Source organism: Janthinobacterium sp. (genome assembly GCF_009923995.1).
Lineage (GTDB): Bacteria > Pseudomonadota > Gammaproteobacteria > Burkholderiales > Burkholderiaceae_D > Janthinobacterium.
This window is the reverse complement of the sequence record NZ_RFSK01000031.1, coordinates 1-56406: the sequence shown is the minus strand read 5'-3', so window position 1 is coordinate 56406 and position 56406 is coordinate 1. Positions and strand designations below refer to the sequence as shown.

Here is a 56406-nt window from a genome sequence, read left to right as displayed (position 1 = left end):
GAAGACGCCACGCGCAGCCTGAAGGAAGTCATCTACAAGCAGGGCCAGCTCAAGCACAGTCTGTCCGACGTCAAGCTGACGGTCAAGAACATGATGATGACCTTCATCGACCGCCTGGGCCAGGTGGCGGCCAGCACGGGCGACTTCCACGAAAAGATCGGCGGCTATTCGGAAAAGATCAGCCAGGCGGAAAACATCAGCGAACTGAACAGCGTGCTCGACGAAGTCCTGCGCGAAACGCGCATGGTGCAGAACGAAGCGTTGCGCGCACGCGACAAAATGGTGCTGGCGCGCCAGGAAGTGCAGGATGCGGAACAGCGCATTCACACCCTGGAAGCCAAGCTGCAGCATATGAGCGAACTGGTACGGGAAGACCAGCTGACGGGCAGCCTGAACCGCCGTGGCCTGGACGACGTGTTCGAGCGCGAAACGGCCCGCTCGGACCGCCGCGGCACGCCCCTGTGCATCGCCATGCTGGACCTGGACGACTTCAAGCGCCTGAACGACACCTATGGCCACCTGGCCGGCGATGCGGCGCTGAAACACCTGGTGAAGATCGTCAAGGAAACCCTGCGTTCGATGGATGTCATCGCCCGCTTCGGCGGCGAGGAATTCCTCATCCTGCTGCCGGAAACGACGGTCGATGCGGCCGCCTCGACGATGACCCGACTGCAGCGCGAGCTGACGCGCCACTTCTTCCTGCACGACAACGAGAAAGTGCTGATCACCTTCTCGGCCGGCGTGGCCCTGCGCCACCCCAACGAAGACCAGGCCGAACTGGTGAAACGCGCCGACCGCGCCATGTACCAGGCGAAACAGACGGGCAAGAACCGCGTGGTGGTGGCGGACTGACCTCCCCCCGGCACCGCCCGCATGCCGTCCCGCCGCCAGGCCGGACGGCATTTTTCATGCAGCCTTGCCCGGCAAGGGGCGCGCGCGCCGCAGAAAGCATGCCAAAAGAACAATTTCCCTCCGCATGCCATGCGTCCCACGCCTGGTGTGGTCCCGCGAAAATAAAATTATTTTTTCCCTCAAGTTTCCGAAAAACATGTCGTCTAGCGCGCGGCGCGACACAAACTGAAGGGCTGAAAAATAAAATTTAAAGCGTTTTTCGCCATAAATTTTCCCGCAGAGCAACCGTTACCCTAAACAACAGCGGCTTGATTGTCCCGGAACAGCGGGGCAGGCCAAAGTGACTAGCACATAGCGCAATGTAGTACCTGTCTGGAGAATTAACATGGCTGCAGTAATTAACACCAACATCGCTTCCCTGAACTCGCAACGCAACCTGTCGACCTCGCAATCGGCGCTGAGCACCTCGCTGCAACGCCTGTCCTCCGGTCTGCGTATTAACAGCGCCAAGGATGACGCTGCTGGTCTGGCGATTTCCGACCGCATGACGTCGCAAATCCGCGGCATGACCCAAGCAACCCGCAATGCAAACGACGGCGTCTCGCTGGCCCAAACGGCCGAGGGTGCACTGTCGAGCTCGGGCGACATCCTGCAACGTATCCGCGAACTGGCCGTGCAATCGTCGAACGCCACCAACTCGTCGAGCGACCGTCAGGCGCTGCAAACCGAGGTAGGCCAGCTGAGCTCGGAACTCAACCGTATCGCCCAAACCACCTCGTTCAACGGCCAAGCGCTGCTGGACGGCACCATGGGCACGGCCAACTTCCAGGTCGGCGCCGATGCCAACCAGCTGATTTCGGCCAGCGGCTCGAACTTCCTGACCAACACCTACGGTAACAACCGTACCGCCAACGATTCCGTGCAGGCAGCTGCCGCCACCACCATCGCGGGCGGCAAGGACATCGTCGTCAACGGTTCGCTCGGTTCGGGCACCTACACGACCGTCGCCGGCGACAGCGCCAAGGCAATCGCCGCCGGTATCAACGGCCAGACGGCAAAGACCGGCGTGACGGCGGAAGCCCGTACCGACGTGGCACTGACCCTGGGCGTGGAATCGTACTCGCTGTCCCTGAAATCGGATAACGCGAACGCCGTGGCCATTTCCTTCTCGGTGGGCGGCACGGCAACGACGGCCAGCGACTTTGCCGCAGGCATCAGCGCCATCAATGCACAAACGGCCAATACCGGCGTGACGGCACAGTACGATTCCGTCAACAAGGGCATCAAGCTGACCAACGCCACCGGCAACGACATCACGGTCAACAATACGGCCGCGACCGCCAACACGATCCTGGGCGTCGGCACGTACAAAACCGATACGGCAACGACGAAAGACGTGCCAACGGCTGCAGGCGGCTTCTCGATCGCTGGCGTCGCCGGTACGGCAGTTGCCAACGGCCGCGTCATTTTCGACTCGCCGAAGAGCTTTGAAGTCAAGGATGCAGGTTCGGGCCTGGCCCTGACCGGCACCTCGAAGCTGAACGCCGTATCGTCGCTGGACGTGACCACGTTCGACGGCGCGCAACTGGCGCTGAAAATCGCCGACTCGGCCCTGGCCACGGTGAACAGCCAACGCGCGCAGTACGGCGCCTTGCAATCGCGCTTCTCGTCGGCGATCTCGAACCTGCAATCGACCACGGAAAACCTGTCCTCGTCGCGCAGCCGCATCGTCGATACCGACTTTGCTGCAGAAACGGCCAGCCTGACCCGTGGCCAGATCCTGCAACAAGCTGGTACCGCCATGCTGGCGCAAGCAAACTCGCTGCCTAACGGTGTCCTGAGCCTGCTGCGCGGCTAATCCCCGATTAGCCTCGCTACATCGCTGGACTCAGGTTCCCCTGCCGAATTTTTTCGGCAGGGGAATTTTCACTAGGAGAGCACCATGACTATCGATGCGATAGCGGCCGCCTCCGCGGCCAGAGTTGAGAAGAGTTACTCGACGGATACACCGACTGCACGTCCCGTGCCGGCGCGCGCAGCAACGGCTGCCGAGCAGGCGGGCCAGGCAGAAAAAACCCGGGAGCCCAGCCGTGATCAATTGGACAAGGCCGTTTCCGAACTGAATCAGTCGCCGCAAATCAAGACCCAGGGCCTGGAATTTTCCATCGACGAAGATAGCCAGCGCACGGTGGTCAAGGTGATTGATCAGGAAACAAAAGAAGTCCTGCGGCAGATACCGACCAAGGAAGCCCTGGAAATTGCCAAGTCGTTCGAATCGGCCAGGGGTAACCTCATCAGCCAGAGCGCCTGAAACATGCCCTCGCTGCATGCAGGGCCGCCGCAGCACCGCAAGCACCACCACGGGATCCGCCGGTAAGCACCGCCGGGTCCCTGTTTTTTTTCCACGCCCCGCAGCGGGCAGCGGCCACGCCTGGCCCTACCCTGCGCCCCTTTGCCCGGCCATCCCGGCGCCGCGCTGAAAACAGGGGCCTAAATCCCCCTCTCAAGTCCTGATTGATTCTGCCGATAACAGCTTATATTAATGTTTTCCTAGGAGCATTCAGTGGCTATCTCACCAACTTTATCATCCCCGGGCATCGGCGCCGGCGCCAGCGGCCTGGATGTGAACGCCATTATCGACAAGCTGATGAATGCGGAATCGATGCCGCTGGCTACCTATGACAAGAAAACAGCATCGTACCAGGCCAAGCTGAGCGCCATGGGCACCCTGAGCGGCGCGGTCAGCGCCTTCCAGGGCTCGTTGACGGGCCTGAGCAATACGTCGAGCTTCCGCGCCGTCAGCGCCACGCCGGGCGACCTCACCGTCCTCACGGCATCGGCCGGCGCCAAAGCCGTGCCCGGCAACTACAACATCAACGTCACCCAGCTGGCCCAGTCGCAGACCTTGACCTCGGGCGGCATGGCGAACAAGCTGTCGACGATCGGCAGCGGCGCCAAGACAACCATTTCCTTCCAGCTCGGCTCCTTGAGCGGCGGCAACTTCGGCGTGGTGGGCAGCAGCCTGTCCAGCGGAACCATGCTCAACGGCATCAGCAACGGCTCGCTGGTGATCAACGGCACCGCCATTCCGACGGACAGCGGCACCAAGAGCGCGCGCGCCCTGGCCGATGCCATCAACGCCAAGAGCAGCACCACCGGTGTAACGGCCACGGCACAGCCAACCGCCAGCAGCGCTGGCCTGTTCAGCGGCTTCGGCAACGTCTCCACGGGCGCCGCCGGCACGTATGCGCTGTCGGTCGGCGGCATCGAGATCGTCACCCAGGGCAATGGCGTCGCCGGCGGCGCCGGTATTACGGCCGCCTCGCTCGATACCACGCTGGAAGGCCCGAACGCCGTCTCGAACGCGCTGGCGGCCGCCAACATCACCGTCAGCGGCAAGGCCGCCGACGGCACCCTGAAGTTTACCCGGGCGGACGGCTCCAACCTCAACATCGAGGAAGTCGTCACGGGCGACGTACAGGGCGGCATCGGCCATGCGGCGGGCGTGACGACGGATGGCTCGAATGCGACCTTCGGCAGTTCGGTGACGCTCAGCTCGGGCAATGCCAGCCCCATCGCCGTGACCGGCAGCAATCCCGCCGCCGCCGGCCTCACGGCAGGCTCGGGCGGCGCCTACATGGGCACCTCGTTCGCCCAGGACGGAACGCAAGCGACGGGATCGGTGGTGATCGACGCCACCAACAACAGTTTGCAGGGCATCCGCGACGCCATCAACAACGCCGGTCTGGGGGTCACGGCCAGCATCGTCTCCGACGGCAGCGACAACCCGTATCACCTGGTATTGAGCTCGACCAAGACGGGCGCCAACTCGGCCATGAAAATCACCCTGTCCGCCGCCGCCGGCCAGCCCGTGGACCAGGCCCTGAGCGACTTGCTGTCCTATGACCCGGCCGGCGTGCAGAACCTGAAACAGAACAGCGCCGCGCAGAATACGGCCCTGAGCGTCAACGGCATCCCGATCACCAGCAGCTCCAACAATATCGATACGGCCATCGAAGGCGTGACGCTGAACGTCATCAAGGTGGGCAGCACCTCGATGTCCGTTGCCAAGGATACCTCGACCGTCAAGACCAGCATCAATGCCTTCGTCAAGGCCTATAACGACCTGAACGCCTCGATTTCCAAACTGACGGCCTACGATCCGGAAACCAAGAATGCGGGCGTGCTGGTGGGCGACTCGACGGCGCAATCCATCCAGAGCCAGCTGCGCCGCCAGCTCAGCAGCTCCATTTCCGGTCTGAGCACCAGCCTCACCACCTTGAGCCAGGTCGGCATCTCGTTCCAGAAGGATGGCAGCCTGGCCCTCGATAGCGGCAAGCTCGACAAGGCCATCAGCAGCAACTTCACCGACATCGGCGGCCTGTTCGCGGCGCTCGGCAAGACGACGGACAGCACGGTGTCGTTCACCAGCTCGACGGCCGCCACCAAGCCCGGCACCTATGCGCTGGTGGTCAGCACCATGGCCAGCCAGGGCAGCCTGAAGGGCAGCGCGCCCCTGGGCGCCACGACGACCATCGCCAGCGACACCACCTGGAGCGTGACCCTGAACGACAGCGACCCGTCGTCGCCGAAGAACACGGCAACGGTCACCGTGCCGGCCGGCACCTACTCGCAGAAGGAGCTGGCGACCTTGCTGCAATCGTCCATCAACGGCGTGAAAGCCTTTTCCGATACCGGCTCGACCGTGGCAGCCTCCGTCGAAGCGGACGGCAGCCTGAAAATCGCCTCGGCCCGCTATGGTTCCGTGTCGAACTTTTCTCTGGTCAGCCTGACGGGCACGCCCGTTTCCGACCTGTTCGGCACGGCGACATCGGAAAAAGGCAAGGATGTCGCCGGCACGCTGGGCGGCCAGCCCGTCGTCGGCTCGGGCCAGACGCTGACCGGCGCGCCCGGCTCGGCGACGGAAGGCCTGAAGGTCGAGATTACGGGCGGCACGGTCGGCGAACGGGGCACGGTCAGTTTTTCCCAGGGCTATGCTTATCAGCTGAACAACCTGGCGACCTCCTTCCTGGGCACCGACGGCATCCTCACCAACCGCAGCAAGGGGATCAACGACAGCATCAAGGACGTGGCGACGCAGCGCGACAAGTTCAGCTCGAAACTCACCGACATCGAAGCGCGCTACCGTGCGCAGTTCACGCGGCTCGACGTCACCCTGAGCAGCCTGCAAAGCACGCAAACCTATTTGACCCAGCAGCTGGCCGCCATCGCCGCCAACCGCTAAGCCCAATCATCAGGAGAATCACATGTTTGGAACCCAACAACGCGGCGTCAACGCCTATGCCAAGGTCGGCCTGGAAACGGGCATCGTCTCGGCGTCGCCGCACAAGCTGATCGTGATGCTGTACGACGGCGCCCTGGTGGCCGTGCTCAGCGCGCAGATGCACATGAAATCGGGCAACGTGCCGGAAAAAGGCAAGGCCATCTCGCGCGCCATCCAGATCATCGACAATGGCTTGCGCGCCAGCCTGGACAAGGAAGTGGGCGGCGAAATCGCCGAAAACCTGGACGCCCTGTACGAATACATGGGCGCGCGCCTGCTGGCGGCCAACCTGAACAACGATATCACCGTGCTGGAAGAGGTGCAGCGCCTGCTGACCGACTTGCGCGAAACCTGGAACGCCATTGGTTCCACGCCCGCCGCCACCCCTGGCGCCGACCTGAAACGTATGCCCAGCCTTGCGAGCGCCTGATCCATGATGACGAATCAAGAAGTCCTGACCACCTACGAAGCCATGCAAGCCCTGACGGGCCAGATGGTCACCGCCGCCACGAATGCCGACTGGGACCAGCTGGAAGTGCTGGAGCAGCGCATCAGCGCGCATGTGGCCGCCCTGAAGGCGAACGAGGAAAAAGTCGTGCTGGAAAGCGCCGGCCGCCTGCGCAAGGTGGCGCTGATCAAGCAGATCCTGGAAGACGACCGCAAGATCCGCGACCTGACCACGCCATGGATGGCGCAATTGTCCAAGCTGATCAATAGCACCGGCACCGAACGGCGCCTGGCCAACGCCTACGGCGTCTAGACGCAAACGGGGGCGCCATGTTGCCGAAGATGGATGCGATCGGCATGACGCCCATGACCCCGGTCAAGGGCACGCGTCCGGCCGACACCGTCGCCGACCCGCGCCAGGCCGAATTCCAGCGCTCGCTGCAGGGCCTGATCGGCAAGTCCATGCAGGGCCAGGTGCTGGCCCGCATGGGCGACGGCAGCTATCTCGTGCGCGTGGCCGGCACGCCGGCCCGCATGCAGCTGCCCGCCGGCGCCCAGCTGGGCGCGGAAATCCCGCTGACCTTGATCGGCATCAATCCCCGTCCCTCCTTTCAAATCGGCAATGCCCGCGACCAGGCGGCCCATCCCCTGCTGACCTACGCGGACGCCGAAGCGGAACCGGAGGCGGCCGCCGCGCGCGGCGCCCAGGCCGGTGCGGCCCAGGCGGGCATGCGGACGGGCAGCACGGCCGCCGCCCTGCTCGGCCGGGCACCGCTGACCCCGGCCAACCTGCTGCCCGACCTGGCCGGCGACACGCCCGCGCCCGAGCTGAGCACGACGGCGCGCGCCATCAGCAGCGTGCTGGTGCAGGCCGAAAGCGTGCCCGGCGCGCCCCTGTCGCTGGTCGGCAAGGCCGCGCTGATGGCCACGCCCGGCGCCGACCCGGCCGGCGTGGCGCAAAAGCTGCGCGATGCCGTCGCCAGCAGCGGCCTGTTCTATGAATCCCACGTGGCCGAATGGGCCGAAGGCAAGCGCCCGCTGGCCTCGCTGCTGCTGGAACCGCAGATGCAGCGGGCCGCCCAGGGCGACGCGGCCCGCACGGGCACGGACCTGGCCTCGGCACAACTGATCAATTTGCAGCTGCACACGCACGAACAGGCGCGCGTGCAGTGGCAGGGCGAAGCGTGGCCCGGGCAGCAGATGCAGTGGGATATCAGCCGGGATGCGCCGGAAGGCCAGCAGCAGGACGGCGCGGAAGCGGACGAGGCCACGGCGTGGCGCAGCAGCGTGCGCTTCCAGTTTCCCCTGCTGGGCGACCTCGCCGCGCAAGTGGTGCTGCAGGGCGGGCGCGTGGCCATCCAGCTGCAGGCCGGCAGCGAGGACAGCGCCGCCACCCTGCGCCAGCATGCGGCGCGGCTGGAAACGGCGCTGGATGCGGCCGGCTGGCCCCTGACCTCCCTGAGCATCGCCGGCAAGGCCGACGCAGCAGCGGCAGCGCCTGCGGCGGCGGGAGACGAAGATGCTTGACGACAGCAAGCGCAAGGTGCCGCAGACGGCCGTCGCCCTGGCCTACCAGAGCGGCACGCCGGCGCCCAAGGTGGTGGCCAAGGGCAGCGGCCTGATCGCCGAGCAGATCATCAGCACGGCGCGCGAACACGGCGTCTTCGTGCATGAATCGAAGGAACTGGTGGCGCTGCTGATGGATGTGGACCTGGACCGCCAGATTCCGCCGGGCCTGTATCGGGCGATTGCGGAACTGCTGGCCTGGTTATATCATATTGAATCTGCGAATGGCGGGCCGATCCCGCCGCCGCCCGACACCAGCTCACTTCCCACCGATACATAGACAGGCATCAATGCAAGCACATATTATGGATTCCGGCCTCGAAAACTGGCATGACTTTGAAGTGGAATCACGGCGGGAAATCATCGCCTTGCTGCGCAGCATCAGCGAAAAGAACCAGCTGATCCGCATGCTGATCCACGGCGAATCCGATGTGTGCGTCACCTCCATCCTGGAAGTCGATGCCGAACGCAACACCGTCATCCTCGACCGTTCCGTGAATGCCGACCAGAACCGGCGCATGGTGGCCGCCACGGGCATCTCGTTTGAAACCTCGCTCGACAAGATCCGCATCCTGTTCGCCAGCGCCCTGGTGGAAGAGTGCAACTATGGCGGCACGCCGGCCCTGAAGATTGCCGTGCCGGAAACCCTGATCCGCCTGCAGCGGCGCGAGTTTTACCGCATGACGACGCCCGTCAGCAATCCCGTGCGCGTCTCTATCCCCCTGCCGCCCTCGCTGGGCGGCGCCGACACCCTGTTCCCGCTGGCCGACATCAGCTGCGGCGGCATCGCCATCCTGGACAACAGGCTGATGCTGGGCGAGACCATCGGCAGGGACTATCCCGGCTGCCGCATCGACTTGCCCGACGTCGGCATCGTCACGGCGACTTTGCAGATCCGCAACTCGCTGGACATGACATTGCTCAACAATAAGCTGAACCGCCGCCTCGGCTGCCAGTTCGTCGACTTGCCGCGCAGCATGCTGGCGCACGTGCAGCGCTATATCACGCGTCTCGAACGCGAGCGCAACGCCCGCATGGCTGGATTGGGGTAAGGAAGAATTGAAGGCCACCAAACGTCCCGCCAAAGCGTAGCGAGCGGCGATGATTTGCGGCCGAGACGCGCAGCTGTACTGAAGTACAGCGAGCATCGCAGGCCGCAAAGGGCGCCGCGCAGTAGCTTTGGTGCGACGTTTACACCTGCATATTCATGATCTCATGATATGCAGAAACCAATTTATTCCGCACCTGCACCGTCGCCTGGAATTCGATGCTGGACTTCTGCATCGACACCATCACGTCCGACAGGCTGACCTTGTCGTCGCCCATGGTAAAGCGCTTGCCCAGGTTCGACGATGCCGTTTGCGAGGCGCTGACGGAGTCCAGCGCGCCCTTGAAGGCATCGGCGAAGTTCACCTTGGCCGCCGGGGCCTCGGTCTGGATCGCGGGGATCTTCGCCTCCGGCCGCGTGGCCGCCGACTTCAGTTGCGCGATCATCGCCTCGATCCTGCTGCTATCGATACCGCCTGTTTTCACCTTGCCTCCCGATACTTGTGCGTTTCATCACTGTTCCATGCGTGTTGCTTCCAGAGAACAAAACCCTGGCCAGCAAGGCAACGGCGGGTACAATAACTTCCGTCACACGCTGCCAGGGTTCCACAATACCAGCGCCAACGCCAGCCGCTCGGCCGAGCAGGCGGCAAAAGCACCTTCTGTTTGGACGATTGAAGCGCGTGACAGTGGCGGATAATTCTGCATATCGCCCCCTCCTCCCGAGGATGCGGCCCCCACGCATCACCCAATATCGTCAAACCACGCGCCCTGGAAGGCAATCATGGCTGTAGCCGAAGAAATCGATGTAAACCGCATACCACCGGAACCGGCGCCTGCCCGTTCGCCCGTGGAATCCGTGCAAGCCTTCGCCAAGACGCCGATGGGCAAGAATTTCCTGCGCGGCCTGGGCGTGGCGGCGCTGATCGCCATCGGCGTGGCCCTGTACATGTGGAACCAGCCGCCCGAGTACAAGGTGCTGTTTTCCAACTTCACGGACCGCGACGGCGGCGCCATCACGGCCTCGCTGGACCAGCTGGGCATCAAGCACAAGTTTTCCGAAGGCGGCGGCGCCATCCTCGTGCCATCCGAGCAAGTCCACGATGCGCGCCTGAAACTGGCCGCGCAAGGCTTGCCGAAAGGCGGCAACGTGGGCTTCGAGCTGATGGAAAACCAGAAGCTGGGCGTGTCGCAGTTCCTGGAACAGGTCAATTTCCAGCGCGCGCTGGAAGGCGAGCTGGCCAAATCCATCGAGTCGGTGTCCGCCGTCGATACGGCGCGCGTCCACCTGGCCCTGCCGAAACCGTCCGTCTTCGTGCGCGAACAGCAAAAACCGACGGCGTCCGTGCTGCTGAACCTGCATCCGGGCCGCGGCCTGGACCAGCTGCAAGTGAGCGCCATCGTGCACCTGGTGGCGTCCAGCGTGCCGGAGTTGCTGCCAATCAATGTCACCGTGGTGGACCAGGCGGGCAACCTGCTGTCGAACCAGGAAAAGGACAAGGACCGCGCCAACGGCGTGAAAAGCCTGGACCCGAACCAGTTGAAATACGTGCAACAGTTGCAGCAAAGCGTGATCAAGCAGGTCGAATCGATCCTGCTGCCCATCGTCGGCGAAGGCAATGTGCGCGCCGAGGCGACGGCGGACGTGGATTTTTCGCAAAGCGAGCAGGCAGCCGAAACCTACAAGCCGAACTCGCCGCCGGAAGCGTCCACCATCCGCAGCCAGCAGACGAGCGAATCGACGGGCGCCGGCAATGCCAACCCGTCCGGCGTGCCGGGCGCGCTGTCGAACCAGCCGCCGGGCGTGGCCACGGCCCCCCTGACGGCGGACGCGCCAGGCGCGGCCCCTGGCGCGCCGGCGGCGCCGACGCAGAAGGAATCGACGACGAATTATGAAGTCGACAAGACCGTGCGCTATGAACAGAAATCCATGGGCGGCCTGCGCCGCCTGTCCGTGGCCGTCGTCGTCAACTATCGCCGCAGCATCGGCAAGGATGGCAAGGTCACCGTCACGCCGATTTCCCCCGCAGAAATGGTCCAGATCAATAACCTGGTCAAGGAAGCGATGGGCTACAACAAGGACCGCGGCGACAGCTTCAGCGTGGCCAATTCGCCGTTCGACGGCATCGACCGCGCGCCGGAAGGCAAGCTGGAGTGGTGGCGCGACCCCGCCAACTTGCCGCTGGCCAAGGAACTGGCAAAATTCCTCATCACGGCCCTGATCCTGCTGTATATCTTCATCAAGATCGTGCGCCCGATGCTGCGCCCGGTGATGCGCAAGATCGACGATTTCGGCGCCCCGCCGCCGGCCGTCGAGCCGGAACTGGTGAAATCCGAGGATGAAAACGAGGTCCTGCTCAGCGAAGCGGAACTGGAAGAACTGGAAGAAGACACGGCGCGGGGTTACCGCGAGAACCTGGCGATGGCCAAGAAACTGGCGCAGGAAGACCCGCGCGTGGTGGCCAACGTGATCAAAGCATGGATAGGCAATAATGACTGAGACTACGGGATTGCAAAAAGCATCCATCCTGATGCTGGCGCTGGGCGAGAGCGAAGCGGCCGAAGTGATGAAATTCCTCGGCCCCCGCGAAGTGCTGAAGCTGGGCGCCGCCATGGCTACCATGAAGGGCATCGCGCACGAGCAGGTGGTCGAGGTGCTCGACGACTTCCGCTCGCAGACGGAGCTCAATTCCACCGTCGGCCTCGATTCGGACGAATACATCCGGCAAGTCCTCACCAAGGCGCTGGGCGACGACAAGGCGTCCGTGCTGCTGTCGCGCATCCTGGGCGGCAAGGACGCGTCCGGCATCGAATCGCTGAAATGGATGGATTCGCAATCCGTGTCCGAGCTGATCCGCAACGAGCACCCGCAGATCATCGCCACCATCCTCGTCCACCTGGAGCGCGACCAGGCCTGCGAAATCCTCGGCCATTTCACGGACCGCCTGCGCAACGACGTGGTGCTGCGCATCGCCACCCTGGACGGCGTGCAGCCGGCCGCCTTGCGCGAACTCAACGATGTGCTGACGAAACTGCTGTCCGGTAACGAAAACATCAAGAAATCGTCGCTGGGCGGCGTGCGCGCCGCGGCCGAGATCCTGAACTTCATGAGCGGCGAGCAGGAAGGCTCCGTCATGGACAACATCAAGAACTACGACAATGACATGGCGCAAAAGATCATGGACGAAATGTTCGTGTTCGACAACGTAATCGATATCGACGACCGCGGCATCCAGCTGCTGCTGCGCGAAGTGCAGTCGGAAATGCTGATCATCGCCCTGAAAGGCGCTTCGCAGGAGCTGCGCGACAAGATCTTCAAGAACATGTCGCAGCGCGCCGGCGAGATGATGCGCGAAGACCTGGAATCGAAAGGCCCTGTGCGCCTGTCGGAAGTGGAATCGCAGCAGAAGCAGATCCTGCAGATCGTGCGCCGCCTGGCGGACGAAGGACAAATTGTCTTAGGCGGAAAAGGCGAGGATTCGTTTGTCTAATTTAATTCCCAAAGAGCAACAAACCGCCTACCAGCGCTGGGAAATGACCTCGTTTGGCGACGAGCGCCCCAGCGTGGTGGCGGCGCGCAAGCTGCTGGAACCCGATCCCGAGCCGGAACTCGACCCGTTTGACGAACTGCACGAGGAAGAGCTGGCGCCGCCCCTGGAATACCCGACGCAGGAAGAGCTGGACGCCATCCGCGAGGAAGCGCGCGCCACCGCCTTCGAGGCGGGCCGCGCGGAAGGCTATGCGCAAGGCCACGCGGCCGGGCATGCGGATGGCCACGCCCAGGCGTACGCGGAAGGCAAGGCGGCATCCGGCGTGGAACTGGCGCACCTGCAGACCATCGCCGTCGACTTCGGCACGGCCGTGCAGCAGGCCGACGAACTGATCTCCCATGAAGTGATGGAACTGGCCCTGCAGCTGGCCAAGGGCATGCTCAAGACGGCCCTGCCCGTGCGTCCCGAGCTGATGCTGCCCATGGTGCGCGAAGCCATCGAATACTTGCCTGTGCTGCAACAACCAGCCTTGCTGATGCTCAACCCGGACGATGCGCAAGTGGTGCGCGACGGCATCGGCGACGAGCTCGACAAGGGTGGCTGGCGCGTCATCGAAGACCCCAGCGTGGAGCGCGGCGGCTGCAAGATCGACACGGCCAGCAACCAGATCGACGCGCAGACGTCCACCCGCTGGCAGCGCCTGACGCATGCGCTGGGCAAGGACCTGGACTGGCTGGCGCCGTGAGCGAACCCGTCAAAGGTCCGGCGGCCCATGCGGCGCGCTGGCGCGCCTACCTGAACGACTGCACGGCCGTGGTCGGCTTCGTGGAGCCGATGCAGGTGTCGGGCCGCGTCACGCGCGTGGCGGGCCTGGTGATGGAAGCCGTGGGCCTGCGCCTGGCCGTGGGCGCCGCTTGCACCGTGCCCCTGCCCAATGGCGGCCGGGTCGAGGCGGAAGTCGTCGGTTTCGAGGGCGATCGCCTGTTCCTCATGCCGCAAAGCGACGTCGAGGGCATCGTGCCCGGCACGCGCGTGTTTTCCGTCGAACCGGCCATCCCCCGCCCGGGCAGCGTGGCGCACCCGCGCCGCCGCCCCAGCGACCGCGCGCGCCACCTGCCCGTGGGGCCGCAATTGCTGGGCCGCGTGCTCGACGGCGCGGGCCGCCCGCTCGACCAGCTGGGCCCGCTGCACACGGTCGACAGCGCCCCCATCAACGTGCGTCCCGCCAATCCGCTGGGCCGCGCGCCCATCGTCGACACGCTGGACGTGGGCGTGCGCTCGATCAATGCCATGCTGACCGTGGGCCGGGGCCAGCGCATGGGCCTGTTCGCCGGTTCCGGCGTCGGCAAAAGCGTGCTGCTGGGCATGATGGCCCGCTACACGGAAGCAGACGTCATCGTCGTCGGCCTGATCGGCGAACGGGGACGCGAAGTGAAGGAATTCATCGAGCAGATCCTCGGCGCCGAAGGCCTGGCCCGCTCCGTCGTCGTCGCCGCGCCGGCCGACACGCCGCCCCTGATGCGCCTGCAAGGGGCCGCGTATGCGACGGCCATCGCCGAACACTTCCGCGACCAGGGGCAGAACGTGCTCCTGATCATGGATTCGCTGACCCGCTACGCCATGGCGCAGCGCGAAATCGCCCTGGCCATCGGCGAGCCGCCCGCCACCAAGGGCTATCCGCCGTCCGTCTTCGCCAAGCTGCCCGTGCTGGTGGAGCGGGCCGGCAATGGCGAGGAAGGCGGCGGCTCGATCACGGCCTTCTACACCGTGCTGACGGAGGGCGACGACCAGCAGGACCCGATCGCCGACTCGGCACGCGCGATTCTCGACGGCCATATCGTGCTGAACCGCCGCCTGGCCGAGGCGGGCCACTATCCCGCCATCGACATCGAACAGTCGATTTCGCGCGCCGCCCACTCCATCACCTCGCACGAGCACCAGCAACAGGCCCGCAAGCTGAAACAATTGTATTCGCGCTATGAACGCAGCCGCGACCTGATCAGCGTGGGCGCCTACAGCGCCGGCACCGACCCCGTGCTGGACCAGGCCATCGCCCTGCATGAAAAGATCGAAGCCTTCCTGCAGCAGCAGATCACGGAGCGGGTCAGCATGGACGAGAGCTTGGGGCAACTTACCGCTCTATTCGACTGATTGGGGCTTGCACCCGGGGAATATAATCAGCCATGGCCTCTCCTTCCCAACTTGCCACCCTGATCGACCTTGCCCAGCGTGAAACGGACGACTGCGCCAAGCGCCTGGGCGCGGCCCTGAAAGCGCTCGACGATTGCCGCCAGAAGCTCGACATGCTGACCGGCTACCGCGACGATTACGCGCAGCGCTTCCAAACGACCATGAGCAGCGGCATCACGCCCATGGCCTACCGCAACTTCCAGGCCTTCATGCTCAAGCTCGACAGCGCCATCCTGGGCCAGCAGCAAGTGGTCGAGCATGCGCAGGCGCGCAGCGAGAATGAAAAGCTGCGCTGGCAGGATGCCGAACGCAAGCGCATGTCCTACACCACCCTGAACAACCGGGCGCAGGAACAGGCCCTGAAGCTGGAAAACAAGCGCGATCAGAAGGCAATGGATGAGCACGCGGCTCGACAAGCCTATTACAAACGCTAAGCAACACTGAGGCAGCACCATGCAAACCCAGCCCACCCCGATTTCCCAGATAGTCTCGCCGAACGCCACGCCGGGTCCCGCCAACCGCAGCCAGCCGCCCGCCGGCAGCGGCGATGGCGACTTCCAGCGCACCCTGAACCGCCAGCTGGAACAGCGGCAGGCGAGCCGCACGCAGGCGCAGACGCAGGCGGCCCGGCCGCCAGCGAGCACGCCGGCGCCGGCGGCCACGCCCGCGTCCGCCGCCAGGACGGCGGGCAGCGAAGCCAAACCGGCCGAGCAAGCCACGCCGGACAGGCAAGCGGCGTCCGCCAGCGAAACGGCCACGCCGACTGCCAAGGACGGCGTCCCGGCCGAGGAAAGCGAAGCGGCCGCCACGACGGCGCAGAAACCGGCCGATCCGGCCGCCGAGATGCTGGCCCTCGTGGGCAGCATCCAGCTGGCCATGCAGTCGCCGGCCACCGCCAGGCCGGCCGGGGAACTGGCGGCGCGCAGCGGCGTCAAGGCCGACGGCAAGAGCCTGGCGGCAACCCAGTTGCTGGCCGCAGGCCAGGGCAACGGCAAGGCAGGCGTCGCGCCTGCGGACAGCGGCGACTTTGCCGCCAGCCTGGGCCAGGCCCAGGGCAAGACGGCTGCCACCCAGCTGGCGGGCGGCAAGGCCGAAGCGGGCAAGCTGGCCATCGACGCCCAGCTGGCCGCCACCGCCAAGGCTGGCGCGGCCGTGGCCGAACCGCTCATCAAGGACACGCCTGCCGACCTGAGCCGCCTGGCGGCCCAGTTGCAGCCGGCCGCGCTGCAGCAGGCGGCAGCGGCTGCGGCCGTGCCCACGGACAAGCTGACCGGCCGGGTCGGCACGCCAGCCTGGGACCAGCAGCTGGGGCAGAAAGTCGTGTGGATGGCGGCCGGCGGCGACCAGAGCGCCACCCTGACCCTGAATCCGCCCGACCTCGGTCCCGTGCAGGTGGTCCTGACAGTCACCAACGACCAGGCCGATGCGGCCTTCATGTCGGCCCAGCCGGAAGTACGCCAGGCGCTGGAAGCGGCCATGCCGCGCCTGCGTGAAATGATGAGCGACGCGGGCATCGCCTTCGGCAGCGCCACGGTCTCGGCCGGCACGCCGGAACAGCAAGGCCAGGGCAGCCGTGAAGCGTCCGGCGGCCGGCATGGCGGCGGCCAGCACGGCGGCGTTTCCGGCGGCGAGATCGCCATCGCCCCGGCGACGGGCACGCGGGGCCGGGCCACCCTGGGCGCCGTGGACACGTTTGCCTAGAGGCAATTCGTCGCCCGCAGGCCACAGGGGCGCCTTGCGCTGGAACTTTTCATGCAGAAACATCGAGTTGAGGGCGCTTCGTCCCTCTTTTCGCTGCATCCTTCTGCGCAGAATTTGCCGATAATGACATAATGGCGTCGTGATCCACTTCCATGCACTCGAGTACCATTGAAAGCAAATCCAAAAATGAAAGCAGATCCGAAAGCAGATGCAGCCCTGGCACCGGCCGGCGCGTCAAAAAAGAAGCTTCTGATCATAGTGCTGGCGTCGGTGCTGGTCGCCGGCGGCGTCGGTGGCGGTGCGGCCTGGTATTTCCTGCATGGCAAGGCCGACAAGGAAGACAGCGCGCCCAGCAAGAAAAAACACGCGGCGTCCAAGGCCGGTCCGCCCGTCTTCGTGCCCATCGATGCCTTCACCGTCAACCTGCAGCCGGAAAATGGCGAGCAATACCTGCAGATCGCTTTCACCTTGCAAGCGAGCAGTCCGGAAGAAATGGACTTGATCAAGCTCAACATGCCCAAGGTGCGCAGCCGTTTGCTGTTGCTGCTGTCTGGCAAGAAAGCATCGGAACTCAATACCGTGGAAGGCAAGCAGCAACTGGCGGCCGAAATCATCGGCCAGGTCAACCAGCCGTTCGAGGACAAGGGGCCGGAGCAGGACGTGACGGACGTATTATTTACCGCATTCATCATTCAATAAGCAGCCATGGCCGATAATTTCCTCTCCCAGGAAGAAGTCGATGCCCTTCTGAAGGGCGTCAACGGAGACCAGGACGACGCGCAGGCGCCGGAAGACGTCACGGGAGTTCGCACCTACAACCTGGCGACCCAGGAGCGCATCGTGCGCGGCCGGATGCCGACGTTGGAAATTATCAACGAACGCTTCGCCCGCTTGCTGCGCGTGGGCCTGTTCAACTTCCTGCGCCGCAGCGCGGAAGTGTCCGTCGGTTCCGTGCGCGTGTCCAAGTACAGCGAATTCATCCGCAACCTGGTGGTGCCGACCAATCTGAACCTGGTGCACATGAAGCCGCTGCGCGGCACGGCCCTGATGGTCTTCGATCCGGGCCTCGTGTTCTTGCTGGTGGACAACCTGTTCGGCGGCGACGGCCGTTTCCACACGCGCGTCGAAGGGCGCGACTTTACGCAGACGGAGCAGCGCATCATCCTGCGCATCCTCGACATCGTCTTCGAGGCCTACACCAAGTCGTGGGAGCCGGTCTTCCCCGTCGAGTTTGAATATATTCGTTCAGAAATGAACACGCAGTTCGCCAACATCGCCACGCCGAACGAGGTGGTGGTGGCATCCACGTTTACGGTGGAACTGGGCTCCGTTTCCGGACAAATCCACTTCTGCATGCCGTATTCGATGATCGAGCCGATCCGCGATTCGCTGACCTCCAGCCTGCAGGGCGAGGCGCTGGAAGTGGACAAGCGCTGGATCCGCCTGATGACGCAGCAGATCCAGATCGCCGAAGTGGAACTGGTGGCTTCGCTGGGCACGGCCCGCGTCTCGTTCGACGAGATCCTGAACATGAAGGTGGGCGACATCATTCCGCTCAACATCCCCGAGCTGATCGCCGCCACCGTCGACGGCGTGCCCGTGATGGATTGCACGTATGGCGTGTTGAACGGACAATATGCATTGAAGGTGGAGAAACTCCTCGCCAATGCCGATAACATGAACAACCATTAAGAAATTTACGGGCCGCTGCGGCCCGCATCCGGACAACAGGAGAAACACATGTCTGACAACCAAGACGACCAAAGCGCGGAAGACGATTGGGGCGCGGCCATAGCCGAGCAGGCCAAGGCGGAAGCGGAAGCGCTGCAGAACCAGGCCGCCAATACGGCCAGCGCGGCCAGCGCCGCCGTGTTCAAGGACTTTTCCAAGCAGGCGTCGAAGTCGGAAACGCACAACGATATCGATTTCATCCTCGATATCCCCGTGCAGCTGACGGTCGAGCTGGGCCGCACCAAGATCGCCATCAAGAACCTGCTGCAGCTGGCACAGGGTTCCGTGGTCGAGCTCGACGGCCTGGCCGGCGAGCCGATGGACGTGCTGGTGAACGGCTGCCTGATCGCCCAGGGCGAAGTGGTGGTGGTGAACGACAAGTTCGGCATCCGCCTGACCGATATCATCACGCCTTCCGAACGCATCCGAAAATTGAATAAATGAAGCCTGGCCTGTTGATTTCCATCATGCTGCCGCTGGCGGCGGCATGCTGCATTGCCCATGCCGCGCCGGCGGCCGTTGCCGCACCGGCCGCGGCCGCCGTGGCTTCCGCCCCGGCCTCGGCTCCGGCCGCCACGGCGGCGGACAGCACGCCTGCCCCCGCTACTGCCGAGAAAGCAACGGCGGCAGCCGACACGGCCGCCGCGCCCGCCGCCGCCCTGCCCGCCATGCCGCCCGGCGCGCCGATGACGATGGCGCCCGCGACCTCGGCCGGCAGCCTGCTGCAAACCATTGTGGCCCTCGTCTTCGTGCTGGCCCTGCTGATCGGCCTGGCCTGGTTCATGAAGCGCTACGGCCCGAAAGCCATGGGCGGCAACGCCCGCATGCGCGTCGTCAGCTCGCTCAACCTGGGCGGGCGCGAACGCATCGTCCTCATCGAAGTGGCCGACCAGTGGATCGTCGTCGGCGCCTCGCCCGGCCGCGTGAATGCGCTGGCGACGATGCCGCGCCAGGAAGGCGACTTGCCGCTGCCGGCCGCCGCGCAGAACGGCCCTGCCGCCGCCAACTTTTCCGAGTGGCTGAAACAGACCATCGAAAAACGCAATGGAAAATAAGCAGGCAATGAAGGCGCGGACGATGGCATTGAGCAATATCAAGACTCCCCTGACCTGGCTGCTGGCGGCCGTCGCCCTGGCCCTGCCGCTGTGGGCCCTGGCCGAACCGGGCATCCCGGCCTTCACCAGCACGCCGGCGCCGGGAGGCGGCCAGAACTATTCGCTGCCGGTGCAGACGCTCATCCTGATGACGTCGCTCACCTTCCTGCCGGCGGCCCTCTTGATGATGACCTGCTTTACGCGCATCATCATCGTGCTGTCCCTGCTGCGCCAGGCCATCGGCACGCAGTCGGCGCCGCCGAACCAGGTGCTGGTGGGCCTGGCCCTGTTCCTGACGCTGTTCGTCATGGGCCCCGTGTTCGACAAGATCTATACGGATGCCTACCAGCCTTACCAGGAAAACAAGATCAGCATGCAGCAGGCGATGGACAAGGGTGTGGAACCGCTGAAGACCTTCATGCTCAAGCAGACGCGCCAGGCCGATCTGGCCCTGTTCGCCAAGATGTCGCGCACGCCGGCCCTGCAAGGCCCGGAAGACGTGCCGCTGCGCATCCTCGTGCCCGCCTTCGTCACGAGCGAGCTGAAAACGGCTTTCCAGATCGGCTTTGCCATCTTCATCCCGTTTTTGATCATCGACATGGTGGTCGCCAGCGTGCTGATGTCGATGGGCATGATGATGATGTCGCCAGCGACCATTTCGCTGCCGTTCAAGTTGATGCTGTTCGTGCTGGTCGATGGCTGGCAGCTGCTGCTCGGTTCGCTGTCACAGAGTTTTTACTAGGGGACGACGATGACACCCGAAAGCGTCATGACCCTGGGCCGCCAGGCGATGGAAATCACCCTGATGGTGGCCGCGCCCATGCTGCTCGTCGCCCTCATCATCGGTCTGGTCGTCAGCATCTTCCAGGCCGCCACGCAGATCAACGAGGCGACCCTGTCCTTCATTCCCAAGCTGGTGGGCATTTTCATCGCCATCGTCGTGGCGGGACCGTGGATGCTGTCTGTCATGCTCGACTACATGCGCCAGGTCTTCACGGGCATCCCGAACCTGGTCGGCTAGGCATGCGGCAAGGGCATAGGCCATGCTGACCCTGTCCAGCATCGAACTGAACACGTGGATCGCGGCGCTGCTGTGGCCACTCAGCCGCATCCTCGGCCTGATCGCGGCCGCGCCCCTGTTCGGCAACGCGGCCGTGCCGGCCACCGTCAAGGTGGCGCTGGGCGCCCTGCTGGCCATGATCATCGCGCCCGGCGTGCCGGCCTTGCCCGCCGTCAACCCGATGTCCCTGCCCGGCCTGCTGATCCTCACGCAGGAAATGCTGGTGGGACTGGCCATGGGCTTTACCATCCGCATCGTGTTTTCCGCCATCGAAATGGCGGGCGAGATCAGCAGCCTGACCATGGGCCTGGGCTTCGCCTCGTTCTTCGATCCGCAGACCAAGGGCCGCTCGTCCGCCATCAGCCAGTTCCTCGTCATGCTGGCCACGTTGATGTTTCTCACAGTCAATGGCCACCTGGTGCTGCTGGCGGCGCTGGCGGAAAGTTTCGTCAGCCTGCCCATTTCCGCCAGCCCCATCAGCGGCGGCGGCTTCCAGCAGCTGGCCGCCTGGGGCGGTGAAATCTTCCGTTCCGGCCTGCAGATCGCCCTGCCCGTCATCGCCGCCCTGCTGCTGACCAACGTGGCGCTGGGCATCCTGACGCGGGCCGCGCCGCAGCTGAACATTTTCGGCATCGGCTTCCCCGTCACCCTGGGCGTGGGCTTGCTGGTGATCGGCATGGTCCTGCCCTACCTGGCCACGCCCTTCCAGAACATGTTCCTGCGCGGCATAGAAACGGCGCGTCTGCTGCCGCGCGGCTTCGCCGCGCGCGACCGGCCGCCGCCGCCCGTACCGCCGAATCCCCTGCGGCCCGCGCCGCCAGCCCCGCCGGCACGCTGAGGCCGGACTCAGTGCTGGTCGGTGCTCAGCGCCACGCGCCAGCGCCGCAGGTCGAGATGGAGCTTCAGCTGGTGGTGTTTCACCAGGTAGCGCACGCCGACGAGGGCCGCCGCCAGGCCCGACACGGCGCCGATGCCCAGCGCCCAGCGGGGGCCGAAGGTGTCCGCCACCCAGCCCACGATGGGCGCGCCCAGCGGCGTGCCGCCCGCCGAGATCGCCAGCAGGATCGCCATCACCCGGCCCCGCATGGCGGGCGCCGTGGACAGCTGCACGCTGCTGTTGACGCTGGTGGTAAAGGTTTGCGCGGCGATGCCGATCACCACCAGCATGATGCCGAACAGCCAGTAATTGGGCATCACGGCGGCCAGCGCGCAGCCGACGCCGAACAGCGCGGCCGCGCCCAGCAGCAAGGCCAGCGTGGGCCGGCCGCGGCCCGCCGCCAGCAGGGCGCCCGCCACGGAGCCGCAGGCCATGATGGAACTGAGCACGCCATACTGGCCCGCGCCCGCATGGAAGGCCGTCACCGACATGGTGGACAGGAAAATCGGGAAATTCAGGCCGAAGGTGCCGATCAGGAACAGCATCAGCAGGATGGCCATCAGGTCGGGCCGCTGGCGCACGTAGCGGAAGCCCTCGCCCAGGCTGGCGCGCGTGGCCTTCAGGCGCGGCGCGCGGCGCAGCAGTTCCACGCGCAGCAGCAACAGCGAACCGATCACGGCGGCAAACGAGAAGGCGTTGATGATGAAGACCCAGCCGCTGCCGACGCTGCTGATCAGCAGCCCCGCGACGGCCGGGCCCAGCATGCGCGCCGCATTGAACGAGGTGGAGTTGAGCGCCACGGCGTTGGTCAGGTCGTCTTCCTCGACGATCTCGGAAACGAAGGTCTGGCGCACGGGCGAATCGAAGGCCGTCACGCAACCCAGCAGGAAGGCAAACACATACACGTGCCACAGTTGCACCAGGCCGCTGATGCACAGCAGGCCCAGTCCCAGCGCCAGCAAGCCCATGGCCGCCTGCGTGAACAGCAGCAGTTTCCGGCGGTCGAGCAGGTCGGCCGCCATGCCCGTCAGGGGCAGCAACAGCAGCTGCGGGCCGAATTGCAGGGCCATGACGATGCCGACGGCGCTGGCCTTGTGCTGCGTCAATTCGCTCAGCACCAGCCAATCCTGCGCCGTGCGCTGCATCCACGTGCCGACGTTCGACACGAGGGCACCGCCGGCCCAGATACGGTAATTGGGATTGCGTAGCGAACGGAATGTGTTTTTCATCTGTGGGGGAAAGGCCTCCTTGCCTTGGGTTTCGGGGTCGCAATCACCGGGGTCATTGCGCCAAACGTTTGAGTAGCGTCACCGCCTTGTCCAGTTCGGTGACTTCGGCCGGCGTGAGCCGGGTTTCCATGGTGCGCGCCAGCCAGTCTTCGCGCGCCGCGCGGCTGGACGCGATCCAGGCGCGGCAGCTGTCCGTCAGGGTCAGGATGGTTTGCCGGCCGTCGAGCGGATCGGGCGCGCCCGTCACCAGCCGCGCCTCCGTCAGGGCCAGCACGGTGGCGGCCATCGACTGGGGCCGCATGCCTTCGGCGCGCGCCAGGCTGCTGACGGTGGCCGGGCCTTCGCGTTCCAAACGGCTGAGCACGGATTGCTGCGACATGCTGACGTCGCCCAGCTGCGATTCCTCGCGCAGGCGGCGGCGCAGCTTGCCGATGAGGATGCGCAATTCGCTGGCCAGTTGCAGCACTTGCTCGTGGCTTTGATGGTCTTCTTGTGGGGTGGTCATGGGGGCCGCGTGGTGGATCAACAGGCCCAAGTATAACAGATATGCAGGTAGACTGCACAGTTTGCCTGCATATCTTGCCAGGATGGCCATCTTGCAGGCGCAAAAAAGCCGGGGCGGGAGATGGCTTCCCTGCCCCGGCCTGGCCTTGAAACGGCTGGCTTAGCTGATGTAATTAAACAGCGACAAGCCCGAAATGGAGGTAAACGATTTCTGCGCCGCCTGCAGCGTGATCTGCTGCTGGCTGAAGAGGGAAATCGTCTTCACCATGTCCAGGTCCTGCAGGCCGGACAGGGTGCTCGCATATTGCAGGTCGAGGTCGTCGCCAGCGCTGTCGAGCGTGTCGAGTTCCTTCAGCCGCGAGCCCACTTCCGCGCGCACGGACAGCACGTTGTCGTAGGCCGTGTCGAGAATGTTGTGCGCGGCGTTCAGGCTGGCCGTCAGGCGCGCCTGGCCCGCGTCGCCCGACGCCGGCTGGCCCAGTGCGCCGATCAGGTTGGTGATGGTGGTAAAGATCGATTCCTTGCCGCTCGGCTCCAGGGTGAACTTGTCCTGGTCGGCCGGCTTGCCCGTGATGGACACTTGCTGCCCGTCAAAGTTGATGGCGTCGCCCGCCTTGTAGGCCACGGGCACGGCCGGATTCGGTATCGTCTGGCCCAGGGTCACGTCCGTCACGGTGTAGGTCGTGGTGGCGTCGGTGCCCGTGCCCGTCACCTGGAAATCGATGGAATACTTGTGCCCCGTCAACTTGGTGGGATCGGTGACGGTGCCGCCAGAAATGATGCCGGCGCCGCCGCGCGTGAAGTTGCCCGCGTCGGGTGCCGTGGTGAACTTGCCATTGCCCGTCAGGTTGTTCTCGAACACGGCCGCGCCCGAGTCGCTGGTGGCCAGGTAGCGCGCCGAGCCCACCTGCAGCTCGCGCTGGCCCTGGTCGCCCACGTAGGTGGCGCCGCCCGGGGTCAGGCTGAACGGCTGCGTGGTCGACTTGTAGCCGGAAAACAGGTAGCCACCCGCATTGTCGGAAGTGTTGGCGATGCCCATCAGGTCCGTCAGCCGGCCCTGCAGTTCGGTGGCCAGGCTCTGGCGGTCGACGTCCTTCAATGCCGGGTTGCCGGCCTTCAACACCAATTCCTGCACGTCGGCGAGCAGCGAGGTGGTGCTGGCCAGCGCCAGGTCTTCCTGCGACAGGAAATTCTTGGCATTCGAGCGGTTCGTCACGAATTGCGTGTTGATCGATTGCGACTGCGTCACTTCCAGCGCGCGCGACGAGGCGATGGGATCGTCCGCCGGCGTCAGGTTGCGGCGGTTGGCCGACAGCTGCATCTGCGTGCGGTTCAGGGCGCCCTGCAGAGTATTCAGCTGCGAGCTGCCCGCGTCATAGATCATTTTGGTACTGATGCGCATGATGCTGCCCTTCCAGGTGGCGGCGCCCGAGGCTGCCGCTCAAATAATTAACGTCCGAGGCCGATGACCACGTCGAACAGGGTACTGGCGATCTGCATGACCTTGCCGCAAGCCTGGTAGGCTTGCTGGTAGCGCAGCAGGTTGGCCGCCTCTTCATCGAGATTGACGCCGGACACGGCCTGCTGCTGCGTGCTAGTCTGCTGCAGCAAGGCCATGCTGGCCAGGCCGCTGACCTGGACTTCGCGCGTCTTGTTGCCGACAAAACTGACGGTTTCCGCGTACGAGCCCTGGAACGTGGCCTTGCCGCCCTCGAGGATGTTTTTCGTCTGCAATCCCGCCAGCAAGGCGGCATTGCGGTTGTCGCCCACGCCGCCCGAGTTCGGCGAAATGGTAAAGGTATCGCCCTGCGCGGGCGCGCCCGTCATGTTGACGTTGATGCCGCCAAAGCTGAAGCTGTCGCCTTCCGTGTAGGGGATGTTCGCCGTGCCGGCCGGATAGGTGGTGGTGGCGCCGTTCAAGCCTTTCACCGTCACCGCCTGGCCCGCGGGGAAGCCCGTCAGCGAAGTAGTTGCCTTGTCGTACGTCAAGGTCAGGGGCGCCGTCAGGGCATTGCCCGGAGTCAAGTATGCCTTGTCCACGGAACCAGCACCCAGCTTGCCGCTGCCCGTGTTGCTAACGGGCGCGCCCGTGGCGATCGGCGCGCCGGCGGCCAGCTTGTTGCGGTCGGTAATCGCCACGGCCAGGTCGGACGCGCCGTGGGCCGTCGGCCTGACCATGAAGTTGTCGCCTTCGGCAGCCGTGCCCGTGATCGAGAAATCCACGCCGTCGATGGTTTGCGGCACCGTCTGCGGATACGGGTTGATGGTGGTTTTCGTGCCGTCGCTCTGGCGCGTCACGACATAGTTCGAGCCGTCGTATTTCACGGCATAGTCGCTGGCCGTCAGCTGGGTCGGATCGCTGATCTTGGCCGACAGCGCGGTCGTGCTGGTCGCGTTGTTGCGGTAGTCGGCGCCGATGACGGGGTCGGGCAGCTTGAAGAAGTCGCCGCCCATGTCGCCATTCAAGTCCTGGCCCAGCTTGTGCTGCTCGTTGAAGGTGGAGGCCAGCGCGATGGCGACCTTGCCCAGGGAATTCTGGATGCGGTCCAGGCTGCCGCTGCGGAATTCCAGCAAGCCGCCCAGCGCGCCGCCGCTGAGGGAGCTTTCCGACAGCTTGGTGACGGTGGTGCCCGTCACATAGCCCACGTCGAGGCGGTTCGGGTCCGTCGGCGACGGCGTGGCGGCCAGTTCAAAGTTCTTGCTGCCCACCACCAGCGGCTGGCCCGAGCCGATCGAGACGGTGATCGAATTGCCGGCGCCAGGCTGAACCGTTGCCTTGACGTATTTGTTCAGCTCCGTGATCAGCTGGTCGCGCTGGTCCAGCAAATCGTTGGGCTGATTGCTTTCATTCACCGTCAGGTTGGTGATCGAGGTATTCAGGTCCGCGATCTGCTTGGCATAGGAATTGATCACCTTCACGTTCGAGGTGATCTGCGAATTGACGCCATCGCCGATTTCCGTCAGGCGCGCGCTGAGGCCCTGGAAGCGCGCCGTCAGCGAGTTTGCGCTCGACAGCAATGCCTGGCGCGACGCGACGGACGAGGGATTCGAGCTGAAATCCTGCACGCCCTTGAAGAAATCGGCCATCGCCGGCGACAGCCCGGCCGTGGGATCGGCCAGCATATTGTCGATCTGGCTGATCTGCGTGTAATACGCGTCGAGCGAACTGGTGGTCGCCTGCGCGCCATTCACCTGGGAAGCCATGAAGCTGTCGTACTGGCGCTTGACTTGCGATACCTCGGTACCGTTGCCCACGAAGCCATAGCCGGCATTGTTGAACTGGGCCGTCTGCTGCAGCACCACCTGGCGGTTGTAGCCGTCCACATTGGCATTGGTGATGTTATGCCCGGTCGTCGACAGGCCCACCTGCGCTGCAAGCAAACCGCTCTTACCGATGCTGAGTAGATTCGAAGTCATGGTGTCTTATTGGTTACCGTCAAAAGTATTTACGGCAGCCGCGGCGAAAACTTGAAGCGCGCGGCTTGCGCGGGGGTGAAGGATGCCTCTTGCTACACCTGACAAAACCGTAGCGAGCGCATGCACAGTGAGCATCGGAAGCCGCAGATCGCGACGCGCAGCAGGTCTTGACAGGTACTCTTAGCCGACCAGCGAATTCTTGATAATCTTTGTCAATTTGGCAGCGTAATTCGGGTCCGTCGCATAGCCTGCCTTTTGCAGGCCCTGGGCAAAGGTGCTGGCGTCGCCGGCGCTGGCCAGCACTTTTTCATAGCGTTTGTTGTTGGTAATCAACTGCGCATAATCCTTGAAGCTGTCCGCATAGCTGTCGTAGGCGCGGAATTTTTCCACCTTGCGCTGCGCCTTGCCATTCACGTATTCCGTCGTGACGGCTTCCGTGACCTTGCCCTTCCAGTCGCTGGTCGCCTTGATGCCGAACAGGTTGTGGCTGCTGCTGCCGTCGCGGCTGATGATTTCGCGCTTGCCCCAGCCCGTTTCCAGCGCCGCCTGGCCCAGCATGAACTTGGCCGGGATGCCGGTGGCGCGGCTGGCTTCTTCCGCATGCACGCCCAGCTTTTCCTGGAAGGCGCGCACGTGCGGCGCCTGCGTGGCGTTGGCCTTGTCGCTGAGCGTCTTGCCGCCCGTGGCGCCGTCGGCGATGGCGCCCTGCTGCTGGCGGAAGGCGGCCAGCGCCTGCGCGATGCTTGACGAACGGGGCGACGGCGCCTCGGCGCCATCGGCCGCCAGCGCCTGGCCCGAGGACGACAGCTGGCGGATCAGCACGTCAGCCAGGCCCGTGCCCCGCTTGGCCAGGTTCTGGCTCGTCTGCTGGTCCAGCATCGAGGTGTACATCTTGCTTTGCTGGCTATCCATGATGCCGTCCTGCGGCGTGGCGTCACGCATGCTTTTCATCATCATGTTGATGAACATGGCCTCGAACTGCGTGGCCGCTTCCTTCAGCGCGGCGGGGTCCTTCGCCTTGGCGGACTGGCGCAAGCCATCCATGCCCTTCACGTCATAGGCGGCGGTATTGCTGAGGTCGGTTTGACTGATCATGGCGTGCCCATCAAATGATTTCCAGTTCGGCGCGCAGCGAACCGGCCGCCTTCATCGCCTGCAGGATGGCCAGCAGGTCCTGCGGCGAGGCGCCGATGGCGTTCAGGGCCTTCACCACGTCCGACAGCGAGGCGCCGCCCTTGACCAGCATGACCTTGCCCGGTTCCTTCTTGATATCGATCTGCGCAGTCTGCGTCACCACCGTGCGCCCGCCCGACAGGGGCGCCGGCTGGCTCACCTGCGGCTCGACGTTGATGGTGACGGACAGGTTGCCGTGCGAAATGGCGCACGTTTCCAGGGTCACGGACTGGTTCATCACGACGGAGCCCGTGCGCGCATTCATGATGACCTTGGCCGCCAGGCGGGCCGGATTGACTTCGATGCTTTCCAGCTGGCCCAGGAAGGCCACGCGCTGGTCGCTGCCGCCCGGCGACTGCACCTGGATCACGCGCCCGTCGAGCGCGGCGGCCGTGCCGGGACCGTAGCGGCTGTTGATGGCGTCGACCACGCGGCTGGCGGTGGCAAAATCGGTGGCGTTCAATTCCAGGCGGACGGTGTTGTTGGCGCCCAGCGCCGAAGGCACGCTGCGCTCGACGGTGGCGCCGCCCGAGATGCGTCCCACGGACAGGTGATTGATGACGACGGAACTGCCGGCCGCCTGCGCGCCCACGCCGCCCACCAGCACGTTGCCCTGCGCCATGCCGTACACCTGGCCATCGGCACCCTTCAGCGGGGTCATCAGTAAAGTGCCGCCGCGCAAGCTTTTCGCATTGCCCATCGACGATACCGTCACGTCGAGCAGCTGGCCCGGCTGGGCAAACGCGGGCAAGGCCGTCGTCACCATCACGGCGGCGACGTTTTTCAGTTGCAAGCTCGTGCCTTGCGGCAAGTTAATACCCTGCTGCTGCAGCATCGCCGCCACGCTCTGGATGGTGAACGGGGTTTGCGTGGTCTGGTCGCCGCTGCCGTCGAGGCCGACGACGAGGCCATAGCCCATCAGCTGATTCTGGCGCACGCCGGCGATGCTGGCCAGGTCTTTCAGGCGCTCGGCCTGGGCCACGGGCGCCAGCAGGGACAATGCCAGGCCGCAGACGGCGAAAAGGCGGGGAAAGGTGAGGGTCGCCATGATCAGAACGGCAACAGGCTGAGGAAGAAGCGCGACGCCATCGAGGCCATCTCGGCGCGGTCGATCTGGCTGTTGGTGCGGTACTCGACGCGCGCATCAGCCACCTGGGTCGACGGCACGACGTTGCCGATGCCGATGGTGTCCGGATTGACCATGCCCGAGAAGCGGATGAATTCCGTGCCCTTGTTCATGGCGATCTGCTTCTCGCCGGCAACGATGAGGTTTCCGTTAGGCAATACCTCGATCACCGTCACGCCGATCGTGCCGGAAAACGTGTTGCTGGCGGACTGGTTGTCGCCGTCGGCAAATTTGGTGGCGCCATTCGCCGCCACGCTGGCGCCGAAGCGGCCCTGGGCGATGCCGGGCGTGGAAAAGCCCACGCTGCCGGACTTGTTGCCGGAACTGGCGCCCGCCTTGACGGCATTCGTGCGCTCGGTGATGGCGATCGTCATGGTGTCGCCCACGTGGCGCGCGCGGCGGTCCTCGAAGGCGGGACGGTAGGTCGACGGCTGGTAGATAGAACCGTTGTTGACGACCACGGGTTCCGGCATCGGCGCGCGCGTGGTGGTCGGGTATTGCACGATCGAGGTGGGCGTGATGGCGCAGCCGGACAGCAGGACTGCGGACAACAGGGCGATGATGGGGTATTGCATGACGAACCTCCGCTGCCACCCGGCAAGGGATGGCATGACGACAAAAAAATTAAAGTTGCGACAACTTCTGCAGCATCTGGTCGGACGTGGTGATGGCCTTGCTGTTGATCTCGTAGGCGCGCTGCGTCTGGATCATGTTGACCATTTCCTCGGCCACGTTGACGTTCGACGTCTCGATATAGCCCTGCATCAGCACGCCGGCGCCATTCGTGCCCGGGGTGTTGGTCTGCGCCACGCCCGAGGCGCCCGTTTCCATGTACAGGTTTTCGCCCTTCGATTCCAGGCCGGCCGGGTTGACGAAGGTGGTCAGCTGCAGCGAGCCGATCTGCGATGGCGCCACCGTGTCGGGCAGGGTGACGGAGACGGTGCCGTCGCGCGCCACGGTCAGGCTCAGCGCATTGGTGGGCACGGTGATGGCGGGCTGGATGACGAAGCCTTCGGACGTCACCAGCTGGCCGTTGCTGTCCGTCTGGAAGGAGCCGTCGCGCGTGTAGGCGGTGGCGCCGTCCGGCATCAGCACCTGGAAAAAGCCCGTGCCGTTGACCATCACGTCGCGCGAATTGCCCGACGCCTGGGGATTGCCCTGCGTATGGATGCGTTCGGTGGCCACGGTGCGCACGCCCGTGCCGATCTGCAAGCCCGATGGCAGCTGGGTCTGCTGCGACGATTGCGCGCCCGGCTGGCGCACGTTTTGGTACAGCAAGTCCTCGAACACGGCGCGCGACTTCTTGAAGCCCGTGGTGCTGACGTTGGCCAGGTTATTGGCGATCACGTCCATCTGCGTCTGCTGCGCTTCCAGGCCGGTCTTGGCTATCCAAAGGGAACGAATCATGTTTTTTCTCCAATAACGGCGCCAAGTAATCCTCGGGAAATTAGTGTGAATTTATGACGAACAGAACCAGATGCTATGCAAGGCGCTCACTGCGACGCAGTGCGGGCACTGCTAGCAGCGAGCAACGCCGCAGAGCGCAGGTTATGGAAGTCAGAAATCACAATAATTTATTGGGGGTTACTTAATCAGCCCTGTAGACTATTTCTATGTGACCATTATGCGGCGGTCCCCATCAATTCAAAGCGAGGATCTGGGTGGCTTTCGCCGCGTTATTCTCGGCATTCTTCAACAAGCTCATTTGCGTTTCGAACTGGCGCGCCAGGGCGATCATGCTGACCATGGAGTCGACGGGGCTGACATTGCTGCCTTCCAGCGCGCCCGTGGTGAGCTTGACGGCCTGGTCGGCCTGGGCCACCGTGCCATCCTTCAGGCGGAACAGGCCGTCGTCGCCGCGCACCAGCTGCTGCTCGGGCGGGTTGACGAGCTTGATACGCCCCAGCACCGTCGACGGTCCCGGCGGCACGTCCGTGGAAATCGTGCCTACCGTGCCGTCGCTGGCGATGGCCACCGTCACGCCGGGCGGAATGGCCATGGGCCCCGTGTCGCCCTGCACCATCAGGCCCGATTGCGTCTGCAGCATGCCGTTTTCATTGAGCTTCAGGGCGCCGTTGCGCGTGTAGGCTTCGGAGCCGTCGGCCGACTGCACGGCGATCCAGCCGCCATTTTCCACGGCCACGTCGAGCGCGCGGCCCGTGTGCTGCATGGGGCCTTGCGTGAAATCGGAACCGACCGTCGAATCGACGACAAAGGCGCGCGTGGGCATCATGCCGTCGGCCACGACGGGCACGGCGCGGAACGAGTCGAGCTGGGCGCGGAAGCCCGTGCTGGTGGCGTTCGCCAGGTTATTCGCCGTGGTCGCCTGCTTGTCGAGGATGTGCTTGGCGCCCGAGGCGGCGGTGTAGATGAGACGGTCCATGTTTTATTTCTCCTGTTGCCTGAAACCCAAGGTAGAAACCGGGGTCGGACCCTGAGGGTCCGACCCCAGCCTTTCGCCGTTAGGGGTTCAATCCGTTAACGCAAGTTCACCAGAGTTTGTAAAACGGAATCCTGCGTCTTGATGGTCTGCGCATTCGCCTGGTAGGCGCGCTGGGCCGTGATCATGTTGACCAGTTCCGCCGTTAGGTCGACGTTCGACACTTCCACGGCCGAGGCACGCAAGTTGCCCAGGGTGCCCGTCTTCGGCTCGCCCGTGATGGGCTTGCCCGAGGCCGAGCTTTCCACCCAGGCGTTGTTGCCCAGCGGCTCCAGGCCATTCGGGTTGGTAAAGTTGCTCAATACCACCTGGCCCAGCGCGCGCGTCTTGCCATTGTTGTACTGGCCCTGGATGACGCCGTCGTCACCGACGATGAACTGGCTCAGCTGGCCGGCCTTGTAGCCGTCCGCTTCCGTTTTCTTTTCCGCCGTGGCCGTGCCCAGCTGGGTCGATTTGCTGAAATCAACCTGCACCGACAGGGTGGCATTGGCGCCCGTGGCGGGGAAGATCGGCAGGTTGACGGTGACGGGCAGGGTTTGCGGCGGCGTCAGGGCCAGCATGGCTGCCCGGTCCAGGCTGCCGACCGTGTTGAAGACCAGCGAACCGGTCTTGACGGCTGGCACCTCGGTCACGGCGCGGATGGCCGCGTCGATCTGGTCCGGCGTGCGGCTCGAGTTGATGCCATCCGGCACGGCACTGCCGTAGGTGGCGGCGATGGCGGCCAGCTGCGCCGGCGTGGCGCCCGCGGCGGCGGCAGCGGCCGAGACGGCGGCACCGGCCGCATTGCCATAGGCGACGGCGGCGGCCGTCACATTGGCCGGCACCAGCGGCACGGCCGTGACGGCCGCCTGGTAGGCGGCGCGCGCGGCCAGCGAGGCAGGGTCCGTCTGCAGGGCCGCCGCCGCCTTCATGCTGGTCACTTCCGTGCCATCCATGGCCGAGTAGACGTCCCAGGTGTTGGTGCCCGTCTTGACGTAGAAATTCGACATGATGTGGGAATTGCCCAGCGAATCGAAGACTTCGACGGGGAAGGACTTGCTGTACGAGGAATCGTCGCCGGCCTTGAACGGCACGGTCGTCGGCATGGTCGTGTTGGAATTGAGGTTGACCTGCGTGTCGATCTTGGTCGTCGCCTGGGGCTTCATGTCCGACTGGTCGATCTGCAGGGGCACGACGGCACCGGCGACGATCTTGCCGTTGGCATCGGCCGCATAGCCGGTCAGCTGCGCCAGCTGGGCGTTGACGATGAAGCCGCTCTTGTCGACCTGAAACTGGCCATTGCGCGAGTACTGGATGGCGCCGTTGACGCTGGTACGGAAGAAGCCGCCGCCATTGATGGCGATGTCGAGGGGATTCGACGACGTTTCCAGGTTGCCCTGGTTAAATTGCTGGGCGATTTGCGACACCGACACGCCGATCCCCGCCTGGTTGCCGCCCACGCCATACAGCGAGTTGGCATAGATGTCGGCGAACTGGGCCTGCGACTGCTTGAAACCCACGGTCGACGAGTTGGCGATGTTGTTGCCGATGACGTCCAGCGATTTGGCGGCGCCATTCAAGCCGCTCAGGCCTTGTTGGAAAGACATTGTGTTCTCCTGGTAGGAATTAGGGGGTGGGGGTCACGCTACGATCGAGCGGCTTACAGGATCTGCTTCACATCGGCCATGGTGATGCTGCCCACGCCCGGTACATTCAATTTCACGCCATTCGCGCCCGTCGAGACGCTGGCGACCGAGCCGAACATCAGCGCCGTCGCATCCTTGAGCACGGTGCCGCCGCGCGTCGCTTCCACCGCGAAGGTGTAGGCGCCGTCGGGCAGCACGATGTTCTTGCCTTCCGCATCGAGGTCCCCTGTGGAACCGTTCCAGCCCAGCGGCAAGGTGCCCGCGTCCTGCGCGCCCAGGTCGATGGAATGGACTTCCTTGCCATCCTTGTAGATGATGACCTTGACCTTGTCGGCGGCCGTGGCCAGGTCCACGCCCAGCAGGGCGGCGCTCTTGCTCAGGTTGATATCCTTGCCTGCCGTCAACACCCCGTGGCCGATGATGTTGGCCGCCTGCATCGATTCGGCTTGCTGGTAGCTGGTTTTCAGGGTTTCCAGGGTCGTGTTGAGCTTGTTGACGCCCGTCACCGTGGACAGCTGCGCCAGCTGGCTGGTCAGCTGCGCATTGTCGAGCGGATTCATCGGGTCCTGGTTTTTCAGCTGGGTGACCAGCAGGGTCAGGAATTTGTTTGTTTCCGCCTCGACACTGCCAGGTTCGGCCGTCGTCTTCTTCGGATTCATCGTCGCCATCAGATCGGTGGTGACGGTGTTGCTGGTATCGATGGTTGCCATAGTGATCAGTCAGCCTTATTGGCCGAGCGTAAGGGTTTTCAGGAGCAGCGACTTGGCCGCGTTCATGGTTTCCACGTTGGTCTGGTAGGAACGCGAGGCGGACAGCATGTTGACCATCTCGTCGACCGTGTTCACGTTGGGCATGGTGACGTAGCCCTTCTCGTCGGCCAGCGGGTTCTTCGGGTCGTAGACGAGCTTCATCGGCGACGGGTCTTCGATCACCTTCTGCACCTTGACGGCCGTGGCGCCGTTGGCCATGGGCACGGCTTCGAAGACCACCTGCTTGGCGCGGTAGGCTTCGCCGCTGGCGCTGGTGGCGCTGTCGGCATTGGCCAGGTTGCTGGCCACCGTGTTCAGGCGCTGCGCCTGGGCGCTCATGGCCGAACCGGAAACGTTGAAGATATTAAACAGCGACATGATTACTGTCCTCCCTGGATAGCCGTGAGCATGCCCTTGATCTGTGCATTGAGCAGCGTGATGCTCGCTTCGTAGCGGATGGAATTGTCGGCGAAGGCGTTGCGCTCGAGGTCCATGTCCACCGTATTGCCATCGACGGCGCCCTGGGCCGGCGCGCGGTACAGCAGCGGCGTGCCATCGGCCAGGGTCTCCACCTTGCCGCCGGCCGCGGCCGCCGTGCCCTTGCCCGCCAGGTGCTGCGGCGCCGTGCCCTTCAGGGCCGGGGGCGTGCCGTCGCTGCGCGCCAGCGCGCCTTTCAGGGCGCTGGCGAAATCGACGTCGCGCGCCTTGTAGTTGGGCGTGTCGGCATTGGCGATATTCGAGGCGAGCAATTCCTGGCGCGTCGAGCGCAGGCTCAGCGCCGTCTCGTTGAAGCGCATGTAATCGTCGAGTTTCCCTATCATGTCAGGCTCCGGAAAGATCTGCCACTGGCGCCCGAGATGGCGGAAGGATGGCGGTATAGTGATGACAGGAAACATAGTACGGCGGCCACCGGCAAGGCCATCGCCGGATCAGACCGTACTTTTACCCCTTAATCCGCGCTTCGAACGGGGCGGCGCGCACTATCATGGCACTATTCCAGAGGCCTATCACCATGAAAACACCGCTCGCTTACTTCTTCGCCCTTGCCGCCCTGCCCTTGCTGGCGCAAGCGCAAAACGCCGGCCGGCAGACGCCGGAAGCGCTGCGCGCCAGCGTGGAACAGTTCCTGCAGGTGCAAAGCAATGGCTTGCCGGGCAAGGTGACGATCACCGTCGGCGCCGTCGATCCGCGCCTGAACCTGGCCGCCTGCCCCGCGCCGCAAGCGTTCATGGCACCGGGTGCCCGCGCCTGGGGCAAGACCACCGTGGGCGTGCGCTGCACGGCCCCGGCCAGCTGGACCATCTATCTGCAAGCCAACGTGGCCGTCATGGGCGACTACGTGGCCAGCGCCGTGCCGCTGGCGCAGGGGCAAGCCATCGACGCCAGCCAGCTCGTGACGATGCAGGGCGACCTGGCAGCCTTGCCGGCAGGCATCGCCACCGACATGGCCCAGGTGGTGGGCGCCAGCACGAATATTTCCTTGCCGCCAGGCACGCCGATGCGCCTCGACACCCTGCGCCGCAAGCCCGTCGTCATGCAGGGCCAGCTGGTGCGGATCGTTTCCAGCGGCAACGGTTTCCAGGTAGCATCAGAAGGCCGCGCCATCGGCAGCGCGGGCGATGGCCAGACGGTGCAGGTGCGCACGCAGAGCGGCCAGCAGATCAGCGGCGTGGCGCGCGCGGGCGGCCTGGTGGAGGTAGCGTTTTAAACACGGATGGACAGCGATATTGTGGTCTGGCGCACTAAAGTTTCGGAAGAAGGTGCCGATAATGACACATATCCCGGAGTTTCTTGACTTCGACCAGACGAGGATCACGCTGTGAAAATTACCGACAACACCATTAAAAGCAATCCCGGCCTGCCGGTAGCGCCCGCGAGTACGTCCGGCGCCCGCAATGCCGAGAAAGCCCAGGCAACACCGACGACGTCGGACAATGTACGCCTGTCGCCGCAAGGACAGGCATTAGCGGCCAGTGCAACTGCCGGCAGCGGCGCCGTGTTCGACACGAAAAAAGTCGAACGCATCAAGATGGCGATCGCCGACGGCCAGTTCCAGGTCAACTCTGAAAAAGTGGCGGACGGTCTCCTCGACACAGTCAAGGACTTGCTGCACTCACGAAATAGATAGGTTCCCAATGCAATCAGTGACTCCGTTTTCCAGCCTGCGTGACGAGCAACAGCTCATGACCACATTGCTGGCATTGATGAAAGAAGAACAGCGGCATCTGGTTGCCGCTGACATCGATGCAATCGCGGAGCTCACCGTACGCAAGACGGCCTTGGTGGGACAATTGAGCCAGCTGGCGGCGCAACGCCACCAGGCGCTGGCGGCGGCAGGCTACACGGCCGCCGAAGCGGGCATGGAAGACTGGCTGGTCGGCGCCAGCGAAGCGGAAGCGGCGCCCCTGTGGAAAGCCCTGCTCGAGACGACGCGCGAAGCCAAGGAACAGAACCGCCTGAACAGCCTGCTGGTCAACAAGCACATGCTGCACACCCAGGGCGCCCTGAACGCCATGCGCCCCGCCGCCCAAAGCGGCAACTTCTACGGCCCCAGCGGCCAGCCGACGACGAACACGGCCAGCCGGCGCGTCGTCATCGGCTGATTCCCCTTCTTATTTCTCTTATTTCACAGCGATCTCCCGGCAAGGCGCAGCGGCCTTGCCAGCTCAACCGTGCGCGGCACGCCCCGCATGCTGGCGGTATTTCGCCGCGATGGCCTGCGCCCTGGCGCTGGCGGCGGCCTGCTGCGCCGGCGTCAGCTCGTCCTGCAGCCAGTGCCAGTACTCATCCTGGTAGGGATTGGTGACGCCGGGCGCGAGGATGTCGTCGTAGACGAGGCGCAGGGCCAGCAGATAGCCGTACGCCTGCGGCGCATCCTTCCGCACCACGTCGCCGTCGCGCAGGTAAGCCATCATCAGGGTGGACAGGCTGCTCACTTCGGCGTCGTCCGCCTGCGCCGTCAGCTGGGCGATGGCTTGCCGCTTCCACGCCTGCACCAGCGGATCGTCGGGACGGTTGCGCAGGGCGCTGCGGTCGCCGAACGGGCCTTCCGACAGGAACAGCGTGGCCGCGCCCGGCACGCCCGCCTTCGCAGCCGTGGCCAGGTAGGTCAGGCGGTCCTCGCGCTGGCGCTGCGTCAGGCCCGCGCACAGCTGCCGCTGGGCGGCTTTTTCCTCGGCCGTCATCTCGCGTCCCAGCTCGAATTCCAGGCCCGGCAGGCGACCTTCTTTCTCAAAAGAAATACAGTCGTCGAGCAGGTTGTAGGCCGCATACGCGTCTTCCGGCCGGCCGCTGGCGGCCAAGCGCGCCAGCTGCTGCGCCAGGGGGACGGGCGGCGCCACGGGATCGGGCACGGGCACGGCGGACGCATCGAGCGTGAAATACGCGGCCAGGCTGCGCCCCTGGGCGGGCGCCGGCACGGCGGACGCCGCCACGGGCACACCGTCATCGGGCAAAAACCAGTACGCCAGCGCCAGCGCCGCCGCGAGCACGGCAATGGCCAGGCCGGTAAGTTTGATATGCATCATGGGAGCACGCCTGACACGGGAAAGGCACGTTACCACAGGCGCGCGCGGCTGTCCCGCGCACAGCGGAAAAATCAGCCGCCCGCCTTCTTCGGCTGGTGCCCCAGCCTGGTCAGCGCGGCCAGGAGGGTGTCGACATGGTCGCCCTGCACCTCGATCACGCCATCCTTGACGGTGCCGCCCGAGCCGCACTGCGCGCGCAGCTGCTTGCCCAGCAGGGCCAGGGCGATGGCGTCCAGCGGCAAGCCCTTGACGACGGTGACGCTCTTGCCGCCGCGGCCCTTGGTCTCGCGCGACACGCGCACCACGCCGTCACCCGCTGGCACGGCCTTGGCCTGCGCCTTGCACGCGCACTGTGCCAGCGGCTGGCGGCAGGCGGGGCACATGCGGCCCGTTTCGGTGGAGTAGACGAGACCGCCCTGGGAACTGCTTTTCATGATGGAGACGTAAAAGATGGGAAGGCCGCGATTGTACCAAGCGGCGGCCTCCCGCTGACGCGCTTCAGTTGGCAGGTGCCGGCGCCGGGGCGGGCGCCGTCGGCACTTCCGTAACCGTTTCCGGGATGCCAGACAGGATGGTCACGGCCACGCGGCGGTTGCGTGCGCGCCCTTCCGGCGTGTCGTTCGGCGCCACGGGGATGTTGTCGGCGTGGCCCACGGCCGTCAGGCGCGCGGCCTGCACGCCGCTGGCGATGAACAGGCGCACGACGGCGCTGGCGCGCGCGGCCGACAGTTCCCAGTTCGAGGCAAAGTTCGAGTTGCTGATCGGCTGGACGTCCGTGTGCCCTTCCACCTGCACGTCGTGCGCATCGTCCTTGAGCAGCACGGCGACGGCGCGCAGGGCCTGGTCCGATTCGGCCGTCAGGCGCGCCGCGCCCGGGTCGAACAGCACGCTGGCATTGATTTCCACGCTGACGCCGCGGCTCGTCTGCGTCACGCGCACCTTGCCTTCCTTGACCAGCGGCGCCAGGGTCGAGGTCAGGTCCTGCGCCAGGCGCGTCATGTGCTCGCGCTCGCGGCGGAGGGCTTCCGTGCGGCGCTTCAGGGCGGGATTGGGCAGCGGGATGGCCTGCGGCGCTTCCATGATGATGGGTGGCGCGCCCTTTTCCAGGCTGAAGGCCTGGCCGATGGCATTCTGGAAGACGCGGTACTTGCCCTCGTTGACTTGCGAAATGGCGTACATGACGACGAAGAAGGCGAACAGCAGGGTGATGAAGTCGGCGTAGGAGATCAGCCAGCGGTCCTGGTTGTCCGGCTCCTCGTCATACTTCCTGCGCGCGCGCCGCATCATGGTCAGTGCTCGTGCAGGAGGCTGGAGACGCGCTCTTCGATGATGCGCGTATGGTCGCCCGTGGCGATGTCGTACAGCACGGCGGCCGTGATTTCATACTGCAGCACGCGGCGCGAAACGATGGCCTTGAGCTTGTTCGCCACGGGCAGGAACAGCAGGTTGGCCAGGCCGACGCCATAAATCGTCGAGACGAAGGCGACGGCGATGCCGCTGCCCAGCTTGCTCGGGTCGGTGAGGTTTTCCATGACGTGGATCAAGCCCAGCACGGCGCCCAGGATGCCGATGGTGGGCGAATAGCCGGCCGCCGATTCCCACACCTTGACGGCCTGGCGCTCGGCCATCTCGTAGGCGGAGATTTCCACGTCGAGCAGCTGGCGCAGCTTGTCGGGCGCGATGCCGTCGACGATCATGCGCAAGCCCTTGGCATTGAAGCGGTCGGCCGTGTTTTCCATCAGGCGCTCGAGCGCCAGGGGGCCGTCGCGGCGCGCCGTCAGGCTCCACGCGCCGATGTCGCGCGCCAACGCGGCGCGCGTGTCGGCCGGCGGCAGGAACACCCAGCGCAGCATTTCCAGGCCGCGCACAAACGTGCGCAGCCGCGTCTGCAGCAGCACGGCGCCGAAGGTGCCGATGATGACGATGGCGAAGGCGGCCGGCTGCAGCAGGGAGGCCATCTTGCCGCCTTCCAGTGCCTGGCCGACCAGCAGGCCCGCCAGCGCCAGCGCCAGCCCGATTATGCTGGACCAGTCCACGCCTGCTCCCTCAAGGTTGCGCGCAGGCGCGCGACGGCCTGGGTATGCAGCTGCGAGACGCGCGATTCCGACACGCCCATCACTGCGCCGATTTCCTTCAGGTTCAGCTCTTCTTCGTAGTACAGGCCCATGAGTATTTTCTCGCGTGGCGGCAGCGCGTCGATGGCATCGATCACGGATTGCCGGAAATCGGTATCGAGCAGGGAACGCAAGGGGTCGCTGTCCTCGTCCACGCAGTGGCGGTCGAGGAAGCTGTCATTGCCGTCCGGGTCATGAAAGTCTTCGTAGTACACGAGCTGGTGGCCGCCGCCGTCGCCCAGCATTTCCTGGTAGTCGGCCAGCGACATTTTCAGCAGCTTGGCCACTTCCGACTCCGTCGGCGGGTGGCCCAGGCGCTGCTGCAGGATGCTCATCGCCTCTTCGATCTTGCGCATGTTCTGGCGCATGCTGCGCGGCAGCCAGTCGCTGGTGCGCAGTTCGTCGAGCATGGCGCCGCGGATGCGCAGCACGGCATAGGTCTCGAACTGCGCGCCATGGGTTTCCTCATAGCGGCTGATGGCGTCCAGCAGGCCGATCATGCCGGCCTGGATCAGGTCATCGACCTCGACCGAAGGCGGCAATTTCGCCTTCATATGGTGCGCCAGACGCTTCACCAGCGGAATATGCTCCGTCAGCAAATAGTCCTTGTTCGATTTCCCTTTGACCGTGTACATAGGCTGCTTATTGTTTTCTCGTCTTATCTGATGCTACGGTTGGATTCAGGCGCTGAAATGGTGTGCGCTCCCCGTCTGGTACAAGGTGGAACCGAGCACCGGCGCCGCCGACCGCACGAGCCGCTCGGCCAGCCCGCGGAACGCCACCGAGGCACCGGCCAGCGGGAAGGCATCGACCACGCTGCGGCCCAGGCGCGCCGCGCGGTGCAGGTACTCATCGGCCGGCACGGAGCCCATCGACGTCAGTTTCACGGCCAGGTAGCGGCTCGCCGCCTGCGCCATATTATCGTATACCACTTTTGCCTCGGATTCGGAAGCGCCCGTGACAAGAATGCCGAAGGGGCGGCGTCCCAGTTCCTGGTTCAGGCGCTTGATCAGGCAGTAGGCCGCCTTGATCGAATTGGCGCTGTTCGACACCTGCACGACGATATCCGAGGACGCCATCAGCGGCACGGGGAAGCACTCGCCCTGCTCCGCCACGACGCCGTCGACCAGCACGATGCCGCTCTGGCGCGCCATCACTTCGAAGGTCTTGCCCAGGCGGCGCGTGTCGTCGTCGCCCGCATAGTCCATGCTGTCCATCAGGTGGTTGCGCGCGCCCAGGCTGGCCACGCCGAAGCCCTGCGGCACCTGGTGGATCACCTGGTTCAGGCCGCACTGCTGGCGCGCCACGTCGAGCAGGCTGGCGCCATGCGCCAGTCCCAGGCGCGACGCCACGCCATCGCTGCCGCCGCTGGCGTCGACCAGCAGCACTTCATTGCCGCCGTAGGCCAGCGACGCGCCCAGGTTGACCAGCATGGCGCCCTTGTCGTCCTGCGGCGTGGCCGACAGGAAGGTCATGACGCGCGGCTGCGGGCCGGCCAGCATGCGGCGCAGGCCTTCGGCCTGGTCGAAATCGAAGTTAGCCAAGGTGCACCCCGCGCGCTTCATTGTTGCGGGCGGCCGCCTGCGCCATCAGCAGCGGCAGTTCGGCATCGGAAAACTGCGTCGCCGCCGAGTCGCGCTTGAGCTTGAAGGCGCGGTCGATCAGGTAGGCGCGGTCGGCCAGGTGCAGGTCTTCCGGCACGCGCTGGCCGTTCGACACATAGAACAGGTTCAGCTTCTGGCGGATGACCACGTCGAGCACGTTGCCGATCGACGCCGCCTCATCGAGCTTGGTCATGATGCAGCCTGCCAGGCCGCTGCCCTGGTAGGCGCGCACCACTTCGTTCAGGGTTTCCTGCGTCGCCGTCGAGTTCAGGCACAGCAGGCGCTTCACGTCGGCGCCGGCGCCCGACAGCATGGCCACCTGTTCCGTCACCATCTGGTCGCGCTGACTCACGCCCACCGTATCGATCAGCACCGTGTGCTTGTTCTTGAGTTCCTTCAGGGCGATGCGCAGGTCCGCCTCGTCCTTCACGGAATGCACCATCACGCCGAGGATCTTGCCGTAGATGCGCAACTGTTCATGCGCGCCGATACGGTAGGCATCCGTGGTGATCAGGGCCAGCTTTTCCGGGCCGTGGCGCATCACGCAGCGGGCCGCCAGCTTGGCCGTGCTGGTGGTCTTGCCGACGCCGGTCGGGCCGACGAGGGCGAACACGCCGCCCTGCTCCAGCATGGCGTCTTCATTGGCCACAGTATTCAGGTTACGGCTGAGGACGGTCTTGATCCAGCGCATGCTTTGTGCGCCATCCAGGCCGGCCGGCAACTTGTCGATCAGGTAGCGCGCCAGACTGGCCGAGAAGCCGGCGGCCAGCATCTCGCGCAGCACGACGGCCTTCTGCGGCTCGCGCTGCTGGGTCGAACCCCAGGAGATTTCCGCCAGCTGGGTTTCCATCATGCCGCGCATGGCGCGGATTTCATTCATCATGCCGCTCATCTCGGCGGCGGCGTTTTCCTTCACGTGCGCCAGGGCGCTGGCCATCATCTGCTGCATGCGGGCCATGTCCACCGGCTCGGCGGCAGCCTGGCGCGGGGCGGCGGGACGGGGCGCGGCCGGGCGCTGGGCCGGGGCGGCGGCACGCTGCGGTGCGGCGAACTGGGTCTGCAACTGGGGACGGGGCTGGGCCATTTCGGAGGCGGCCGGCGGCGACGCCAGCGAAGCGGCATCGTCATTGGCCAGCGCGAGGATTTCCACCACGCCATCGGCCTGGCGGTTCGACAGGATCACGGCATCGGGGCCGAGCGCCTCGCGCACCTTGCGCAGCGCATCGCGCGACGAGGCGCCCGTAAATTTCTTCACATTCATGGCCGGCCTCCCGGGACGGGTGTGGCGCAATATGGGCTGAACTGTGTGACCATCATCGACTCCTGTTGCTTGGGTGCTGTCTTCCACATGGACACAGATCACCCGGACAGTTTCCATTATTAGCGATGCACCAGGGAAATGATCGAAGGAACAGGACGGGAAAGTCCCCGTTATTCAGTTTGCCGGGAGGAAATTGATGTTTATTTGACCAAAAGCAAGCGCCAAGCGAAGGCTGGGGTCAGACCCCCATACACGTTGGCAATGACCTTGCTGTTGGCGGTGTTGAGGGTCTGACCCCGGCATTGACAAAGCCGACTACTGCGCCCCCACCAGGCTCGTCACCCGTATCGTCTTGGTTTCCGGCACTTCCGCATGCGACAGCACTTTCAGCTGCGGCAGGGCGCGGCGCAGGAAACGCGACAGCAGGGCGCGCAGCGGCGCCGGCACCAGCAGCACGGGCGTCAGGCCCAGCGCTTCCTGCTGCTGCGCGGCCAGTCCCGCCTGGTGCGCGATGGTGTCGGCCAGGCCCGGCTCGATGCCGGCGCCGTCGCCGCCATTGCCCATGGCTTGCATCAGCAGGCGCTCCAGGCGGCTGTCCAGGGTCATCACGGACAGTTCCGCCGCGCCGGGGAACAGCTGCTGCACGATGGCGCGGCCCAGGGCCACGCGCACCAGCGCCGTCAGGTCGTTCGGGTCCTGCGTCTGCACCGTGTGCTCGGCCAGGGTTTCGATGATGGTGCGCATGTCGCGGATGTGCACGCCTTCGGACAGCAGGTTCTGCAGCACCTTCTGCAGGGTCGACAGGGACAGCATCTTCGGCACCAGGTCTTCCACGAGGCGCGGCGATTCCTTGCCCAGGTGGTCGAGCAGGGATTGCACTTCCGCGCGGCCCAGCAACTCGGACGCGTGCGAGGTGATCAGGTGGTTCAGGTGGGTGGCCACCACGGTGCCCGCATCGACCACCGTGTAGCCCATCGATTGCGCCTGGTCGCGCAGGTTCGCCTCGATCCACGTGGCCGGCAAGCCGAAGGCGGGGTCGCTCGTGGCCAGGCCGGGCAAGGTGCCGCTGGCCATGCCGGGGTTGATGGCCAGGAACTGGCCGTTGAAGGCCTCGCCCGTCCCCACTTCCACGCCCTTGAGGGTGATCCGGTAGGCGGACGGCTTCAATTCCAGGTTGTCGCGGATGTGCACGGGCGGCGCCAGGAAGCCCACTTCCTGGGCGAACTTCTTGCGGATGCCCTTGATACGCTTGAGCAATTCGCCGCCCTGCGTCTTGTCGACGAGGGGAATCAGGCGGTAGCCCACTTCCAGGCCCAGGGTATCGACGGGCATGATGTCTTGCCAGCTGGCCTCTTCCTGCTCGGGCGCCACGGTCGCTTGCGGCACCTCGGCCGGCTTCTCGGCCGCCTCCTTCGCCTGCGCCCGCTTCTTGCTGATCAGGTAGGCGGCCCCGGCCAGCAGGGACGCCAGCAGGATGAAGACCATGTTCGGCATGCCGGGGATCAGGCCCATGCCGCCGATGATGCCGGCGGTAATGTACAGCACTTGCGGTTTCGCAAAGAGCTGGCCCACCAGCTGGGTGCCGATGTCCTGTTCGCTGGCCACGCGCGAGACGACGATACCGGCCGCCGTGGAAATGATCAGCGAAGGAATCTGCGCCACCAGGCCGTCACCGATGGCCAGCAGGGTGTAATTCTTCAGCGCATCGGCAAAGCCCATGTCATGCTGCAGCAGGCCCACCAGCAGGCCGCCGACGATGTTGATGACGGTGACCATGATGCCGGCGATGGCATCGCCGCGCACGTATTTGCTGGCACCGTCCATGGCGCCATAGAATTCCGCTTCCTGCGCCACTTCCGTGCGGCGGCGGCGCGCTTCGTCTTCGCCGATCAGGCCCGCGTTCAGGTCCGCATCGATGGCCATCTGCTTGCCGGGCATGGCGTCCAGCGCGAAGCGGGCGCCCACCTCGGCGATACGGCCCGCACCCTTGGTGACCACTGTGAAATTGATGATGGTCAAAATGATGAACACGACGATACCGACCGTGTAGTTGCCGCCAATCAAGAAGTGGCCGAAGGCCTCGATCACTTTACCGGCCGCGTCGGCGCCCGTATGGCCTTCCGTCAGCACCACGCGCGTGGACGCCACGTTCAGGGACAGGCGCAGCATGGTCGAGACGAGCAGAATGGTCGGAAACGCCATGAAGTCGAGCGGCTTGACCGTGTACAGCGCCGTCAGCAGCACGATGATGGACAGCGCGATATTGAAGCTGAAGAAGATGTCGAGGATGAAGGCCGGCAGCGGCAGCACCATCATCGCCAGCAGCATGATGATGATGACCGGCGCGGCGACGCCCTTGCTGGCGTTGTTGCTCATTCCGCTGAGCCAGGCTGGCATTCTCAGGCCGTTCATGGTGTACTTCCCTTATTCTTGTCTGCGGCGTCTGCTGCCGGTGGTGTCTGCGATGCGGGGTTGAGCGGATCGAGCTCGGGCGGCACTGCCAGCGCCTTCGGCTTGTCCGGACGCTGGCCCTGGCCCTTGCCGTAGCTGCGCAGCTGGAACACATAGGCCAGCACTTCGGCCACGGCGCCGTACAGGGCTTCGGGAATCTCGTCGCCGATGTCCGTGTGCTTGTACAGGGCGCGGGCCAGGGCCGGCGCTTCCAGAATGGCGACCTTGTGCTCGCCCGCCAGTTCGCGGATCTTCGCCGCCACCTCGTCGACGCCCTTGGCCACCACCTGCGGTGCGCCGCGCGAATTCTCGCCGTATTTCAGCGCCACCGCATAGTGCGTCGGGTTGGTCACCACCACGTCGGCCGTGGGCACGTCGGCCATCATGCGGCGGCGCGACATCTCATGCTGCATCTGGCGGATCTTCGCCTTGATCTGCGGATTGCCGTCCGACTCCTTCGACTCCTGCTTGACTTCCTGCAAGGTCATTTTCATCTTGTTGGCGTAATGCCACATCTGGTAGGGGCCGTCGATGGCGGCGATGAAGCCCAGCGCGCCAACGATCAGCAGGAAGGCCGTGATCAGCAGGCTGATCAGGTGCGCGGAACCGGCGCGCAAGGATTCCACGGACAGGCCCAGCACGGCGTCCTTCTGGTGCTGCATCACCATCCACGCGACGATGCCGACGACGAGGGTCTTGGCGATGGCCTTGAGCAATTCCACCAGCGCATTCTTCGAAAACATATTGCCCAGGCCCCGAATCGGGTTGAGCTTGCCAAAATTGGGGGTAAACGCCTTGGAGCTGAACAGCCAGCCGCCCACCAGCACGGGCGAGGCCAGGGCGACGAGCATGATGGCCAGCGCGTACGGCAGGCAGGTCAGCAGGACGGAACCCACGTCATAGCCGATGCGCAGCATCATCGCGTCGGGATTGAGTATCTGCTCCCGGTCCAGGGTCAGCCCGGAGACCATGACGGCCGTCAGCCGGCGCACGATGGCGTCGCCGGCAAACCACAGGCAGCAGCCGGACGCCATCAGCACCGTAAACGTCGCCACTTCACGCGATCGCGGAACGTCGCCTTCCTCACGCGCCTGCTCGAGGCGCTTCGGTGACGCGGCTTCGGTCTTTTCTGCGTCGCTGTCTTCCGACATCAATCAACTCCGGTGAAGTCCTGCGGCCTGGCTAGGCGCAATACGGACTGGGCATGGGGCATTATCGGTTCAAGCCAGCCCTTGCCATCGGCGGAACAAGGGGACAAATCCCCTGTATTTCCTTTGCCTGGCTGAAACAAAAGGCGCCGCAGGCGCCCACTTCAGAGGAGACCGAAAAATGGCCAGGACAAGGCGCGGCCCCGAAGACAGTACGAATAGTACGGCGAGGGGCTGCAACGCAGTCATGGCCATTTTCTCGGGGCTCCTAACGGTTTTTCCTCGCTTCCGCCTGTTTTACGGTCTGCTCGATGGCGCCAAACAGCGACTTGCCGTCATCGCCCAGCATCTCCAGGCGGACGACATCGCCAAACAGCAGATACGGCGTGCTGGCGACGCCATCGGCGATCATCTCCTGGTTACGTCGCTCAACGATACTGGAAAAGCCCTTCTTGATTTCCTTGTTGGCGATGCCGCCCGCGCTCACCACGGCGCCGGCGCCCGCCTTGCGCGTCTGGCACAGGTGGGCCAGCAGCTGCGGGTAATTGAAGGCCATGTCGGCGCCCGCGTGGGGCTGGCCCGTCAATTTGCCGTTCAGGCTGCAGCGCACGGCGTAATGCACCTTGCCGCCGCGCCAGGCGTCACCCAGTTCGTCGGGCGTGATGGCGACGGGCGAGCAAGCCATGGCCGGCTTGGCCTGCAAAAAGCCGTAGCCGCCGGCCTGCTCGTCGGGCGCCAGGTTGCGCAGGGTGATGTCGTTGACCAGCATCAACAGCTTGATGTTCAGGTGGGCCTGGTCCGGCGTGGCCCCCATGGCCACGTCGTCCGTGATGGCGGCGATGCCCGCCTCGTAGTCGATGCCCCACTGCTCATATGCGAAGGCAATGTCGTCGTGGGCGCCGAGGAAGTCGTCGCTGGCGCCCTGGTACAGGCGCGGCGCGTCGCGCAGATTGGCGGGCACCGCCGTTCCCGCCGCCTTGCAGGCCCGTTCGAGCTGCTGCAGATAGGAGGCGCCGGCCACGCGCAGGCTGCTGCGCGGCAGGGGCGCCATGCAGTTGGCGGGATCGAAGTCGAAGGCGCGGTGGCCGCGGCCGCTATTGATGGTCTGGTACAGCAAGTCGAGCTGGGGCGCGATGAAACTCCAGTCGTCGAGCGCCCTTTGCAGGGTCGGGGCGATGCCGTCGGCCAGGTGCGCCGTTTTCAGGTCGCGCGAGACGACAGCCAGCTGGCCATCGCGCGTGCCATCCTTCAGTGTAGCTAATTTCATGTCGGGGGAAACTTCGTCAAATGCAGGCAATAGGAAGCCAAAGACGCCAAAAAGCCGGGAAATCCCCGGCTTTAGCGGTCAGCGAGAGGTTCAGGCCAGCAGCGCGATCTGCTCCGGCGTGAGGTAGCACCACTCGCCTTCGGCGATGCCCAGCGACTCCAGGGTCAGGCTGCCGATGGCGGAACGGTGCAGTGCGCTGCAATGGTTGCCGGCGGCGGCCAGCATGCGCTTGACCTGGTGGTATTTGCCCTGTTCCAGCACGATTTCCAGCTGGTGCTCGCCGCGCTTGACGCAGACGAGGGCGGCCAGCGGGGCCGGCTCGTCATGCAGCTGCACGCCGGCCAGCAGCAGGGCCACCAGCTCGTCCGTCACGGGCTCTTGCGTGGTGGCCTGGTAAATCTTTGGAACGTGGCGCTTCGGCGACGATTGTGCATGGATAAACGGGCCATCGTCGGACATCAGCAGCATGCCGGTCGTATCGTGGTCGAGCCGGCCGACGGGCTGGACTTCGCGCCAGGTGAACTGTTCCGGCAGCAGGGTCAGCACGCCAGGGTGATGGCTGGGCTTGCGCGAGCATTCGAAGTTGGCGGGCTTGTACAGCGCCAGGTACAGGTGCTGGCGGTACACCCACTCTTCTTCGAACACGTGCAGCACCAGGCCGTCGGTCTCGACGGTGGTGCGGTAATTGGTCTGGGTAACGCCATCGATGACGACATCGCCATCATCGATAAGGGAACGGCAATATTTACGGGTGCCAAAACCCTGCGATTGCAGGATGCGGTCTAGGGATAATTTACTCATGGGCGTGACTTTACCAGAAGCGGCCGGCAGCGTGAAGCGGCGGCCCGCGCCCCCTGCGCGACGGTGTACGCCACACGAAACCATGGCGCAGGCAGAAATACCAAAAAGAACAAGGTGAGATTTGGCGACAAATGGCAGATTCCTTTGAGATATATCAAGCGCTCGGAATATCGCATTGATAGACTGAAACTTCGTTAGGAATCCGCCTAATGATCTTTAGGAATAATAACCAGGCAACGACTCACAAGGACATTGTATGAAGCACATCGACACCATTGCCTTACAGGGCAGCATCGCCGACATGCGCAGCCGCATCGCCGCCGAACAGAGCGCCATGCATAAAGTTCAACTCGGCATGGCGCGCTGGCGCGGCGCCCTCCCCCCGCAGGACGGCGACGGGCTGCTGCCGGGCGATGCGCCCATCCCCGCCAGCCAGGTGCGCTGGCATGCCGAAGCCCAATGCCATTTCATGTGCTGGCTGGAACAGGGCGGCTTTGCCCTGATGGAGGAAGAAGAAGCACTGGAACAGCCGGCACCGCTGGCTCCCGCTGCGCACGGCGCAAAGGGGGCAGGTGCGCAGGCTAGGCCATCCGCCGCCCCGATCCTGCCTGCGCACTGCAACGACTGCGCCGCCTGAGGCGCCACACCCGGCCACCATGCCCTGCCCTTGCATGCCTGTCCACCAACGCCAGCCGGCCCGCGCCGCGGCACCCCACGTCCCCCGCGCCAACACGGCGCGCAAAAGGGAACGGCGGCATTGCGCCGCCGTTCCCAAGCCCCAACGGGACTTCAGTGAGGAATGTAAATTCACTCAAAACCACATCTGCGATGCGGCGAGTAGTTCCAGGACCTGCCAATCAAGTTAGTACTGACAACATAGTAGATATATCGCCCCTCCTTGAAAAGAACTACGCTTTCACTATAGCCCAAGGGGGTCGATTTTCAAGGCAAATCCCCACCTTATTGAAAATCATTCTCGATTGGCTTGCCAAGTTATTACGAGAAATAGCTTCAGCGCAACGCCGGTTGCGACTGCTGCACGGCCGCCTTCATGGCGCCCGCGCCCATGGCCGCGCCGAATTTCTTCAGCACCCGCTCCGGCAAGCCTTCGTGCTGCGTGTAGTCGACGATGTCTTCCGCCTTGACGACGTCGCGCGCCACGCTGTCGACCGTGCCGAAGTCATCGGCCAGGCCCATTTCCACGGCTTTCGCGCCCGTCCAGTACAGGCCCGAGAAGGTGTCCGGCGTTTCCTTCAGGCGCTTGCCCCGTCCCGCGCGCACCACGTCGATGAACTGCTGGTGGATTTCATTGAGCATGCCCTGCGCATATGCCTTGTGCTTTTCCGTCAGGGGGCTGAACGGGTCCATGAAGCCCTTGTTCTCGCCCGCAGTCAGCAGGCGGCGCTCGACGCCCACCTTTTCCATCACGCCCGTAAAGCCGAAGCCATCCATCAGCACGCCGATGGAGCCGACGACGCTGGCCTTGTTGACGTAGATGCGGTCGGCGGCGGCGGCGATGTAATAGCCGCCCGAGGCGCACATTTCATCGACCACCACATATAAAGGCTTGTCCGGATAGCCCTTGCGCAGGCGCTGCATCTCGTCGACGATCATGCCGGCCTGCACGGGACTGCCGCCGGGACTATTAATATGCAGCACCACGGCTACGGAACCGGCATCGGAAAACGCCTTGTCCAGCGCGGGGATGACGACGGCGGCCGAGCCGCTGCCTTCGGACTCGATGCTGCCGCTGATGTCGATCAGGGCCGTGTGGCGGCCCAGGGTCTCGCTGTCGTCGGCCGAGTTGTAGTCATAGAATACCCACAGGGCGAACAGCACGATCAGCAGGCTGAAGACCTTGAAGAAGATGCTCCAGCGGCGGTGCGCGCGCTGTTCCTGCAAGGTGGCAAACACCAGCTTTTCCAGCACGTCGCGTTCCCAGTTGCCGGCGGGGGCGCCGCCGCTGCCGGCAATGCCGCCATCCACCTTGTCATTCGTGTTATCGCTCATAGTTCACTTTGCTTAAATTACAACAAGGCCGCACCGGGGATCAGGCCGGCACGGGCCGGACATAGTCATCGGGCTGCCAGTACAGCTGGCCATCGCGCTCGTCCACGGGAATCGGACGCAGCCGGCCGCCCTTGCAGGGACCGCCCGCGCAATAGCCGCTCTCGGGCACGTAGATGGCGCCATGCGTGGAACACATCAGGTACAGGCCGCTGGACTCGAAAAACTCGCCCTCGGCCCAGTCCAGCTCGATCGGCACGTGGGCGCAGCGGTTCAAATAGCCGTAGGCCTTGCCGCCATGGCGCACGACAAATCCCGTGGTGGTTTCACCGCCGGCCAGGACGGGAAAGCGCACGCCCTTGCCGCCGTCGGCCACGGCATCGGCGGCACAAATGAAGACATCGACAACATCGTTCATCATGCGTGCTCGCTCAGCCATTGATGCAGGTCGGCCACCGTGGGCGCCGAATACAGGGGCTTGCACGCCTGCAACTGCTCCACGGGATGCGCCCCATACTCTACGGCAATACTGGCCGCGCCCGCATTGCTTGCCATCAACAAATCATGGCTGGTGTCGCCGATCATCACGGTACGGCGCATGTCCTGCCCCAGTTCCCGCGTCAGCTCCTGCAGCATGGCCGGATGGGGTTTGGAAAAGGTTTCATCAGCGCAACGCGTCGCATCGAACAGGGACAGCAGCTTGACGGCATTCAAGGAACGATTGAGGCCGACACGGCTCTTGCCCGTGGCCACTGCCAGGAAATACGCCTGCTGCGACAGTTCCTGCAGCATCTCGTAGACGCCGGGAAACAGGGCCAGTTCGTGGTCGCGCGACAGATAGTGATAGCGGTAGCGTTCCGCCATGCGCGCATGGTATTTCGGCTCCACGTCGGGCATCACCAACTGCATGGCTTCCTGCAAGCCCAGGCCGATCACATGCGAGGCCAGCAACTCGGTGGGAATTGGCAAGCCCAGGTCTTTGGCCGACGCCTGGATGCACTTGACGATGGTCGAGGTACTGTCTATCAGGGTACCGTCCCAATCGAAGACGATCAGATCAAATTGCTTTCTTGCCATGTTTCCCGACGACATAGCCGCCGGCTCCTTGAGAATGAATGATGGCGACTGACTACCTTGTGGGTAGTGTCGCGCACGCGGTGACTATTTAGCGTGCGGCAACGGCCAATGGTTTGCCCAAGCTTACCAAGAAACGCTCGCATTCGGCAGCCAGCGGCGCATTCAAGGTCATCGTCTTGCCCGTTTCCGGATGCGTGAACGTGATCTGGTGCGCATGCAGGAACATGCGCTTGAGGGCGCCGCGCGTGCTGTCCGCCTTCAGCAGGGCACGGTTGAGGGCAAAGTCGCCATATTTATCGTCGCCGGCGATGGGGAAACCGGACGAGGACAGGTGCACGCGGATCTGGTGCGTGCGGCCCGTCTTCAATTCCGCTTCCAGCAAGGCGAAGTTGTGATATTTATGCAACAGTGAAAACACCGTGTGCGAGGCCAGGCCATCGGCCTGCACGGCCACCCGGCGCTCGCCTTCGGCCGTCGTATATTTATGCAATGGCAACTTGATATGCTGGCGCGCATTCTTCCAGTCACCGGCCACCAGCACCAGGTAGCGCTTGTCCGTGACGCCGTCGCGCATCTGCTCGTGCAGATTCGTCAAGGCGGAACGTTTCTTTGCAAGCAACAACAAGCCGGACGTGTCGCGGTCCAGGCGGTGCACCAGTTCCAGGAACTTGGCGTCGGGGCGCGAGGCGCGCAATTGCTCGATCACGCCGAACGACACGCCCGAGCCGCCATGCACGGCCACGCCGGCCGGCTTGTCGATGACGAGCAGCTGCGCGTCTTCGAAGATGATCTTGAATTCGGCGGCCGGCGCGCCCGTGGCGGCCTTTTCGGCCACGCGCACGGGTGGAATGCGCACCACGTCGCCGGCGGCGAGACGGTACAGCTGATCGATACGGCCTTTATTAACCCGCACTTCTCCCGATCGCAAGATCCGGTAGATGTGGCTTTTAGGCACTCCCTTGCACACTCTTAATAAGTAGTTGTCGATGCGCTGGCCTGCTTCTTCTTCGGCGATCGTTACGAATTGGGCTTGCGGCTGAACCGGGGGTGTTGAAGGGGGAACAACATCATTTTGACTCTTCATTTACTATGTCTTCCCAGAAATCTCTCTAAGTCCTTCATTTTGAATATATAATTGTTTTTGCTGCGGCCCTGGCTGCTGCGAGTGTAAGAATAAAAGCACATTTTACACAGGGGCGTCTCCACCGGCCTCGCCAAATTGCAAATTCGGTGGAAAAAATGTATATGCACCATCCCTGCGCGAATCAAGGTTGCACCGTAGTTGTAATCGGATAACGCGTGGAGATGCTGAAGTGAGTGTATTGGATTATAAGGATAAGTACCCGTTAGCGCGACTTATCGAGTCGGGCTCGCGGGTTGATGAAGTTGATAACGCTTGCCGTTTTCGCCAAACCCCGTATGAGGCCACAATACTGAGGGTTGTCGATGAATAGGCTGAGGCCAAGCCTCGCCATCGCGATCCCTGTAATGAGCCGGCTTACGATTTGGCTCTGAATTTGCTGACCACCTGCATTCTCTGCCCCCGGCATCCGGGCTGCTTCAGATGAGTTGCAGGTGTCCTGTGCACTCGGCATGACGATCGACCTCACCGCGCCTGTTGCGGCCGTAACGTATACCTCGTACGCGTTGTTGCTCCGCACGCCTAGGCATTTCCCCCGCCAGCACTCCCGTTCTCGCATATATCCCTGTACTTCGCCGCTTCCCCGGAAGCGGCTTTGAGATGGCCTACGGGTCGCGGAGTTATAAAAATGAAACGCATGTTGTTTAATGCCACGCAGCAAGAAGAACTGCGCGTAGCGATTGTCGACGGACAAAAACTGATCGACATCGATATCGAGACAGCCGGGCGCGAACAGCGCAAATCCAACATCTACAAGGGCGTGATCACGCGCATCGAGCCTTCGCTCGAAGCGTGCTTCGTCAGCTATGGCGAAGACCGCCACGGCTTCCTGCCCTTCAAGGAAGTTGCCCGCACGTATTTCCGCGAAGGCGTGGACGTGCGCAATGCCTCCGTCAAGGAAGCGCTGCGCGAAGGCCAGGAAATCATGGTCCAGGTGGAAAAGGAAGAGCGCGGCAACAAGGGTGCCGCCCTGACCTCCTTCGTCTCGCTGGCCGGCCGTTACCTGGTGCTGATGCCGAACAACCCGCGTGGCGGTGGCGTATCGCGCCGCGTGGAAGGTGAAGAGCGCCAGGAATTGCGCGAAACCATGGATAAACTGGACTTGCCAGCTGGCATGTCCGTCATTGCCCGCACCGCCGGCATCGGCCGCAACGTCGATGAACTGCAGTGGGACTTGAATTACCTGATGCAACTGTGGCGCGCCATCGAAGGCGCCGGCAAATCGGCCAACGGCGCTTTCCTGATCTACCAGGAATCCTCGCTCGTCATCCGCGCCATCCGCGACTACTTCCAGCCCGACATCGGCGAGATCCTGATCGACACCGACGAGATCTACGACCAGGCACACCAGTTCATGAGCCACGTGATGCCCGACATGGTGCACCGCGTGAAACGCTACAGCGACGACGTGCCGCTGTTCTCGCGCTTCCAGATCGAACATCAGATTGAAACGGCCTACAGCCGCACCGTGCCGCTGCCATCGGGCGGCGCCATCGTCATCGACCACACGGAAGCCCTGGTCTCCGTCGACGTCAACTCGGCCCGCGCCACGCGCGGTTCGGACATCGAAACGACCGCCTTCAACACCAACTGCGAAGCGGCCGAAGAAGTGGCCCGCCAGCTGCGCCTGCGCGACCTGGGCGGCCTGATCGTCATCGACTTCATCGACATGGAAGTGGCGAAGAACCAGCGCGAAGTGGAACAGCGCCTGAAAGACGCGCTGCACCATGACCGTGCCCGTGTGCAAATGGGCAAGATTTCGCGCTTCGGCCTGATGGAACTGTCGCGCCAGCGCCTGCGTCCTTCGCTGTCCGAAGGCTCGCACGTGACCTGCCCGCGCTGCTCCGGCACGGGCCATATCCGCGATACGGAATCGTCCGCCCTGCAGGTGCTGCGCATCATCCAGGAAGAGGCGATGAAGGAAAACTCGGCCACCATCCACGTGCAGGTGCCCGTGGACGTGGGCGCCTTCCTGCTGAACGAAAAGCGCGGCGAAGTGCTCAAAATCGAGAACCGCCACCGCATCGCCGTGATCCTGATCCCGAACAAGCATCTGGAAACGCCGCACTACAAGCTGGAACGCATCAAGCACGACGATCCGCGTCTGGAAGACAGCCAGGCCAGCTACAACCTGGCCGAACACGCTGAAACCGACATGGCTTACAGCAAGCGCCAGAAGGAAGAAGCCAAGCCGCGCCAGGAAGCCGTCGTCAAGACGATCACCCCTGACCAGCCGGCACCGCTGGTCGAGCGCAAGCCCGTGGAAGTGAAGGCCGCCCCGGCGCCCGTCCCTGCCGCGCCGCAAGGCCTGATCGCCAAGATCATCAGCTTCTTCACGGGCGGCCCTGCCCCCGTGGCACCGGCGCCAGCGCCTGTCGCGCCCGTCAAGCCGGCCGGTACTGCCGACCGTGGCGACCGCAACAGCCGTGGTCCCCGTGGCCGTGGCCGCAACGGCAAGCCTGGCCGCGAAGAGCGCGAACCGGGCCAGGGCCGTCCAGCCCAGGACGATGCCGCGAAAGAAGCGGAAGCACTGGAAAAAGCGGCCCGTCCGCCACGTCCGCCGCGTCCGCCACGCGAACCGCGTGAAGCGCGCGAGCCAAACGACGCCACGGCAGCACCACGCGAGCGGGGCGAACGTCCCGAGCGCGCCGAGCGTCCGGAACGTGCGGAACGTCCGCCACGCCAGCCACGCGAAGCGCGCGAACCACGCGCCGACAAGGCTGTTGTTGCTGAAGTGAAAACGGAAGAGCTGGCACTGGTCGGCGCTGCCGCCACCGCCGTCAACGTCGTCGTGCCGTCCAGCGGTCCTGCCGCCGATGCCGCGCCAACGAGCTTGCTGAAAGCGCCGGCGAATGCCGGTCCTGAAGGCGAAGAGACCGAAAACGACGTCGAAGGCGAAGAACCGCGCCGCCGCCGCCGCCGTGGTGGCCGTAACCGCAACCGCCGCGACCGCGAAACGGGCGAGCTGATCGAATCGGCAAACGGTGACAACGAAGGCCAGGACGCGCCGGTCATCAGCTTTACGGTCGCTCCGGCGCCGGAAGCCGAAGGCCTTGCCGCTCCGGTAGCCGTGGTCGCCACGACCGCCGTCGTCGCCGTCGCCGCGCCAGTGGAAGCTGCCGCCGACGCCGCACCAGCGGCCGTCGTGGAAGTCGTCGAAGTGGTGGAAGTGGCCAAGGTGGTAGACATCGCCAAGGTGGAAGAAGTTGCCGCACCGGCCGCCGACGTGATCGTACCGGAAGCCCCGGCCGTAGCAGTTGTTGCTGCAGCGCAAGCTGAACCAGCCGCTGCCGAGCCGGCACCAGCCGCCGAGTACAGCTTTGCCGAGAAAGCCGCGCCGGAAGCCGCTGCGCCTGCACCGGCTCCTGCTGCTGCGCCAGCGGAAATCATCGTCGAAGCCGTGCCTGTCGCCATCGTCGAAGCCGCCCCGGTGGTGGAAGCGGCGCCGCTGGTCGAAGCCATCGCCGTGATCGAAGACGCAGCGCCAGTGGCCGTACCGGCAGCTGAAGCGGCGCCGGCCGCCGTGGAAGCGGCGCCAGTGCCGGCCGAAGCCGCCCCGGTCGTTGCCGAAGCCGCCCCCGTGGCTGCTCCAGCTCCTGCTCCGGCACCGGTGACGGTGCCGGCACCGGCACCGGCTCCCGTGGCCGCGCCGCTGGACTTGAACGCGGTACTCGGCTCGGCCGGCCTGACCCTGGCTGCCACCGATCCGGAAAAACTGCGCCTGGCGCAGGAAGCGGCCGCCAAGGCTGTCGCCCCGGTCCGCAAGCCCCGCGAACGCAAGCCATTGCCGCCGCAATCGGACGAGCCGTTGATCCAGGTCAACACGCAGCGCCCATAAGCGCGCCGGGTTCGCCCAGCCGTCCATGATGAAAGGGGAAGCTCAGGCTTCCCCTTTTTTTATGTCCACCCGATTCCCTGCCATCCTTGCCAGCCATCCGCCCGCCATGCATGCACACCTCGCCGCCCCGCCATCCCCCGTCAGCCTGCGCAGTGCCTTCTGGTACTGGCTCAAGCTGGGCTGCGTCAGCTTCGGCGGACCGGCCGGGCAGATCGCCATGATGCATGCGGAACTGGTGGAAAGGCGGCGCTGGATCTCCGAGCAGCGCTTCCTGCACGCCTTGAACTACTGCATGCTGCTGCCGGGGCCGGAAGCGACCCAGCTGGCCATCTACATCGGCTGGCTGCTGCACCGCACGCGCGGCGGCATCGTGGCGGGGCTGCTGTTCCTGCTGCCCTCGCTGCTGCTGCTGATCGCCCTGTCCTGGCTGTACATGGCCTACGGCCACGTGGCCGCCATCGCCGCCGTGCTGTATGGCATCAAGCCGGCCGTCGTCGCCATCGTGGTGGCGGCCGCCTGGCGGCTGGGGCGGCGCACCTTGCGCAGTGCCGGCCTGGTCGCCATCGC

Annotated in this window: 57 protein-coding genes (1 of these 57 only partly in view); 28 read left to right on the top strand and 29 right to left on the bottom strand. The window is 64.5% G+C overall.

Annotated features, from left to right (window positions below):
• The 9 genes from EBS11_RS16350 to EBS11_RS16310 form a co-directional block, all read left to right on the top strand.
• Nucleotides 1-852, top strand: partial view of a diguanylate cyclase gene (locus EBS11_RS16350; RefSeq protein ID WP_290604464.1) — the 3' portion only. Its footprint begins 720 nt before the window's first position; only the last 852 of its 1572 coding nucleotides appear in the window; the start codon falls outside the window, past its left edge; its stop codon occupies nt 850-852.
• 385 nt (nt 853-1237) lie between these two features.
• Complete coding sequence (locus EBS11_RS16345; protein WP_290604426.1) at nt 1238-2710, top strand: flagellin; 1473 nt, start codon at nt 1238-1240, stop codon at nt 2708-2710.
• Nucleotides 2711-2794: 84 nt separating this feature from the next.
• Entirely contained in the window at nt 2795-3163 is a 369-nt protein-coding gene (locus tag EBS11_RS16340; protein WP_290604424.1) for a flagellar protein FlaG, read from the top strand.
• Between the two features lie 252 nt (nt 3164-3415).
• Complete coding sequence (fliD, locus tag EBS11_RS16335; protein ID WP_290604422.1) at nt 3416-6097, top strand: flagellar filament capping protein FliD; 2682 nt, start codon at nt 3416-3418, stop codon at nt 6095-6097.
• Between the two features lie 22 nt (nt 6098-6119).
• Complete coding sequence (gene fliS, locus EBS11_RS16330; protein ID WP_290604420.1) at nt 6120-6566, top strand: flagellar export chaperone FliS; 447 nt, start codon at nt 6120-6122, stop codon at nt 6564-6566.
• A 3-nt stretch (nt 6567-6569) separates the two neighbouring features.
• Complete coding sequence (locus tag EBS11_RS16325; RefSeq protein WP_290604418.1) at nt 6570-6896, top strand: flagellar protein FliT; 327 nt, start codon at nt 6570-6572, stop codon at nt 6894-6896.
• Nucleotides 6897-6913: 17 nt separating this feature from the next.
• Nucleotides 6914-8110, top strand: coding sequence for a flagellar hook-length control protein FliK (locus EBS11_RS16320; protein ID WP_290604415.1), 1197 nt, complete (start codon nt 6914-6916; stop codon nt 8108-8110).
• Nucleotides 8103-8429 carry an EscU/YscU/HrcU family type III secretion system export apparatus switch protein gene (locus EBS11_RS16315; protein WP_290604413.1) on the top strand — a complete coding sequence of 109 codons (327 nt, stop codon included), beginning with the start codon at nt 8103-8105 and terminating at the stop codon, nt 8427-8429. The genes EBS11_RS16320 and EBS11_RS16315 overlap by 8 nt, the downstream gene beginning before the upstream one ends.
• Before the next feature lie 25 nt (nt 8430-8454).
• Complete coding sequence (locus EBS11_RS16310) at nt 8455-9201, top strand: flagellar brake protein (RefSeq protein ID WP_290604411.1); 747 nt, start codon at nt 8455-8457, stop codon at nt 9199-9201.
• 139 nt (nt 9202-9340) lie between these two features.
• Here the strand turns inward: EBS11_RS16310 and fliE are convergent, their stop codons facing one another.
• Nucleotides 9341-9643, bottom strand: coding sequence for a flagellar hook-basal body complex protein FliE (gene fliE, locus EBS11_RS16305; protein WP_290604410.1), 303 nt, complete (start codon nt 9641-9643; stop codon nt 9341-9343).
• 337 nt (nt 9644-9980) lie between these two features.
• Between fliE and fliF the strand changes: the two genes are divergently transcribed.
• The 13 genes from fliF to fliR all read left to right on the top strand — a co-directional run bounded on the left by fliF (nt 9981) and on the right by fliR (nt 21301).
• Complete coding sequence (gene fliF, locus EBS11_RS16300; RefSeq protein ID WP_290604408.1) at nt 9981-11696, top strand: flagellar basal-body MS-ring/collar protein FliF; 1716 nt, start codon at nt 9981-9983, stop codon at nt 11694-11696.
• Entirely contained in the window at nt 11689-12687 is a 999-nt protein-coding gene (gene fliG / locus EBS11_RS16295) for a flagellar motor switch protein FliG (protein WP_101482390.1), read from the top strand. The genes fliF and fliG overlap by 8 nt, the downstream gene beginning before the upstream one ends.
• Nucleotides 12680-13432 carry a flagellar assembly protein FliH gene (gene fliH / locus EBS11_RS16290; RefSeq protein WP_290604404.1) on the top strand — a complete coding sequence of 251 codons (753 nt, stop codon included), beginning with the start codon at nt 12680-12682 and terminating at the stop codon, nt 13430-13432. Before fliG ends, fliH begins: the two co-directional genes overlap by 8 nt.
• An 89-nt stretch (nt 13433-13521) precedes the next feature.
• Nucleotides 13522-14838 carry a flagellar protein export ATPase FliI gene (gene fliI / locus EBS11_RS16285; RefSeq protein ID WP_290604462.1) on the top strand — a complete coding sequence of 439 codons (1317 nt, stop codon included), beginning with the start codon at nt 13522-13524 and terminating at the stop codon, nt 14836-14838.
• A gap of 32 nt (nt 14839-14870) precedes the next feature.
• Nucleotides 14871-15311, top strand: coding sequence for a flagellar export protein FliJ (gene fliJ / locus EBS11_RS16280; RefSeq protein WP_290604403.1), 441 nt, complete (start codon nt 14871-14873; stop codon nt 15309-15311).
• Nucleotides 15312-15330: 19 nt separating this feature from the next.
• Complete coding sequence (locus tag EBS11_RS16275; protein ID WP_290604402.1) at nt 15331-16578, top strand: flagellar hook-length control protein FliK; 1248 nt, start codon at nt 15331-15333, stop codon at nt 16576-16578.
• Between the two features lie 186 nt (nt 16579-16764).
• Nucleotides 16765-17277, top strand: a complete 513-nt coding sequence (gene fliL, locus EBS11_RS16270; RefSeq protein WP_290604400.1) for a flagellar basal body-associated protein FliL — start codon at nt 16765-16767, stop codon at nt 17275-17277.
• Between the two features lie 6 nt (nt 17278-17283).
• Nucleotides 17284-18270: a flagellar motor switch protein FliM gene (gene fliM / locus EBS11_RS16265; protein WP_034754035.1), complete on the top strand. Its 987-nt coding sequence runs from the start codon at nt 17284-17286 to the stop codon at nt 18268-18270.
• 48 nt (nt 18271-18318) lie between these two features.
• The gene (gene fliN / locus EBS11_RS16260; RefSeq protein WP_034754038.1) at nt 18319-18753 is read left to right on the top strand and encodes a flagellar motor switch protein FliN; all 435 of its coding nucleotides are present in this window, start codon (nt 18319-18321) and stop codon (nt 18751-18753) included.
• Nucleotides 18750-19364: a flagellar biosynthetic protein FliO gene (gene fliO / locus EBS11_RS16255; protein ID WP_290604392.1), complete on the top strand. Its 615-nt coding sequence runs from the start codon at nt 18750-18752 to the stop codon at nt 19362-19364. The genes fliN and fliO overlap by 4 nt, the downstream gene beginning before the upstream one ends.
• A 22-nt stretch (nt 19365-19386) precedes the next feature.
• Entirely contained in the window at nt 19387-20145 is a 759-nt protein-coding gene (gene fliP / locus EBS11_RS16250; RefSeq protein ID WP_290604390.1) for a flagellar type III secretion system pore protein FliP, read from the top strand.
• Nucleotides 20146-20154: 9 nt separating this feature from the next.
• On the top strand, nt 20155-20424 hold the full coding sequence (gene fliQ / locus EBS11_RS16245) for a flagellar biosynthesis protein FliQ (RefSeq protein WP_290604388.1): 270 nt from the start codon (nt 20155-20157) through the stop codon (nt 20422-20424).
• Nucleotides 20425-20446: 22 nt separating this feature from the next.
• Nucleotides 20447-21301 (top strand): flagellar biosynthetic protein FliR, encoded by an 855-nt coding sequence (fliR, locus tag EBS11_RS16240; protein WP_290604386.1) that lies wholly within the window; start codon nt 20447-20449, stop codon nt 21299-21301.
• Between the two features lie 8 nt (nt 21302-21309).
• On the opposite strand, the gene EBS11_RS16235 is transcribed toward fliR, so the two are convergent.
• From EBS11_RS16235 to flgB, 13 genes are all read right to left on the bottom strand, one after another.
• A complete protein-coding gene (locus EBS11_RS16235) occupies nt 21310-22569 on the bottom strand; it encodes an MFS transporter (protein WP_290604384.1) in 1260 nt (419 codons plus the stop codon).
• A gap of 52 nt (nt 22570-22621) precedes the next feature.
• Nucleotides 22622-23074: a MarR family transcriptional regulator gene (locus tag EBS11_RS16230; protein ID WP_290604382.1), complete on the bottom strand. Its 453-nt coding sequence runs from the start codon at nt 23072-23074 to the stop codon at nt 22622-22624.
• A 159-nt stretch (nt 23075-23233) separates the two neighbouring features.
• Nucleotides 23234-24475, bottom strand: coding sequence for a flagellar hook-associated protein FlgL (flgL, locus tag EBS11_RS16225; protein WP_290604380.1), 1242 nt, complete (start codon nt 24473-24475; stop codon nt 23234-23236).
• A gap of 47 nt (nt 24476-24522) precedes the next feature.
• Nucleotides 24523-26490 (bottom strand): flagellar hook-associated protein FlgK, encoded by a 1968-nt coding sequence (gene flgK, locus EBS11_RS16220; protein WP_290604379.1) that lies wholly within the window; start codon nt 26488-26490, stop codon nt 24523-24525.
• 180 nt (nt 26491-26670) lie between these two features.
• Nucleotides 26671-27585, bottom strand: a complete 915-nt coding sequence (gene flgJ / locus EBS11_RS16215; RefSeq protein ID WP_290604378.1) for a flagellar assembly peptidoglycan hydrolase FlgJ — start codon at nt 27583-27585, stop codon at nt 26671-26673.
• A 10-nt stretch (nt 27586-27595) separates the two neighbouring features.
• Nucleotides 27596-28711 carry a flagellar basal body P-ring protein FlgI gene (locus tag EBS11_RS16210; RefSeq protein WP_290604376.1) on the bottom strand — a complete coding sequence of 372 codons (1116 nt, stop codon included), beginning with the start codon at nt 28709-28711 and terminating at the stop codon, nt 27596-27598.
• Nucleotides 28712-28713: 2 nt separating this feature from the next.
• Complete coding sequence (locus EBS11_RS16205; protein ID WP_290604374.1) at nt 28714-29364, bottom strand: flagellar basal body L-ring protein FlgH; 651 nt, start codon at nt 29362-29364, stop codon at nt 28714-28716.
• Between the two features lie 49 nt (nt 29365-29413).
• On the bottom strand, nt 29414-30196 hold the full coding sequence (gene flgG / locus EBS11_RS16200) for a flagellar basal-body rod protein FlgG (protein ID WP_071322383.1): 783 nt from the start codon (nt 30194-30196) through the stop codon (nt 29414-29416).
• A gap of 232 nt (nt 30197-30428) precedes the next feature.
• On the bottom strand, nt 30429-31172 hold the full coding sequence (locus tag EBS11_RS16195) for a flagellar basal body rod protein FlgF (RefSeq protein WP_290604372.1): 744 nt from the start codon (nt 31170-31172) through the stop codon (nt 30429-30431).
• Between the two features lie 95 nt (nt 31173-31267).
• Nucleotides 31268-32815, bottom strand: a complete 1548-nt coding sequence (locus tag EBS11_RS16190) for a flagellar hook protein FlgE (RefSeq protein WP_290604371.1) — start codon at nt 32813-32815, stop codon at nt 31268-31270.
• Nucleotides 32816-32868: 53 nt separating this feature from the next.
• Nucleotides 32869-33564: a flagellar hook assembly protein FlgD gene (locus tag EBS11_RS16185; protein ID WP_290604370.1), complete on the bottom strand. Its 696-nt coding sequence runs from the start codon at nt 33562-33564 to the stop codon at nt 32869-32871.
• Nucleotides 33565-33579: 15 nt separating this feature from the next.
• Entirely contained in the window at nt 33580-33981 is a 402-nt protein-coding gene (flgC, locus tag EBS11_RS16180) for a flagellar basal body rod protein FlgC (protein ID WP_196854753.1), read from the bottom strand.
• 2 nt (nt 33982-33983) lie between these two features.
• Entirely contained in the window at nt 33984-34424 is a 441-nt protein-coding gene (flgB, locus tag EBS11_RS16175; protein WP_290604369.1) for a flagellar basal body rod protein FlgB, read from the bottom strand.
• Nucleotides 34425-34615: 191 nt separating this feature from the next.
• Here flgB and flgA point away from each other — a divergent pair, with 191 nt between their 5' ends.
• The 3 genes from flgA to EBS11_RS16160 all read left to right on the top strand — a co-directional run bounded on the left by flgA (nt 34616) and on the right by EBS11_RS16160 (nt 36206).
• Nucleotides 34616-35311, top strand: coding sequence for a flagellar basal body P-ring formation chaperone FlgA (flgA, locus tag EBS11_RS16170; protein WP_290604367.1), 696 nt, complete (start codon nt 34616-34618; stop codon nt 35309-35311).
• Nucleotides 35312-35422: 111 nt separating this feature from the next.
• On the top strand, nt 35423-35731 hold the full coding sequence (gene flgM / locus EBS11_RS16165; RefSeq protein ID WP_290604366.1) for a flagellar biosynthesis anti-sigma factor FlgM: 309 nt from the start codon (nt 35423-35425) through the stop codon (nt 35729-35731).
• A 7-nt stretch (nt 35732-35738) separates the two neighbouring features.
• Entirely contained in the window at nt 35739-36206 is a 468-nt protein-coding gene (locus EBS11_RS16160) for a flagellar protein FlgN (protein ID WP_290604364.1), read from the top strand.
• A gap of 63 nt (nt 36207-36269) precedes the next feature.
• On the opposite strand, the gene EBS11_RS16155 is transcribed toward EBS11_RS16160, so the two are convergent.
• From EBS11_RS16155 to EBS11_RS16105, 11 genes are all read right to left on the bottom strand, one after another.
• Complete coding sequence (locus tag EBS11_RS16155) at nt 36270-37130, bottom strand: hypothetical protein (RefSeq protein WP_290604362.1); 861 nt, start codon at nt 37128-37130, stop codon at nt 36270-36272.
• Nucleotides 37131-37201: 71 nt separating this feature from the next.
• Nucleotides 37202-37564, bottom strand: a complete 363-nt coding sequence (locus EBS11_RS16150) for a translation initiation factor Sui1 (RefSeq protein WP_290604360.1) — start codon at nt 37562-37564, stop codon at nt 37202-37204.
• Between the two features lie 64 nt (nt 37565-37628).
• Nucleotides 37629-38414, bottom strand: coding sequence for a flagellar motor protein MotD (gene motD, locus EBS11_RS16145; RefSeq protein ID WP_290604460.1), 786 nt, complete (start codon nt 38412-38414; stop codon nt 37629-37631).
• Nucleotides 38415-38419: 5 nt separating this feature from the next.
• On the bottom strand, nt 38420-39166 hold the full coding sequence (locus EBS11_RS16140; protein ID WP_290604359.1) for a flagellar motor protein: 747 nt from the start codon (nt 39164-39166) through the stop codon (nt 38420-38422).
• Complete coding sequence (locus EBS11_RS16135; protein ID WP_071322371.1) at nt 39148-39879, bottom strand: RNA polymerase sigma factor FliA; 732 nt, start codon at nt 39877-39879, stop codon at nt 39148-39150. The genes EBS11_RS16140 and EBS11_RS16135 overlap by 19 nt, the downstream gene beginning before the upstream one ends.
• A gap of 45 nt (nt 39880-39924) precedes the next feature.
• A complete protein-coding gene (locus tag EBS11_RS16130; RefSeq protein WP_290604356.1) occupies nt 39925-40788 on the bottom strand; it encodes an antiactivator of flagellar biosynthesis FleN protein in 864 nt (287 codons plus the stop codon).
• Complete coding sequence (gene flhF / locus EBS11_RS16125) at nt 40781-42109, bottom strand: flagellar biosynthesis protein FlhF (protein WP_290604354.1); 1329 nt, start codon at nt 42107-42109, stop codon at nt 40781-40783. Before flhF ends, EBS11_RS16130 begins: the two co-directional genes overlap by 8 nt.
• Nucleotides 42110-42424: 315 nt before the next feature.
• The gene (gene flhA / locus EBS11_RS16120; RefSeq protein WP_290604352.1) at nt 42425-44521 is read right to left on the bottom strand and encodes a flagellar biosynthesis protein FlhA; all 2097 of its coding nucleotides are present in this window, start codon (nt 44519-44521) and stop codon (nt 42425-42427) included.
• Nucleotides 44518-45711 carry a flagellar biosynthesis protein FlhB gene (gene flhB, locus EBS11_RS16115; RefSeq protein WP_290604350.1) on the bottom strand — a complete coding sequence of 398 codons (1194 nt, stop codon included), beginning with the start codon at nt 45709-45711 and terminating at the stop codon, nt 44518-44520. Before flhB ends, flhA begins: the two co-directional genes overlap by 4 nt.
• A gap of 265 nt (nt 45712-45976) precedes the next feature.
• On the bottom strand, nt 45977-46975 hold the full coding sequence (locus EBS11_RS16110) for a fumarylacetoacetate hydrolase family protein (RefSeq protein ID WP_290604349.1): 999 nt from the start codon (nt 46973-46975) through the stop codon (nt 45977-45979).
• A 90-nt stretch (nt 46976-47065) separates the two neighbouring features.
• Complete coding sequence (locus EBS11_RS16105; RefSeq protein WP_290604346.1) at nt 47066-47776, bottom strand: 16S rRNA pseudouridine(516) synthase; 711 nt, start codon at nt 47774-47776, stop codon at nt 47066-47068.
• A gap of 256 nt (nt 47777-48032) precedes the next feature.
• Here EBS11_RS16105 and EBS11_RS16100 point away from each other — a divergent pair, with 256 nt between their 5' ends.
• On the top strand, nt 48033-48413 hold the full coding sequence (locus EBS11_RS16100) for a hypothetical protein (RefSeq protein WP_290604344.1): 381 nt from the start codon (nt 48033-48035) through the stop codon (nt 48411-48413).
• Between the two features lie 374 nt (nt 48414-48787).
• On the opposite strand, the gene EBS11_RS16095 is transcribed toward EBS11_RS16100, so the two are convergent.
• The 4 genes from EBS11_RS16095 to EBS11_RS16080 all read right to left on the bottom strand — a co-directional run bounded on the left by EBS11_RS16095 (nt 48788) and on the right by EBS11_RS16080 (nt 51944).
• A complete protein-coding gene (locus EBS11_RS16095; RefSeq protein ID WP_290604342.1) occupies nt 48788-49786 on the bottom strand; it encodes a S49 family peptidase in 999 nt (332 codons plus the stop codon).
• A gap of 40 nt (nt 49787-49826) precedes the next feature.
• Nucleotides 49827-50204 carry a Rieske 2Fe-2S domain-containing protein gene (locus tag EBS11_RS16090; RefSeq protein WP_290604340.1) on the bottom strand — a complete coding sequence of 126 codons (378 nt, stop codon included), beginning with the start codon at nt 50202-50204 and terminating at the stop codon, nt 49827-49829.
• On the bottom strand, nt 50201-50860 hold the full coding sequence (locus EBS11_RS16085; protein ID WP_290604338.1) for an HAD-IIIA family hydrolase: 660 nt from the start codon (nt 50858-50860) through the stop codon (nt 50201-50203). The genes EBS11_RS16090 and EBS11_RS16085 overlap by 4 nt, the downstream gene beginning before the upstream one ends.
• Before the next feature lie 88 nt (nt 50861-50948).
• Nucleotides 50949-51944 carry an RluA family pseudouridine synthase gene (locus tag EBS11_RS16080; protein ID WP_077407877.1) on the bottom strand — a complete coding sequence of 332 codons (996 nt, stop codon included), beginning with the start codon at nt 51942-51944 and terminating at the stop codon, nt 50949-50951.
• 685 nt (nt 51945-52629) lie between these two features.
• Between EBS11_RS16080 and EBS11_RS16075 the strand changes: the two genes are divergently transcribed.
• Both EBS11_RS16075 and EBS11_RS16070 read left to right on the top strand, forming a co-directional pair.
• Nucleotides 52630-55839 carry an Rne/Rng family ribonuclease gene (locus EBS11_RS16075; RefSeq protein ID WP_290604335.1) on the top strand — a complete coding sequence of 1070 codons (3210 nt, stop codon included), beginning with the start codon at nt 52630-52632 and terminating at the stop codon, nt 55837-55839.
• A gap of 106 nt (nt 55840-55945) precedes the next feature.
• Nucleotides 55946-56406: chromate transporter (locus EBS11_RS16070; protein ID WP_290604458.1), on the top strand; the 461-nt coding region annotated here is incomplete at its 3' end.

Excerpts from the sequence above, each read along its gene's own strand:
- EBS11_RS16345 (WP_290604426.1), top strand. The coding sequence starts at position 1,238 with ATGGCTGCAGTAATTAACACCAACATCGCTTCCCTGAACTCGCAACGC.
- EBS11_RS16340 (WP_290604424.1), top strand. The coding sequence starts at position 2,795 with ATGACTATCGATGCGATAGCGGCCGCCTCCGCGGCCAGAGTTGAGAAG.
- fliS (WP_290604420.1), top strand. The coding sequence starts at position 6,120 with ATGTTTGGAACCCAACAACGCGGCGTCAACGCCTATGCCAAGGTCGGC.
- EBS11_RS16325 (WP_290604418.1), top strand. The coding sequence starts at position 6,570 with ATGATGACGAATCAAGAAGTCCTGACCACCTACGAAGCCATGCAAGCC.
- EBS11_RS16320 (WP_290604415.1), top strand. The coding sequence starts at position 6,914 with ATGTTGCCGAAGATGGATGCGATCGGCATGACGCCCATGACCCCGGTC.
- EBS11_RS16315 (WP_290604413.1), top strand. The coding sequence starts at position 8,103 with ATGCTTGACGACAGCAAGCGCAAGGTGCCGCAGACGGCCGTCGCCCTG.
- EBS11_RS16310 (WP_290604411.1), top strand. The coding sequence starts at position 8,455 with ATGGATTCCGGCCTCGAAAACTGGCATGACTTTGAAGTGGAATCACGG.
- fliE (WP_290604410.1), bottom strand. The coding sequence starts at position 9,643 with ATGATCGCGCAACTGAAGTCGGCGGCCACGCGGCCGGAGGCGAAGATC.
- fliF (WP_290604408.1), top strand. The coding sequence starts at position 9,981 with ATGGCTGTAGCCGAAGAAATCGATGTAAACCGCATACCACCGGAACCG.
- fliG (WP_101482390.1), top strand. The coding sequence starts at position 11,689 with ATGACTGAGACTACGGGATTGCAAAAAGCATCCATCCTGATGCTGGCG.
- fliI (WP_290604462.1), top strand. The coding sequence starts at position 13,522 with ATGCAGGTGTCGGGCCGCGTCACGCGCGTGGCGGGCCTGGTGATGGAA.
- fliJ (WP_290604403.1), top strand. The coding sequence starts at position 14,871 with ATGGCCTCTCCTTCCCAACTTGCCACCCTGATCGACCTTGCCCAGCGT.
- EBS11_RS16275 (WP_290604402.1), top strand. The coding sequence starts at position 15,331 with ATGCAAACCCAGCCCACCCCGATTTCCCAGATAGTCTCGCCGAACGCC.
- fliL (WP_290604400.1), top strand. The coding sequence starts at position 16,765 with ATGAAAGCAGATCCGAAAGCAGATGCAGCCCTGGCACCGGCCGGCGCG.
- fliM (WP_034754035.1), top strand. The coding sequence starts at position 17,284 with ATGGCCGATAATTTCCTCTCCCAGGAAGAAGTCGATGCCCTTCTGAAG.
- fliN (WP_034754038.1), top strand. The coding sequence starts at position 18,319 with ATGTCTGACAACCAAGACGACCAAAGCGCGGAAGACGATTGGGGCGCG.
- fliO (WP_290604392.1), top strand. The coding sequence starts at position 18,750 with ATGAAGCCTGGCCTGTTGATTTCCATCATGCTGCCGCTGGCGGCGGCA.
- fliP (WP_290604390.1), top strand. The coding sequence starts at position 19,387 with ATGGCATTGAGCAATATCAAGACTCCCCTGACCTGGCTGCTGGCGGCC.
- fliQ (WP_290604388.1), top strand. The coding sequence starts at position 20,155 with ATGACACCCGAAAGCGTCATGACCCTGGGCCGCCAGGCGATGGAAATC.
- fliR (WP_290604386.1), top strand. The coding sequence starts at position 20,447 with ATGCTGACCCTGTCCAGCATCGAACTGAACACGTGGATCGCGGCGCTG.
- EBS11_RS16235 (WP_290604384.1), bottom strand. The coding sequence starts at position 22,569 with ATGAAAAACACATTCCGTTCGCTACGCAATCCCAATTACCGTATCTGG.
- EBS11_RS16230 (WP_290604382.1), bottom strand. The coding sequence starts at position 23,074 with ATGACCACCCCACAAGAAGACCATCAAAGCCACGAGCAAGTGCTGCAA.
- flgL (WP_290604380.1), bottom strand. The coding sequence starts at position 24,475 with ATGCGCATCAGTACCAAAATGATCTATGACGCGGGCAGCTCGCAGCTG.
- flgK (WP_290604379.1), bottom strand. The coding sequence starts at position 26,490 with ATGACTTCGAATCTACTCAGCATCGGTAAGAGCGGTTTGCTTGCAGCG.
- flgJ (WP_290604378.1), bottom strand. The coding sequence starts at position 27,585 with ATGATCAGTCAAACCGACCTCAGCAATACCGCCGCCTATGACGTGAAG.
- EBS11_RS16210 (WP_290604376.1), bottom strand. The coding sequence starts at position 28,711 with ATGGCGACCCTCACCTTTCCCCGCCTTTTCGCCGTCTGCGGCCTGGCA.
- EBS11_RS16205 (WP_290604374.1), bottom strand. The coding sequence starts at position 29,364 with ATGCAATACCCCATCATCGCCCTGTTGTCCGCAGTCCTGCTGTCCGGC.
- flgG (WP_071322383.1), bottom strand. The coding sequence starts at position 30,196 with ATGATTCGTTCCCTTTGGATAGCCAAGACCGGCCTGGAAGCGCAGCAG.
- EBS11_RS16195 (WP_290604372.1), bottom strand. The coding sequence starts at position 31,172 with ATGGACCGTCTCATCTACACCGCCGCCTCGGGCGCCAAGCACATCCTC.
- EBS11_RS16190 (WP_290604371.1), bottom strand. The coding sequence starts at position 32,815 with ATGTCTTTCCAACAAGGCCTGAGCGGCTTGAATGGCGCCGCCAAATCG.
- EBS11_RS16185 (WP_290604370.1), bottom strand. The coding sequence starts at position 33,564 with ATGGCAACCATCGATACCAGCAACACCGTCACCACCGATCTGATGGCG.
- flgC (WP_196854753.1), bottom strand. The coding sequence starts at position 33,981 with ATGTCGCTGTTTAATATCTTCAACGTTTCCGGTTCGGCCATGAGCGCC.
- flgB (WP_290604369.1), bottom strand. The coding sequence starts at position 34,424 with ATGATAGGGAAACTCGACGATTACATGCGCTTCAACGAGACGGCGCTG.
- flgA (WP_290604367.1), top strand. The coding sequence starts at position 34,616 with ATGAAAACACCGCTCGCTTACTTCTTCGCCCTTGCCGCCCTGCCCTTG.
- EBS11_RS16160 (WP_290604364.1), top strand. The coding sequence starts at position 35,739 with ATGCAATCAGTGACTCCGTTTTCCAGCCTGCGTGACGAGCAACAGCTC.
- EBS11_RS16155 (WP_290604362.1), bottom strand. The coding sequence starts at position 37,130 with ATGATGCATATCAAACTTACCGGCCTGGCCATTGCCGTGCTCGCGGCG.
- EBS11_RS16150 (WP_290604360.1), bottom strand. The coding sequence starts at position 37,564 with ATGAAAAGCAGTTCCCAGGGCGGTCTCGTCTACTCCACCGAAACGGGC.
- motD (WP_290604460.1), bottom strand. The coding sequence starts at position 38,414 with ATGCGGCGCGCGCGCAGGAAGTATGACGAGGAGCCGGACAACCAGGAC.
- EBS11_RS16135 (WP_071322371.1), bottom strand. The coding sequence starts at position 39,879 with ATGTACACGGTCAAAGGGAAATCGAACAAGGACTATTTGCTGACGGAG.
- flhF (WP_290604354.1), bottom strand. The coding sequence starts at position 42,109 with ATGAATGTGAAGAAATTTACGGGCGCCTCGTCGCGCGATGCGCTGCGC.
- flhA (WP_290604352.1), bottom strand. The coding sequence starts at position 44,521 with ATGAACGGCCTGAGAATGCCAGCCTGGCTCAGCGGAATGAGCAACAAC.
- flhB (WP_290604350.1), bottom strand. The coding sequence starts at position 45,711 with ATGTCGGAAGACAGCGACGCAGAAAAGACCGAAGCCGCGTCACCGAAG.
- EBS11_RS16110 (WP_290604349.1), bottom strand. The coding sequence starts at position 46,975 with ATGAAATTAGCTACACTGAAGGATGGCACGCGCGATGGCCAGCTGGCT.
- EBS11_RS16105 (WP_290604346.1), bottom strand. The coding sequence starts at position 47,776 with ATGAGTAAATTATCCCTAGACCGCATCCTGCAATCGCAGGGTTTTGGC.
- EBS11_RS16100 (WP_290604344.1), top strand. The coding sequence starts at position 48,033 with ATGAAGCACATCGACACCATTGCCTTACAGGGCAGCATCGCCGACATG.
- EBS11_RS16095 (WP_290604342.1), bottom strand. The coding sequence starts at position 49,786 with ATGAGCGATAACACGAATGACAAGGTGGATGGCGGCATTGCCGGCAGC.
- EBS11_RS16090 (WP_290604340.1), bottom strand. The coding sequence starts at position 50,204 with ATGATGAACGATGTTGTCGATGTCTTCATTTGTGCCGCCGATGCCGTG.
- EBS11_RS16085 (WP_290604338.1), bottom strand. The coding sequence starts at position 50,860 with ATGGCAAGAAAGCAATTTGATCTGATCGTCTTCGATTGGGACGGTACC.
- EBS11_RS16080 (WP_077407877.1), bottom strand. The coding sequence starts at position 51,944 with ATGAAGAGTCAAAATGATGTTGTTCCCCCTTCAACACCCCCGGTTCAG.
- EBS11_RS16075 (WP_290604335.1), top strand. The coding sequence starts at position 52,630 with ATGAAACGCATGTTGTTTAATGCCACGCAGCAAGAAGAACTGCGCGTA.